48 protein-coding genes and 3 pseudogenes (1 of these 51 only partly in view) are annotated in these 57,671 nt (G+C 70.3%); 33 read left to right on the top strand and 18 right to left on the bottom strand.

What is annotated here, in order from left to right:
• Window positions 1-155: 155 nt before the first annotated feature.
• From OG485_RS12615 to dapD, 3 genes are all read left to right on the top strand, one after another.
• Window positions 156-476, top strand: coding sequence for a DMT family transporter (locus tag OG485_RS12615; protein WP_326788478.1), 321 nt, complete (start codon window positions 156-158; stop codon window positions 474-476).
• A gap of 34 nt (window positions 477-510) precedes the next feature.
• The gene (locus OG485_RS12610; RefSeq protein ID WP_328668434.1) at window positions 511-1,080 is read left to right on the top strand and encodes a TetR/AcrR family transcriptional regulator; all 570 of its coding nucleotides are present in this window, start codon (window positions 511-513) and stop codon (window positions 1,078-1,080) included.
• Between the two features lie 73 nt (window positions 1,081-1,153).
• Window positions 1,154-2,143, top strand: coding sequence for a 2,3,4,5-tetrahydropyridine-2,6-dicarboxylate N-succinyltransferase (gene dapD / locus OG485_RS12605; protein ID WP_328668433.1), 990 nt, complete (start codon window positions 1,154-1,156; stop codon window positions 2,141-2,143).
• A 159-nt stretch (window positions 2,144-2,302) separates the two neighbouring features.
• On the opposite strand, the gene OG485_RS12600 is transcribed toward dapD, so the two are convergent.
• A complete protein-coding gene (locus OG485_RS12600) occupies window positions 2,303-2,800 on the bottom strand; it encodes a hypothetical protein (protein WP_328668432.1) in 498 nt (165 codons plus the stop codon).
• A 137-nt stretch (window positions 2,801-2,937) separates the two neighbouring features.
• On the opposite strand from OG485_RS12600, the gene OG485_RS12595 reads away from it, so the two are divergent.
• Window positions 2,938-3,507: a SigE family RNA polymerase sigma factor gene (locus OG485_RS12595; protein ID WP_328668431.1), complete on the top strand. Its 570-nt coding sequence runs from the start codon at window positions 2,938-2,940 to the stop codon at window positions 3,505-3,507.
• Complete coding sequence (locus OG485_RS12590; RefSeq protein ID WP_328668430.1) at window positions 3,504-4,742, top strand: WD40 repeat domain-containing protein; 1,239 nt, start codon at window positions 3,504-3,506, stop codon at window positions 4,740-4,742. The genes OG485_RS12595 and OG485_RS12590 overlap by 4 nt, the downstream gene beginning before the upstream one ends.
• A 30-nt stretch (window positions 4,743-4,772) precedes the next feature.
• Here the strand turns inward: OG485_RS12590 and dapA are convergent, their stop codons facing one another.
• Window positions 4,773-5,741, bottom strand: coding sequence for a 4-hydroxy-tetrahydrodipicolinate synthase (gene dapA, locus OG485_RS12585; protein WP_328668429.1), 969 nt, complete (start codon window positions 5,739-5,741; stop codon window positions 4,773-4,775).
• Between the two features lie 171 nt (window positions 5,742-5,912).
• Between dapA and OG485_RS12580 the strand changes: the two genes are divergently transcribed.
• Window positions 5,913-6,050 (top strand): hypothetical protein, encoded by a 138-nt coding sequence (locus OG485_RS12580; RefSeq protein WP_328668428.1) that lies wholly within the window; start codon window positions 5,913-5,915, stop codon window positions 6,048-6,050.
• The gene (locus OG485_RS12575; protein ID WP_328668427.1) at window positions 6,047-6,730 is read left to right on the top strand and encodes a hypothetical protein; all 684 of its coding nucleotides are present in this window, start codon (window positions 6,047-6,049) and stop codon (window positions 6,728-6,730) included. Before OG485_RS12580 ends, OG485_RS12575 begins: the two co-directional genes overlap by 4 nt.
• Before the next feature lie 104 nt (window positions 6,731-6,834).
• Here OG485_RS12575 and OG485_RS12570 read toward each other — a convergent pair whose 3' ends face one another.
• A complete protein-coding gene (locus OG485_RS12570) occupies window positions 6,835-8,001 on the bottom strand; it encodes a YihY/virulence factor BrkB family protein (protein ID WP_328668426.1) in 1,167 nt (388 codons plus the stop codon).
• 198 nt (window positions 8,002-8,199) lie between these two features.
• Here OG485_RS12570 and OG485_RS12565 point away from each other — a divergent pair, with 198 nt between their 5' ends.
• Together OG485_RS12565 and OG485_RS12560 are read left to right on the top strand one after the other, a co-directional pair.
• Entirely contained in the window at window positions 8,200-8,901 is a 702-nt protein-coding gene (locus OG485_RS12565; protein WP_328668425.1) for an ArsR/SmtB family transcription factor, read from the top strand.
• 19 nt (window positions 8,902-8,920) lie between these two features.
• Window positions 8,921-9,652 (top strand): SRPBCC family protein, encoded by a 732-nt coding sequence (locus OG485_RS12560; RefSeq protein ID WP_328668424.1) that lies wholly within the window; start codon window positions 8,921-8,923, stop codon window positions 9,650-9,652.
• A 78-nt stretch (window positions 9,653-9,730) separates the two neighbouring features.
• Here OG485_RS12560 and OG485_RS12555 read toward each other — a convergent pair whose 3' ends face one another.
• Window positions 9,731-11,557, bottom strand: coding sequence for an endonuclease/exonuclease/phosphatase family protein (locus tag OG485_RS12555; protein WP_328668423.1), 1,827 nt, complete (start codon window positions 11,555-11,557; stop codon window positions 9,731-9,733).
• A gap of 339 nt (window positions 11,558-11,896) precedes the next feature.
• Between OG485_RS12555 and OG485_RS12550 the strand changes: the two genes are divergently transcribed.
• The 3 genes from OG485_RS12550 to OG485_RS12540 all read left to right on the top strand — a co-directional run bounded on the left by OG485_RS12550 (window position 11,897) and on the right by OG485_RS12540 (window position 17,150).
• Window positions 11,897-13,330 carry a hypothetical protein gene (locus tag OG485_RS12550; RefSeq protein WP_328668422.1) on the top strand — a complete coding sequence of 478 codons (1,434 nt, stop codon included), beginning with the start codon at window positions 11,897-11,899 and terminating at the stop codon, window positions 13,328-13,330.
• Window positions 13,331-13,583: 253 nt separating this feature from the next.
• Complete coding sequence (locus OG485_RS12545) at window positions 13,584-15,041, top strand: alkaline phosphatase PhoX (protein ID WP_328668421.1); 1,458 nt, start codon at window positions 13,584-13,586, stop codon at window positions 15,039-15,041.
• Between the two features lie 519 nt (window positions 15,042-15,560).
• Window positions 15,561-17,150: a TROVE domain-containing protein gene (locus OG485_RS12540; RefSeq protein ID WP_328668420.1), complete on the top strand. Its 1,590-nt coding sequence runs from the start codon at window positions 15,561-15,563 to the stop codon at window positions 17,148-17,150.
• A 92-nt stretch (window positions 17,151-17,242) separates the two neighbouring features.
• On the opposite strand, the gene OG485_RS12535 is transcribed toward OG485_RS12540, so the two are convergent.
• On the bottom strand, window positions 17,243-18,697 hold the full coding sequence (locus OG485_RS12535; RefSeq protein ID WP_328668419.1) for an MFS transporter: 1,455 nt from the start codon (window positions 18,695-18,697) through the stop codon (window positions 17,243-17,245).
• A 135-nt stretch (window positions 18,698-18,832) separates the two neighbouring features.
• On the opposite strand from OG485_RS12535, the gene OG485_RS12530 reads away from it, so the two are divergent.
• Window positions 18,833-19,399, top strand: coding sequence for a TetR/AcrR family transcriptional regulator (locus OG485_RS12530; RefSeq protein WP_326788495.1), 567 nt, complete (start codon window positions 18,833-18,835; stop codon window positions 19,397-19,399).
• A 357-nt stretch (window positions 19,400-19,756) separates the two neighbouring features.
• On the opposite strand, the gene OG485_RS12525 is transcribed toward OG485_RS12530, so the two are convergent.
• Window positions 19,757-20,956: a TerD family protein gene (locus OG485_RS12525; protein WP_328674346.1), complete on the bottom strand. Its 1,200-nt coding sequence runs from the start codon at window positions 20,954-20,956 to the stop codon at window positions 19,757-19,759.
• A 353-nt stretch (window positions 20,957-21,309) separates the two neighbouring features.
• Between OG485_RS12525 and OG485_RS12520 the strand changes: the two genes are divergently transcribed.
• A complete protein-coding gene (locus OG485_RS12520; protein WP_328668418.1) occupies window positions 21,310-21,753 on the top strand; it encodes an RICIN domain-containing protein in 444 nt (147 codons plus the stop codon).
• 153 nt (window positions 21,754-21,906) lie between these two features.
• Here OG485_RS12520 and OG485_RS12515 read toward each other — a convergent pair whose 3' ends face one another.
• The 6 genes from OG485_RS12515 to OG485_RS12490 all read right to left on the bottom strand — a co-directional run bounded on the left by OG485_RS12515 (window position 21,907) and on the right by OG485_RS12490 (window position 28,031).
• Window positions 21,907-22,899, bottom strand: a complete 993-nt coding sequence (locus tag OG485_RS12515) for a zinc-dependent alcohol dehydrogenase family protein (protein WP_328668417.1) — start codon at window positions 22,897-22,899, stop codon at window positions 21,907-21,909.
• On the bottom strand, window positions 22,896-23,747 hold the full coding sequence (locus OG485_RS12510; RefSeq protein ID WP_328668416.1) for a carbohydrate ABC transporter permease: 852 nt from the start codon (window positions 23,745-23,747) through the stop codon (window positions 22,896-22,898). The genes OG485_RS12515 and OG485_RS12510 overlap by 4 nt, the downstream gene beginning before the upstream one ends.
• Window positions 23,747-24,682, bottom strand: coding sequence for a carbohydrate ABC transporter permease (locus OG485_RS12505; RefSeq protein ID WP_328668415.1), 936 nt, complete (start codon window positions 24,680-24,682; stop codon window positions 23,747-23,749). The genes OG485_RS12510 and OG485_RS12505 overlap by 1 nt, the downstream gene beginning before the upstream one ends.
• Window positions 24,679-26,049, bottom strand: coding sequence for an ABC transporter substrate-binding protein (locus OG485_RS12500; protein WP_328668414.1), 1,371 nt, complete (start codon window positions 26,047-26,049; stop codon window positions 24,679-24,681). Before OG485_RS12500 ends, OG485_RS12505 begins: the two co-directional genes overlap by 4 nt.
• 110 nt (window positions 26,050-26,159) lie before the next feature.
• Window positions 26,160-26,921, bottom strand: a complete 762-nt coding sequence (locus OG485_RS12495) for a DeoR/GlpR family DNA-binding transcription regulator (RefSeq protein WP_443048687.1) — start codon at window positions 26,919-26,921, stop codon at window positions 26,160-26,162.
• Window positions 26,922-27,221: 300 nt separating this feature from the next.
• On the bottom strand, window positions 27,222-28,031 hold the full coding sequence (locus OG485_RS12490; protein ID WP_328668412.1) for an NAD-dependent epimerase/dehydratase family protein: 810 nt from the start codon (window positions 28,029-28,031) through the stop codon (window positions 27,222-27,224).
• 285 nt (window positions 28,032-28,316) lie between these two features.
• On the opposite strand from OG485_RS12490, the gene OG485_RS12485 reads away from it, so the two are divergent.
• On the top strand, window positions 28,317-29,258 hold the full coding sequence (locus tag OG485_RS12485; RefSeq protein WP_328668411.1) for a 5-dehydro-4-deoxyglucarate dehydratase: 942 nt from the start codon (window positions 28,317-28,319) through the stop codon (window positions 29,256-29,258).
• Window positions 29,255-30,436, top strand: coding sequence for a hypothetical protein (locus tag OG485_RS12480; protein WP_328668410.1), 1,182 nt, complete (start codon window positions 29,255-29,257; stop codon window positions 30,434-30,436). The genes OG485_RS12485 and OG485_RS12480 overlap by 4 nt, the downstream gene beginning before the upstream one ends.
• A gap of 104 nt (window positions 30,437-30,540) precedes the next feature.
• Here the strand turns inward: OG485_RS12480 and OG485_RS12475 are convergent, their stop codons facing one another.
• The 3 genes from OG485_RS12475 to OG485_RS12465 all read right to left on the bottom strand — a co-directional run bounded on the left by OG485_RS12475 (window position 30,541) and on the right by OG485_RS12465 (window position 34,110).
• Window positions 30,541-31,215 (bottom strand): DUF4097 family beta strand repeat-containing protein, encoded by a 675-nt coding sequence (locus OG485_RS12475; protein ID WP_328668409.1) that lies wholly within the window; start codon window positions 31,213-31,215, stop codon window positions 30,541-30,543.
• Between the two features lie 285 nt (window positions 31,216-31,500).
• Window positions 31,501-32,682, bottom strand: a complete 1,182-nt coding sequence (locus tag OG485_RS12470) for a serine hydrolase domain-containing protein (protein WP_328668408.1) — start codon at window positions 32,680-32,682, stop codon at window positions 31,501-31,503.
• Between the two features lie 588 nt (window positions 32,683-33,270).
• Complete coding sequence (locus OG485_RS12465; RefSeq protein ID WP_328668407.1) at window positions 33,271-34,110, bottom strand: IS5 family transposase; 840 nt, start codon at window positions 34,108-34,110, stop codon at window positions 33,271-33,273.
• Window positions 34,111-34,560: 450 nt separating this feature from the next.
• Here OG485_RS12465 and OG485_RS12460 point away from each other — a divergent pair, with 450 nt between their 5' ends.
• Window positions 34,561-35,400 (top strand): IS5 family transposase, encoded by an 840-nt coding sequence (locus OG485_RS12460; RefSeq protein WP_328668405.1) that lies wholly within the window; start codon window positions 34,561-34,563, stop codon window positions 35,398-35,400.
• Window positions 35,401-35,987: 587 nt separating this feature from the next.
• On the top strand, window positions 35,988-40,325 hold the full coding sequence (locus tag OG485_RS12455) for a hypothetical protein (protein ID WP_328668406.1): 4,338 nt from the start codon (window positions 35,988-35,990) through the stop codon (window positions 40,323-40,325).
• A 74-nt stretch (window positions 40,326-40,399) separates the two neighbouring features.
• Here the strand turns inward: OG485_RS12455 and OG485_RS12450 are convergent, their stop codons facing one another.
• A complete protein-coding gene (locus OG485_RS12450) occupies window positions 40,400-41,002 on the bottom strand; it encodes a hypothetical protein (protein ID WP_328674859.1) in 603 nt (200 codons plus the stop codon).
• Between OG485_RS12450 and OG485_RS12445 the strand changes: the two are divergent.
• Window positions 41,001-41,255 (top strand): annotated as a pseudogene (locus OG485_RS12445) (hypothetical protein); the annotation flags it as partial. The gene OG485_RS12450 and the pseudogene OG485_RS12445 sit on opposite strands and share 2 nt — an antisense overlap.
• Window positions 41,256-41,257: 2 nt before the next feature.
• Here the strand turns inward: OG485_RS12445 and OG485_RS12440 are convergent.
• Window positions 41,258-42,009 (bottom strand): annotated as a pseudogene (locus tag OG485_RS12440) (IS3 family transposase); the annotation flags it as partial.
• A 75-nt stretch (window positions 42,010-42,084) separates the two neighbouring features.
• Between OG485_RS12440 and OG485_RS12435 the strand changes: the two are divergent.
• A pseudogene (locus OG485_RS12435) lies at window positions 42,085-42,183 on the top strand (IS5/IS1182 family transposase); the annotation flags it as partial.
• Between the two features lie 285 nt (window positions 42,184-42,468).
• Here OG485_RS12435 and OG485_RS12430 read toward each other — a convergent pair.
• Entirely contained in the window at window positions 42,469-43,308 is an 840-nt protein-coding gene (locus tag OG485_RS12430; RefSeq protein WP_328668405.1) for an IS5 family transposase, read from the bottom strand.
• 237 nt (window positions 43,309-43,545) lie between these two features.
• Here OG485_RS12430 and OG485_RS12425 point away from each other — a divergent pair, with 237 nt between their 5' ends.
• The 13 genes from OG485_RS12425 to OG485_RS12365 all read left to right on the top strand — a co-directional run.
• Entirely contained in the window at window positions 43,546-44,133 is a 588-nt protein-coding gene (locus tag OG485_RS12425; RefSeq protein ID WP_328668404.1) for a TIGR03086 family metal-binding protein, read from the top strand.
• Window positions 44,134-44,606: 473 nt separating this feature from the next.
• On the top strand, window positions 44,607-45,263 hold the full coding sequence (locus OG485_RS12420; RefSeq protein ID WP_328668403.1) for a GntR family transcriptional regulator: 657 nt from the start codon (window positions 44,607-44,609) through the stop codon (window positions 45,261-45,263).
• A complete protein-coding gene (locus tag OG485_RS12415) occupies window positions 45,260-46,168 on the top strand; it encodes a dihydrodipicolinate synthase family protein (RefSeq protein WP_326788509.1) in 909 nt (302 codons plus the stop codon). Before OG485_RS12420 ends, OG485_RS12415 begins: the two co-directional genes overlap by 4 nt.
• Window positions 46,156-47,886 carry an L-arabinonate dehydratase gene (araD, locus tag OG485_RS12410; protein ID WP_328668402.1) on the top strand — a complete coding sequence of 577 codons (1,731 nt, stop codon included), beginning with the start codon at window positions 46,156-46,158 and terminating at the stop codon, window positions 47,884-47,886. Before OG485_RS12415 ends, araD begins: the two co-directional genes overlap by 13 nt.
• 98 nt (window positions 47,887-47,984) lie before the next feature.
• Entirely contained in the window at window positions 47,985-48,920 is a 936-nt protein-coding gene (locus OG485_RS12405; protein ID WP_328668401.1) for a carbohydrate ABC transporter permease, read from the top strand.
• Window positions 48,917-49,819 carry a carbohydrate ABC transporter permease gene (locus OG485_RS12400; protein ID WP_443048686.1) on the top strand — a complete coding sequence of 301 codons (903 nt, stop codon included), beginning with the start codon at window positions 48,917-48,919 and terminating at the stop codon, window positions 49,817-49,819. The genes OG485_RS12405 and OG485_RS12400 overlap by 4 nt, the downstream gene beginning before the upstream one ends.
• Window positions 49,816-51,087 (top strand): Gfo/Idh/MocA family protein, encoded by a 1,272-nt coding sequence (locus tag OG485_RS12395; RefSeq protein WP_328668400.1) that lies wholly within the window; start codon window positions 49,816-49,818, stop codon window positions 51,085-51,087. The genes OG485_RS12400 and OG485_RS12395 overlap by 4 nt, the downstream gene beginning before the upstream one ends.
• Window positions 51,084-51,926, top strand: coding sequence for a PmoA family protein (locus OG485_RS12390; RefSeq protein ID WP_328668399.1), 843 nt, complete (start codon window positions 51,084-51,086; stop codon window positions 51,924-51,926). Before OG485_RS12395 ends, OG485_RS12390 begins: the two co-directional genes overlap by 4 nt.
• Complete coding sequence (locus tag OG485_RS12385; RefSeq protein ID WP_328668398.1) at window positions 51,926-53,491, top strand: glycoside hydrolase family 43 protein; 1,566 nt, start codon at window positions 51,926-51,928, stop codon at window positions 53,489-53,491. The genes OG485_RS12390 and OG485_RS12385 overlap by 1 nt, the downstream gene beginning before the upstream one ends.
• Window positions 53,492-53,677: 186 nt before the next feature.
• Entirely contained in the window at window positions 53,678-55,060 is a 1,383-nt protein-coding gene (locus OG485_RS12380) for an ABC transporter substrate-binding protein (RefSeq protein ID WP_328668397.1), read from the top strand.
• A gap of 218 nt (window positions 55,061-55,278) precedes the next feature.
• Window positions 55,279-56,073, top strand: a complete 795-nt coding sequence (locus OG485_RS12375) for a rhamnogalacturonan acetylesterase (RefSeq protein WP_328668396.1) — start codon at window positions 55,279-55,281, stop codon at window positions 56,071-56,073.
• 68 nt (window positions 56,074-56,141) lie between these two features.
• The gene (locus OG485_RS12370) at window positions 56,142-57,470 is read left to right on the top strand and encodes a pectate lyase family protein (protein ID WP_328668395.1); all 1,329 of its coding nucleotides are present in this window, start codon (window positions 56,142-56,144) and stop codon (window positions 57,468-57,470) included.
• Between the two features lie 2 nt (window positions 57,471-57,472).
• On the top strand, window positions 57,473-57,671 hold the beginning of the coding sequence (locus OG485_RS12365; RefSeq protein ID WP_328668394.1) for a pectinesterase family protein. The gene runs 944 nt beyond the window's last position; the window shows 199 of its 1,143 coding nt (coding positions 1-199); the start codon lies at window positions 57,473-57,475; its stop codon lies off the right edge, out of view.

The following is a 57,671-nucleotide window of genomic DNA, read 5'->3' as shown; positions in this document are numbered from 1 at the left end:
GAGTCTGTTCGACTCCGGCCCCCTTGTGATCGCGAACGATATCCGCTGGGACGCATGGTGCCCATGGCATATACGGGATCCATACGCGGACGACCACGGGCGTCGGATGCGTACACCCGTACACATCCGCGGGCTCCATGTGTACAGTCGTACGCATGGGATACGTACTGCTCGCCGGTGCCATCGCGGCGGAGGTCGGCGCGACCACCGCGATGAAGTACACGGAGGGCTTCAGCAGGCTGTGGCCGTCCTTGCTGACCGTCCTCGGATACGTCGTCGCCTTCGCGCTGCTGGCGCAGACCCTGAAGACCGTGTCGGTCGGCACGGCGTACGCGATCTGGGCCGGCGTCGGCACCGCCGCCATCGCCGCGATCGGCATGCTGTTCCTCGGCGAGGGGCTCACGGCCGCGAAGGCCGCGGGGATCGTACTGATCATCGGCGGGGTCGTCCTGCTGAACCTGGGCGGGGCGCACTGATGGCCGGGCCCGGCGCGGCGGACGGCGCACCGTGATGGCGCGGCGCCATGACCCCGAGCGACGGCAGCGGATCATCGACGCGGCGATCCGAGTCGTCGGCGCCAAGGGCATCGCCGGGCTCAGCCACCGCTCCGTCGCGGCCGAGGCCGACGTACCGCTCGGCTCCACCACGTACCACTTCACGACCCTCGACGAACTCATGGTCGCCGCCCTGCGCCAGGCGAACGAGGGCTTCGCCGAGGTGGTCGCCGCCCGCGGCACCCTGGAGGACACCCGCGCGGACCTGGCCGCCGAACTCGCCGGACTGACCGGCGAATGGCTGGCCGGCGACCGCACGGGCGTGGAGCTGGAGTACGAGCTCTACCTCGCCGCCCTCCGCAGACCCGCGCTGCGCCCGGTGGCCGCCGAGTGGATCGACAGCCTCGTCGGACCACTGACCCGCCGCACCGACGCGGTCACCGCACGGGCGCTCGTCGCCCTGCTGGACGGGATCTGCCTCCAGGTGCTGCTGACCGGGACGCCGTACGACGAGGGGTACGCCCGGGAGGCGCTGGCGCGGATCCTGCGGGGCCGCGAGGGGGCCGCGGAGCGTCCGGGCCGGTGACCGGACGCCCGCTCACCGAGACGCCCCGCGCACCGGTTCGCCCGCGCGGCCCCCGCCAAGTTAGGTTGCACTCATGACCGACACGACTGCTTCTCGTACCACCGGCGCCGTCGCCGCCGGGCTCGCCACCCTGACCGCCGACGGCACCGTTCTCGACACCTGGTTCCCCGCACCCGAACTGTCCGCCGAGCCCGGCCCGGCCGGTACCGAGCGGCTGTCCGCCGAGCGGGCCGTCGAACTGCTCGGCGAGGGAGCCGCGCAGGCCATCGGCCCGGACGCCCGCCGGGGCGTCGAGGTGGTCGCGGTCCGTACGGTCATCGCCTCGCTGGACGACAAGCCGCTCGACGCGCACGACGCGTACCTGCGTCTGCACCTCCTCTCGCACCGCCTGGTCAAGCCGCACGGCCAGAACCTGGACGGCGTGTTCGGGCTGCTCGCCAACGTCGCCTGGACCTCGCTCGGTCCGGTCGCCGTCGACGACGTCGAGAAGGTCCGGCTGAACGCGCGCGCCGCGGGCCTGCACCTCCAGGTGACCTCCATCGACAAGTTCCCCCGCATGACGGACTACGTCGCGCCCAAGGGCGTCCGCATCGCCGACGCCGACCGGGTCCGCCTCGGCGCGCACCTCGCCGCGGGCACGACCGTCATGCACGAGGGCTTCGTGAACTTCAACGCGGGCACGCTCGGCACCTCCATGGTCGAGGGCCGCATCTCGGCCGGTGTCGTCGTCGGAGACGGCTCGGACATCGGCGGCGGCGCGTCCACCATGGGCACCCTCTCGGGTGGCGGCAACGTCCGGATCACCATCGGCGAGCGCTGCCTCGTCGGCGCGGAGGCGGGCGTCGGGATCGCTCTCGGCGACGAGTGCGTGGTCGAGGCCGGGCTGTACGTCACCGCCGGTACGCGCGTGACGATGCCCGACGGTGACATCGTCAAGGCCCGTGAGCTGTCCGGGGCTTCGAACATTCTCTTCCGCCGCAACTCGGTCACCGGCACCGTGGAGGCCCGCCCGAACAACGCGGTCTGGGGCGGCCTGAACGAGGTCCTGCACAGCCACAACTGATCATCGGCGGCCGTGACCTGCGGCCGTCCAATCGATCACCGCTCCGAACTGCTGCGCAGCTGTCGGCAGTTGTCAGCGCTGGTCACCGACGAGCGCCCTTCCACGGCCCCAGGACGGCCCGGGAGGGCGCTCGTGCGTCACCTCTCGACGTCCGCGTTCTCACAGCCGGGACGCGAACTCCGTCAGCGCGGCGAAGTCGGGCTCGCGCAGGCCGAGCCGGGGGTCGACATGGTGCAGGAGGGCGGGGGCAGGGTGGTGGGCGGAGACGAACGTCCCGTCGGCCGGGCTCTGTTCGTCGTCCACCCAGGCGAACGGGCGGCCCTCGGCGTAGGCCACGATGCGCTCCGTCTTCCAGTGGACGCCGTCGGGGCGCTCGGCGAAGAGGGCGCCGGTGAAATCGACGTAGGGGAGTTCGGGCAGGCCGATCACGGGGCCGATCCAGCGGTTCGCGGAGTCCATCCAGGTGGTGGCCCAGCACAGGTCGTAGCCGAGGGCCAGGAGGGCGCGGCCGTGGCCGGGGTGGAGCCAGACCCGCAGCGGCCGGCCGGGCTCCAGCGCCACGCGGATCGTGGTGTACCCCGCGGGCCGGCGCTCCTTCTGGGCCGCGTACGGATTGAGCGGGCCGTCGACGTCGAGGAACAGCAGGGGGCGGCTCATCGGGTCACCCTAGAGGGCGCCGGCGGCGGGAGCGGGCGCAATTTTCTCGGCTCGGAGGCATAGCGGGAGGTGGGGGCGCGCGTCATCAGGGGCACAGGGGTGGGTCACAAGGGGCCGCCGGGGACGAGAAGGTGACGATGGATGCCGAAGCGGATGAGACCTTCCGGGACTTCGTGGCGAACAGGTCGTCCGCGCTGCTGAAGACGGCGGTGCTGCTCAGCGGGGGAGACCGGCACGCCGCCGAGGATCTGCTGCAGAACGCGCTGATCAAGGTGGCCGGCCGCTGGAACCGGATCGACGAACCCGAGGCGTACGTACGGCGGATCCTGTACCGGCAGCAGGTGAGCCGCTGGCGGCTGAAGTGGCCGAGACGCGAACTGAGCGTCGCCGAACCGCCCGAGACGTCCGGACCCGCGGTCCCCGGCACGGACGCCTCGGCGGCCGCCGAACTGCGGATCGTCATGCGGGGCGCGCTGGCCCGGCTCACCGCGCGGCAGCGCACCGTGCTCGTGCTGCGCTACTTCGAGGATCTGCCCGAGGCCGACGTGGCCCGGATCCTCGGCTGCTCCGTCGGAACCGTGCGCTCCACGGCCCATCGCTCGCTCGCCCGGCTGCGGACGCTCGCCCCCGAACTGGCCGCGCTCGGCCCGGGGCACGAGCCGCAGCCGCCGTCCCGTGACTTCTCGCCCGTGGAGGTACACCGGTGAACGTCGAAGAACTCCTCCGCGACACACTCCGGGAGCAGGCCGAGGACGACCCGCGCACACCGCCGGGATTCGCCGACCGCGTGCTCGCCGTCCGCCGGCGCCGACGGACCCTGCGCATCACGTCCGTCGCGGTCGCCGCGGCCGCGCTGCTCACCGCCGCGATCGCGGTGCCGGGCCTGGACTCCGGAGGGCACGACGTACGTCCCTCGGGCGGGGTGCACCCCAAGCCGGCCACCACGCACGCGGCGCCCTCGGCGCACCCGGGGCAGTCTCCGGTGCACTCGCTGGTCGCGGCCGGGAGGACGGCGATGGCCGCCTACTACACCCGGAAGACCGACTGGCAGAGCGTCCACGACGGCATCCACAGGGGCATCAGGGTGCGCACGTACTGGCTGCTCGACCCGAAGTCCGGCCACTACGAGAAGGACACCCGGTGGTCGTTCGTCGCCGTGGCCCCCGGCCTGCGGACCGCTGCCGTGCTGGAGCGGCACCTGCCCGCGAGCCGGATCGGACTGCTCGACCTCGCCAGCGGCAAGGTCGAGCGGTGGATTCCGGTCGACCACCCGGTGGGCGGGCTGGAGTTCTCGCACGACGGCACGAGACTCGTGGCGACGACGTACAGCGAGGATCCCGACAAGCAGATCAAGATGGAAAACATCGACCGAGTCCCTGTGTCGGTGAAGCCCTCCCGCACCGGCTTCTACGTCTTCGACGTGGCCTCGGGCCAGGGCTCCTGGGCAGACGTGGGGGTGGTCCGGGACGACCAGGGCAACGAGATCCAGGCACGCCAGGACTTCGGGTTCTCCCGCGACGGGAAGACCATCAGGGGCCTGCAGTCGGTCACGCCCGGCGATCGCTTCTACGACGTGTCCGGCCGGGCGGTGAGCGTGCCCGACGCGGAGCGGTACCGCAACTGGTTCATGGGGGTCGGCCTTTCGCCGGACGGCACCCGGCTCGCCGGGGAGTTCGCGGGCGAGAAGTGGCACACCTCCTCGTGGATCCTCGACCCGCGTACCGGCAAACACCTGGCCGAGGTCCGTGGCCAAGTGCTCCTCGCGTGGGCCGACGACAGGTCCCTGATCGCCTGGGACATCGCCAAGGGTGACAAGAACGAGTTCCACAACCGGCTGGTGCTGGTCACCATCGGCAGCGACAAGGAGGTGCCGCTCAGCGGCTTCCTCAAGGGCACCGAGGGCACGGTGGGGCGCTGGGAACCCGTCTTCGCCGAGCGCTGAGCCCCCGCCGCCCGACCCGAACGACAGGCCCTAGGCGTATTGACCCGTGACCTGGGCGAGCACCGCCCGCAGCCCGTCGGCCGTCTCCCGGCCGACGGGCCGCAGCGGTGCCCGGACCGGGCCCGCCGGCAGTCCGAGCGTGGCCAGCAGCGCCTTCGCGGTGACCGTGCCGGGCAGGCCCGCCGCCATCATCGCCTCGATCAGCGGCACGGCCCGCCGCGTCAGCCCGGCCGCCCCCGCCGTGTCGCCGCCGTCGAACGCGTCGAGCACGGCCCGCATCAGGCCCGGCACGACGTTCGCCACCGTGCTGACACAGCCGGCCGCACCGATCGCGTACAGCGCGAGGACGTACTCGTCGCAGCCCGCGTAGTACGCCAACTCCGTTCGGGCCAGCACCCTTTGCGTACCGAGCAGGTCGTACGCGCAGTCCTTCACCGCCACGATCCGCGGATGCCCCGCGAGCCGGATCAGCGTCTCCGGCTCGATCCGCGTCCCGGTGCGCCCCGGGATGTCGTACAGCATGAGCGGCAGTCCCGAGGCGTCCGCGACCTCCCGGAAGTGTGCCTCGACCGCGTCCTGCGGAGGCCTGCTGTAGTACGGCGCGACCACCAACAGCCCGTCCGCGCCCGCCTTCTCGGCCGCCAGGGCCAGTTCCACGGTGTGCCGGGTGTCGGCGGTCCCCACCCCCGCCACGATCGACGCCCGGTCGCCCACCGCCTCCCGTACCGCCCGTACCAGCGTGGCCTTCTCGGTGTCCGACGTGGTCGGCGACTCGCCCGTCGTCCCGGAGAGCACCAGCCCGTCGCAGCCCTCGGTCACCAGCCACCCGGCGAGCCGCTGCGCGCCCTCGACATCCAGCGCGCCCTCCCGCGTGAACGGCGTGACCATCGCGCAGAGGACACGGCCGAAGGGAGGAGCGGGTCGCGCCGGGTGCGGGGTGGCGGTGACGGCCGGGGCAGGGGGGACGGGCGTCGCGGGAGCGGTCCTCGGAACGGTCATGAATGTAGTGTCGGCCACTCCATTGTGTAGCTCCACTTAAATCTTCTACGAGATATCGTCAACGAATGCTACGGCGTAGGGGCGTGGGGGTGAGCGAGGCACTGGTGCCAAACCGGGGCGTCATGGGTCACCATGGCCTGAACGGCAGTCGTCGGCACAGCGGGAGGCGTCATGAGGCTCGGCAAGGCACTCGCCACCGGAGTCGCGGAGGAACAGGTCCACGCACACGAGGAAACGGCGGAAATCCCCGACCTCGTCGAGGAGCCGGAGGCCGCCTCCGTGCCCGAAGAGGTTCCGGCCGGCCGATGAGGCTGCGGCTCCCCGAGGAACGCCCGACGGAGCCTCCGACCGGATACAAGATCGCCCACCCGGTGCTGTCCCAGGACGGCACCCGGGCCGGGTTCACCGGCGTATCGCTGGGTGGCGCCCTGCCGTACGGAGTGGTCGACGAGGCGCGCTGTGTCTACGGACGGCGGCACCGCGCCCCGCACCGCCGCTGCGACTGCGGCTTCCACTGCGTGCATGAGTCCGCCGTCGCCGAGGCGATGCTGTGCACCACCGAACACCGGGCCGCCGTTCTCCTCGAAGTCTCCGTCCTCGGCGCCTACATCCGCTTCGAGCGGGGATTCCGCTACGCCCGTCAGCGGGTGCGCAGCGCCGACGTCGGCCCCTGCGGCTGCGGCGCCGTGGCCGCGGCGCTGGCCGATGCCGGCTGGGGGCGTCCGGGCTGGCGCGCCCTGACGGCGGCGTGCGCGGGCTGCGTGCGAGGCCGTACGTCGCTCTCGCTCGCCTCCTTCGCGCGGCTGGCCGGTGAGGGTCTGCGGGTCCGGGCCGCAGGCCGCCCCGTGGCCGGCGTCGAAGGCCCTGAGGGCGCCACGGCCGGTCCCGGGGTGGCCGAGCTGGTCGCGGAGGCCGCTCTGCTCCAGGCCCGACTCGACTGGTTCCAGAGCCAGTTGGGCCAGTTGTACGACCGGGGAACCCAGGGGTAGCGCGCGCCGGGCCGGGTGATCGAAGGAGCCGGAGGGGAATGACGCGGCGGCGGACCGGACGCCGGTCCGCCGCCGCGTCATACGCTCGCCGCCGACCCCTCCCCTCACACCCGCTCGGCGGTGTCCCGGCCGGCCTCGGCGCGCGCCGGCGCGATTCCTGTCTCCACCTTCTCCCGGGCCGCGCGCAACGCCCGCAGACGCGGCGGCCACTTGCGGGTGTCACGCGGTTCGACGTAGGGCTCCTCGGTCGGGGGCCGGCCGTGGGTGATGGCGCGCTGGCGGGCCAGTTCCGCGTCGAACTCCAGTCCCAGGAGGATGGCGAGGTTGGTGAGCCAGAGCCAGACGAGGAAGACGATGGCGCCCGCGAGCGTTCCGTACGTCTTGTTGTACGAGCCGTAGCCGGCGGCGTAGACGGCGAATCCCGCGGACGCGGTCAGCCAGGACAGGGTGGCGAGGACGCTGCCGACGCTGAACCAACGGAAGCCGCGGCCGGAGACGTTGGGCGCCGCCCAGTACAGCAGCCCGATCATCAGCTCCACGAACACCAGCAGGACGGGCCACTTGACGATCGACCACGTGGTGATCACCGCGCCGCCGAGCCCGAACGCGGTACCGGCGCGTTCGGCCAGCGGCCCGGTGAACACCACGATGATCGCGCTCGCGGTGAGGAGCAGCATCAGCGTGACGGTGAGCGCCAGCCTGAGCGGCGTGACCTTCCAGACCGGACGGCCCTCCGGCAGGTCGTACACGGCGTTGGACGCACGGATGAACGCGCCGACGTACCCGGACGCGGACCACAGCGCCGCGAGCAGGCCGACGATCGCCAGCACCCCGCCCGTACCGCCGCTGTGCGCCAGTTGCGTCACCGCGTCACGCAGGATGTCGCGCGCCGGGCCCGGCGCCAGGTCCCCCACGTTGTCGAGGAGTCTGTCCGTGACGCGCTGCCCCATGACACCCAGGAGGGAGACCACCACCAGCAGCGCGGGGAACAGCGACAGTACGCCGTAGTAGGTCAATGCCGCCGCACGGTCGGCGAGTTCGTCGTCGCGGAACTCCTTCACCGTGCGCCAGGCCACGGAACACCAAGCTCGCGCGGGCAGCCTGACGGGACCGTCGTGCCCGGCGGGCGCCGCCGTCCCCGTCCCCGTCCCCGTCCCCGTCCCCGTGCCCGTGCCCGTCCTGATGCCGGTGCTCGTGCCGGTGCCGGTGTCCGTGACCGGGTCCGGGTCCGGAAGAGCTCGCCGCTTCGATTCCGGTCGCTTCTCGTCCATGACCGCCGTCTTGCCCGGATCCGGCTCCTGAAGCCCGCCGGGAGGGCCCGGGCCGCTCCGGACGCGGGCCGTCGTGAACTTCGGCGCCCTGGGATCTCCGGTGCCCCGTGAACTTCAGCAACCCGGGATCCGGCCCCGCGACCCACCGACGATTCGAATCGTCTGGACAAGAAAAGTTTTCGGTGGGAGGCTGGAGTCATGTTGGACGTGACCGTGATCGAGGACGCCGAGGCCGCCGCCGTGTCGCTGGACCCCATACGGGCCCGGCTGCTCGCCGAACTGGCCGCCGGGCCCGCGTCGGCCGCCATGCTGGCCGGCAAGGTCGGCCTGCCCCGGCAGAAGGTGAACTACCACCTCAAGACCCTGGAGCGGCACGGCCTGGTCGAGCTGGCGGGCGAGCGCCGCAAGGGGAACGTCACCGAGCGGATGATGCGCGCGACCGCGGCGTCGTACGTCATCTCGCCCCAGGCGCTGGCCGCCGTACAGCCCGATCCGGACCGTTTCCGGGACCAGCTGTCCGCCCGCTGGCTCCTCGCGCTCGGCGCCCGGCTCGTCCGGGACGTCGGCCTTCTGCTCACCGGAGCCGCGAAGGCCCGCAAGCGGCTTGCGACGTACGCGCTCGACGGCGAGGTGACCTTCGCCTCGGCGGCCGACCGTGCCGCGTTCATCGAGGAGCTGACGGCCGGGGTGAGCGCGCTCATCCGCAAGTACCACGACGGGGACGCGGAGGCGGGGCGCCCGCACCGGATCGTCGTCGCCGTCCACCCCACGGTCAAACCCGAAGCCGTGGCCGGACCCGAGGCCGTGGCGCGGACCGAAGTCGTGGGCGAACCCGAACCCGAAGCCGTGGCGCGGATCGAAGCCGCAGAGGCCCCCTCGGGCCCCGAAACCACCCACTGATCAGCCAGGAGTCATCATCATGCCCAAGGAATTCGAGGTCGCCCGCGAGTACGAGGTCGACGTTCCGCCCGGCCGGGTGTGGGACGCGATCACCAGCGGCAGCGGCGGCTGGCTGTGGCCCATGGAGTACGAGCCGCGCGAGGGCGGGGCCGGACCCTTCGGCAGCACCATCACCACCTGGGACCCGCCGCACCGGCTGACCGTGCGCACCGAGGACGTCGGGTTCCCGACGCAGAGCCTCAACCAGATCGACCACACCATCGAGCCCCGCGACGACGGCCGCAGTTCCTGGGTCCGGTACGTGCACAGCGGCATCTTCACCGACGACTGGGACAACCAGTACGACGGAGCCGACAAGCACACCGACTTCTATCTGCACACCCTGCGCGAGTACGTGACCCACTTCGCGGGCCGGCCGGTGGCCTTCGCGACCTTCGACGGGCCCGGCGTGTCCGCGGGCTCCGAAGCCTTCGCGGCCGTCGGAAGGGCGCTCGGCCTCTCGGGCGACACCGCCGGGGGCGCGCGGGTGCGGGCGAAGGGACCCGGCGGCGATGACTTCGACGCCGTACTCGACTACCGCAACCCGTACTTCATCGGGCTGCGCACCGACAGCGCGCTCATCCGCTTCTTCGGGCGAGGCCGCTGGGGCGCGCCGGTCGGCATGAGCGTCCACGACTTCGCGCCCGGCGCCGACGCCAAGGGCAACGAGGCCGCCTGGAAGGGCTGGCTCGACGGGGTCTTCGCCGGCTGACCCGCCCGTCGGCACTCCGCGCAGGCGAAGAGCCCGGCCCCCCGGACGACGGGGCCGGGCTCTCGCGTACCGGAGCGACTACGGACGGAACCGCAGCACCTGCGGGTCGTGGTCGCTGATCTGGTCGGAGAACTCCGAGTTGATGTGCACGCTGTCGTACTCCAGGCCGCAGTCCTTGCGGATCGACGGGCTGACCAGGATCTGGTCGAGAACCTGGGTGTTGCCCTGGTAGTCGTACGTGTAACGCTCGCTCTTCGGCAGCGACTTGATCGCCGACCAGAGCTCGCCGTCGCCTTCCAGGATCTTGGCCGTGTCGGAGAACTCGAAGTCGTTGATGTCGCCGAGCGTGATGACGTCGGCGTTCTTCTGCGACTTCAGGATCTCGTCGACGAAGGCGTTCACCGCGGTCGCCTGGGCGTGCCGCTGGACCTCCGAGCTGCGCGCCGGGGGCTGGTACTGCGCGGTCAGCCCCTGGTCGCCGCCCTTGGAGTTGAGGTGGTTGGCGATCACGAAGACCGTGTGGCCGCGGAAGACGAACTCGCCCGCGAGCGGCTTGCGGCTGCTCTTCCAGGCCTCGTTCGCCGGGTCGACGCGGCCGGGCGACGCGGTGAGCTGCGCCTTGCCGTGCACCTTGGTGACCCCGACGGCGGTCGTCGAGTCGCCGCCCGCGCGGTCGGTGAAGGAGACCCGCTCGGGGTTGAAGAGGAAGACCTGGCGGATGTTGCCGCCGGGCTCGCCGCCGTCCTGGTCGTTGACCGGGTCGATGGAACGCCAGGCGTACGCCGGGCCGCCCGCCGCGACGATCGCGTCGATCAGCTTCTGCACCGTCTGGTCGGCGGCGACCGTGCCGTCGTCCGTCGCGCCGTTGTTGTCCTGGATCTCCTCCAGGGACACGATGTCGGGCGACTTGAGGTTGTTCACGATCGCGGACGCGTGCGCGGCGAACGTGCCGTCGCCCGGGTCCAGGTTCTCGACGTTGTACGTCGCCACCGCCAGCTCACCGCGCGACTGCTTCCGGGTGGTCTCGCGCTCCAGACCGCCCTTCTGAAGGGTGCCGAGCTGATTGGCGACGAGGGTGTAGCCGCCGAACTGGTTGTAGTCGAGCGGACCCGCCGTGGTGCCGGTGAGCTTGTCGCCGACGTTCGCGGTCGGGAAGTCGGCCGTCGCGCCGAGGGACTGGATCTGTATCCGGCCGGTGTTCTGCGAGGTGTACGAGCCGTACACCGTGCCGCCGCGGCGCGTGGCGTGCTCACGCGGCTTCACCGTGACCCACAGCTCCGTGTACGGGTCGGTGGCGGTGACCACCCGGGCGTCGGCGACCTGGACGTTCATGCCCTCGAGGGACTCGTAGTAGTCCAGGGCGTAGTCCGCCGGCTCCAGGGTGAGGGCGTTCACCGAACCGCCCGCGGCGGTGTCGCCGGTGGGGGCGTAGGTGTTCGGCACGGACCTGGCGTCGACGACCGTCGCGGCCGGGACGGCGTTGCCGGTGGAGACGACGGTGACCGTCGGCTTGGTGACCTCGGTGACCGACTGGTTGCCGGTGGAGACGCCGCCCGGGACGAACTCCGAGACCGTGCCCGTCACCGTGACCGAGTCGCCGACGGCGACCTTGGGGGCGGAGCTGGTGAAGACGAAGACGCCCTCACTGGTGGCGGGGTCGGCGTCCGGGGTGGGGTCCTGGAACCAGAAGCCCTTGGACGAACCGTATGTCCGCACGCCGGTGACGATGCCGGGCACGTCCGTGACCTTCGTGCCCGCGAGGGGGGAGGTCCGGGTGGTGCCCTGGATGTCGTGGATGTGGACGGTGTCCGCCTGGGCCGGTGTGGTGAGCACAACGGCGGAGACGGTGGAACAGACCGCGGCGACGGTCAGCGCGCCGATGCGCGCGGTTCTCTTGCTCGGCAAGGGAATCCCTCCGGGGACGTTCGTGAGCGCCGGGACGAGGGTGGACTGGTGGGGGGAGCGCGACCTGCTTGCGGGCCAGTGACGCGCGTAGAAGGGTCTGGCCGTACGGCTGTTGAACTTCTACGCGCGTCAATCTCGTGTGTGGCGGGGGGAGTTGTCAAGGTTTCGACGGTGTACGAGACCTGTCGGACACATGAACCGGGCGGCATGGGTGGAAATCCGTCTAGGCTGAGCAGTCGGCACGGATTTCCCGGGCCGCCCCCGGGCCTCGGGCCCGTCGGCGCCCGGCGGGATCCGGCGCACGCCGTGACCGATGGTGTTCGGAGGAGAACTCAGCCGATGTCAGACAGCTCTTCCCTGCCGCCCGTGCGACTGCACTCCGAGGCGCGGCTGGCGCGGGACGCGCTCGCCGCGCCGCTGCTCTCCCGCGCCGCGCGGCTGGCCCGCTGGGCAGGCCCCGCCACCCGCGTCGGCGCCGGAGGCGAACTCGTCGAGGAACAGCTTCCCGAGGCGGCCGGAGTCCTCGGCCTGACCGGTGACGACGCGGCCGCCCTCGCCGGTGAGGCCTGGCGGGTGGCCGTTGACACCGGGCTCGTCGAGATCGTGGACGAGGAGGACGAGGCGGAGGGCACCGTCACCCAGGGCGAGGACCTCGCCCTGCTCACCTCCGGCGCCCCGCAGGACGTCCTCGGCTTCTGGCTCGGCGCCCTCGACGTCGTGCTGGCCGACGCGAGCGTGCCCGACCTCGGCGGTCTCGTCGACGCCATGGACGAGGAGGGCGAGATCGACCTCTCCTCGCTGGACTGGGACCCGGATGCGGAGTCCGCGCTCCTCGACGGGGTGCTCGGCAACCTGTATCTGCTGACCGTCGGCGAGGACGCGCTCGGCGAGGTGTCGGTGCCGCTGCCCGCGCTCGCCGCCTCGGTGATCCTTCCCGACGACATGGGGGAGCCCACCGACGACGTCCTGGAACAGGTCTCGGACGCCATGATGCGGCTCGACGAGCAGTTCAGGCTGCTGGAGCCCATCGGACTCGTCGAGTTCCAGCCGGTCGACGAGGCCCTGATGGCGGAAGCCGCCGAGGAGTCGGCCTCCGCGGACGACATGGACGTGTCACGGTACGGGGTCGTGCGCCTGACACCGCTCGGTCTGTACGGACTGCGCGCCCGGCTGATCGAGGCGGGCTTCTCCGCCCCCGCGGTCGGCGAGCTGACCGACAAGGGTGCGGACACACTGCTGGACGGCACGGTCGGCTTCCCTCCGACCGCCGCCCAGGCCGAGATCGAGCAATGGCTCGCCCGGCGTGAACCGCTCCCCGCCGCACAGGAGTTGCTCTCCGCGGCGCGTGGCACGGACCCGAACGCCCCGCTGCGCCGCCTGCACTGCCAGCAGGCCCTCGCGCTCGTCGGCACGGAGGCCGAGCCGGCGCTGCGCGAGGTGCTCGACGACGCCGAACTGGGCGGACTCGCCCGGGTCTGGCTCTCCGAGCGCGGCGCGCCCGACGTGCCTCCGCCGTCCGAGGCGATGGTCTTCTGGCTGACCATCGACACGGTGGCGGCACAGCTCGCCGCGGAGGGGAACTCCGCGGAGCTCCAGTCCCTGGTCGAGGGCCTGGCCCGGCAGCACAGCGGCTTCTTCGACACGGCCTGGCGGGTCGATCACCCCGCCGCCCCGGACGTCCTGGAGGCCATGGGCCGTCTGCACCCCGACAAGAGGGTCGCCAAGGAGGCCCGCAAGGCGGCGTTCAAGGCCCGGTCGCAGCAGGGAGTGTGACACCGCCGGTGAGGTGACTCGGTCACCTTGTACCCGGCGCCGTGTGTTCGGGGCCGTGTGCCGGGCCCTGGGCGGGTCGCTCCCCGGAGCGGCCCGTTCCGTGCGCCGGTCGAGTGGATTCACGCAAGCGGGCCCTCGGAAGTCGGCGCGCGTTCAACTCGTGTTCAGGGGAGGGCGGGACGGTGTGGCCGCGATCCGAGGTCGCCAGCCGCCCCCCAAGACAGTCCGAGTCCACCGTCACAGGAGACATCACATGTCGCTCTCTCGCAGGGACTTCGCCAGGCAGTCCGCGATCACCGGTGCAGGCGTGGCCCTGATCGGCAGCGTGGGCGCCCTTGCCACCGCCCCCAACGCGCTCGCCGCCACGGAGACGGAGACCGGGGGCGCGGGTGAGGACTCGGCGGAGTCCCGCCACGGCGGCGTCGGCTACGGCCCGCTCATCACCGATCCCAAGGGCCTCCTCTCGCTGCCCGCCGGGTTCTCCTACCGCGTCATCACCCACAGCGGCAAGACCAAGCTGGAGTCGGGCGAGTTCACGCCCTCCAACCACGACGGAACGTCCACCTTCGAGGGCCCGCGCGGCGCCACCCTCCTGGTCAACAACCACGAGCTGGCCGGCCCCCGCGCCAACTGGCCCTACCCGGTGCCGCTCACCGAAGGCCTCGTCTACGACCCCGCCGCCGCGGGCGGCTGCACGGTCGTCGAGGTGCGCCGGGACAAGGTCGCCGAATGGGTCGGCATCGCCGGCACGGCCACCAACTGCGCGGGCGGCAACACCCCTTGGGGCACCTGGCTGACCTGCGAGGAGACCGAGGACAAGGCCGGCACCAACGGCTTCACCAAGGACCACGGCTACGTCTTCGAGGTCGACCCCGAGGACCGCCGCCGCAACCGGAACCCCAAGCCGATCAAGGCGCTCGGCCGCTACGCGCACGAGGCCGTCGTCGTCGACCCCAAGCGTGACCGCCTCTACCTCACCGAGGACGCCTCGAACCCCAACGGCCTGCTGTACCGCTGGACGCCCCCGCAGGGCTTCGAGCACGGCCACGGAAAGCTCCGCACCCTCGCCGACGACGCCGGGTCGCTCCAGGCCTTCAAGTGCTTCGACTCCGGCGGCAAGTTCGTCGACGACCTCTCCCGTGCCACGAAGATCGGCACCGTGTACGGCGTGGACTGGGTCGACGTCACGGACCGTGACGCCAGGACCGTTTCCGTCCGCAAGCAGTTCGCCGCCGGCGAGGTCACCCGCGCCCGCAAGCTCGAGGGCATGTGGTGGAGCGACGGCGGCGTCTACATCGTCTCCTCCTACGCCCGCACCGAGAGCCCCGGCCAGGCGCACGACGGAGCGGTCTGGTTCTACGACCCCAAGCGCCGCACCCTGACGCTGAAGGTCCTCATCGGCGTGAACCCCGACCCGTCCGTCGACGGCGCCTTCGACGGCCCCGACAACATCACCGTCTCCCCGTACGGCGGCCTCGTCATCGCCGAGGACGGCGAGGGCGTCCAGCACCTCTTCGGCGCCACCGAGAGCGGCCGTACGTACCCGATCGCACGCAACGAGCTGAACATCGGCACCGCCGAGGCGCCGGAATACAGCGAGTTCACCGGCGTCACCTTCTCGCCCGACGGCCGGACCCTCTACGCCAACATCCAGGTGCCGGGCATCATGCTCGCCGTCACCGGCCCCTGGAAGCGCCAGAAGCGCGGCTGAACTCCCGTCGTTTCCCCGGCGATTTAATTCGCTCGCCCGACGCGCGGCCGCCCTCCTAAAGTGATGCCTGTCCAGGTGCGAAGGCAGGACCTACTTCCACTGATAATGGGGCGGCCGCGGGTTCGAGTCCCGCCACCGGTACAACGCGCCGGTGTAGCTCAGGGGTTAGAGCACCTACGTCGGTTCAGCCGAACCTGAACTCTGGACACCACAACTTCATGCACCTCCCGGTGCGCGAGGCCGCGGCTACTTCTCTTTCAAAGAATCCGTGCCGCGGCCGACTTGATCTCGGGAGGCGCAGCTCATGGTGGGTGCCCGGTGCGCAGGCAACGGTTACTTCATCGGGATCGGAATGTCGCGGGTTCAAGTCCCGTCATCGACCTCGGGTCGGTGTAGCTCAGTTGGCAGAGCGTCTGAACAAGTCCGTCGCCGACTCCTGATCTCGGGCACCCTCCATTTGCTGTGCCTCCCTCCGAAACGCGACTTCATCGTCGTAGAACGAATTCGGGGGAATTCACCATGGCGCGATTCAACACCAAGGCGGCCAAGGCGCAGCCCACTTCCCGCGTGACGTCCACCGGCCGGGTGCTGCGGACACACCAGGGCGGCCGGGGCCAGGAGCGCGACGCGCGCTCCGAGCTCTTCCTCCTGGCGATCGCCAACTTCGTCTCGCAGCAGACCTTCTACGAGACCGGCGAGGCCCGCGACGACCGGTTCGCCGCGCTCGTGCGCGAGCTCGCCGTTTCCGACCCGTCCTGGACCGCCGGACTGCTGGGCTGGCTGCGCGGAGAGGGAAACCTGCGCACGGCCGCGCTCGTGGGCGCCGCCGAGTACGTGAAGGCGCGCCTGGACGCGGGCGCCACCGACGGCCCGGCCAACCGGCAGGTCGTCGCCTCCGTACTGCGCCGGCCGGACGAGCCGGGCGAGCTGCTCGCCTACTGGACCTCCCGGTACGGCCGCAACGTGCCCAAGCCCGTCAAGCGGGGCATCGCCGACGCCGTACGACGTCTCTACCACGGCAAGTCGCTGCTGAAGTACGACACCGCGTCCAAGGGGTACCGCTTCGGCGACGTCCTCAACCTCGTACACGCGGCGCCGGACCCGGACAAGTCCTGGCAGGGCGACCTGTTCCAGTACGCGCTGGACCGGCGCCACAACCCGGACGCGGCCGTCGTCCCCACGTCGCTGCCCGTGCTGGCCGCCCACCGTGACCTGATGGCGCTGCGGCCCGCGAAGCGGCGCAAGGTCGTGACCGGTGCGCAGGGGGCGCGGCGCCTGGCGGACGCGGGGATGACCTGGGAGGCGCTGGCGGGCTGGCTTCAGGGGCCGATGGACAAGGCGGCCTGGGAGGCCGTCATCCCGTCCATGGGTGCCATGGCACTCGTCCGCAACCTGCGCAACTTCGACGAGGCCGGCGTCAGCGACGAGGTGGCGGCCCAGGTCGCCGCGAAGATCAGTGACCCGGCGGAGGTCGCGCGCTCGCGGCAGTTCCCGTTCCGCTACCTCGCGGCCTACCAGCACGCGCCGTCGCTGCGCTGGTCGTACCCGCTGGAGCAGGCGCTCGGTCACTCGCTGGCCAACGTGCCCGCGCTGCCCGGCCGGACGCTGGTGCTCGTGGACCGTTCGGGCTCGATGTTCTACTCGCGTCTGTCGGAGCGTTCGGAGCTCAACCGGGCCGACGCGGCGGCGATCTTCGGCACGGCGCTCGCGCTGCGGGCGGCGGACGCGGATCTCGTCGAGTTCGGCACCACCAGCAAGCGGGTGGACTTCAGCGCGGGCGAGTCCGTGCTCAAGGTCATCGGGCGGTTCGGTGACCTCGGCGGCACCAACACGACCGAGGCGGTCCGCGCGCACTACAAGAAGCACGACCGGGTCATCGTCGTCACCGACGAGCAGGCCGCGTACAGCCACTACGGCGACCCGACCGAGCAGGTACCGGCGCACGTACCGGTCTACACCTGGAACCTCGCCGGCTACAGCGCGGGCCACGGGCCCTCGGGGAAGGGCAACCGGCACACGTTCGGGGGACTCTCGGACGCGGCTTTCCGGATGGTTCCGCTTCTGGAGTCGGCGCGGGACGCGGACTGGCCGTGGGCCCAGGCCGGCTGAGGAGTGAGGCCCTCGGGCCCGGGACAGGGGCGCGGCCCGTACTTCGGTACGGGCGGCGCCCCCGTGCGTGCCGGGCCGGGCGGGGCGGCCTCTCAAACCCCGCGTTCGCGTGCGGTGCTGGTGATCACGAACGCCGACAGCACCAGTGCGGTCAGGGCGATCAGGGAACCGGCGCCGAACGCGCGGGCCGAGCCCTCGGTGAGGATCTCCGACGGTGAGCCGCGGGAGTGCCGGGTCGCCGTGCCGAAGACGGTGACCAGGACGGAGAGTCCGAGGGTGCCGCCGAGCCACTGGAGGGTCTGGAGCAGTCCGGACGCGGATCCCGCCTCACGCGCTCCGACGCCCGCGAGGATGGTGGCGTTCAGCGGCAGGAAGCTCAGGCCGACGCCCAGCCCCATCACCAGCAACGGGCCCAGCAGGCCGGCGAGATAGCCGTCGCCGGGCTCCAGTCGCCACAGCCAGGCGCCCGCGACGGCGATCAGGGACATGCCTGACAGCAGGACGGGCTTGGCGCCGAAGCGCTGGAGCAGCCGTGGCACGAGACGCACGGTCGTGAACATCACCAGAGTCATCGGCAGGAAGGCGAACCCCGTGCGCAACGGGCTGTATCCGAGGGCCTGTTGGCTGACCAGGGTGAGGAAGTAGAACGCGCCGAACATGCCGGCGGGCAGGAGCAGGACACCGGCGTAACCGCCCGCCCGGTTGCGGTCGGCGAAGAGACTCAGCGGCATGATCGGCTGCTCCGCGCGCGTCTCCACCAGGAGGAAGCCGACGAGCAGGGCCGCCGCCGTGCTGAAGCCCAGCATCGCCTGGGTGTCGCTCCAGCCCCGCTCCGAGACCCGGATGAACGCGTAGACCAGCGAGGCCGTGCCCGCCGTGCCGGTGAGCGCCCCCACCGCGTCGAAGCGGCCCGCGTGGCGCGGGGTCTCGGTGACGAAGCGCGGCAGGGCGGTGGCGACCGCGATGCCGATCGGCACGTTGATCAGCAGGGACCAGCGCCAGGACGCCCACGACGTGAGCACACCGCCGAGGACCAGGCCGACCGACGCGCCGATCCCCGCCATCGAGGAGTAGACGCCGAGGGCGTGGTGGCGGCGGGGGCCCTCGGGGAAACCCGTCGTGATGAGGGCGAGGGTGCTGGGGGCGATGAGAGCGGCGCCCACGCCCTGGAGCGCGCGGGCCGCGAGCAGCCAGGAGCTCTCGGTGGCGAGGCCGCCGAGCAGTGAGGCGGCGGCGAAGAGGAGGGCGCCGGCGGTGAGGGTGCGACGGCGGCCCGCGATGTCGCCGATCCGGCCGCCGAGGAGGAGAAGGCCGCCGAAGGCGAGGGTGTAGGTGTTGAGGACCCAGGACAGGCCGGTGGGGGTGAAGCCGAGGTCCCGCTGGACGTCCGGCAGGGCGACGTTGACGACGGTGGAGTCGATTCCGACCATCAGATAGGCCGTCACGATGACGAGAAGGGCGGTGGTGCCGGTCTCGTCCGCGGGGCGGGGTCGGCCCGGGCGTAAGCCGGCTGACGGGCTGTCGGGGGCGGGGGTGCCGGTGGGCATGGAGTTCTCCTGGTCCGACGTCCCCGGTACGGTGCGAGTGGGCAGCACGGACTGCCCGCGAAATAAGCGGGGACTGTCTCCGTTTAACCCTCGCCAAGATACGGAGAGGGTCCCCGGTTCGCAAGGAGTATCTGAATGGCCCAGGTGAAGCCGATGCGGGCGGATGCGCGGCGGAACTATGAGCGGCTCCTCGCGGAGGCGGCGGTCGCGTTCGCCGAGCACGGGGAAGGCGCGTCTCTGGACGACATCGCCAAGCGGGCCGGCGTGGGATCCGGGACGCTGTACCGGCACTTTCCCACCCGGCAGGCGCTGCTCGAAGCGGTCTACGTGGACACCATCGAGGCGATCGCCGTGCGCGCGGACGAGATCGCGGCGGAGCTGCCGCCGGGTGAGGCGCTCGTGGAATGGCTCAACGAGCTGAGCCTCGGGATGATCCAGGTGCGTGGGCTGAAGGCGCTGCTCGGGTCGGCCGTCGCGGACGGGAGTTCCGAGCTGCTGGACCGGTGCGGGGCCTTCGTGAAGGGGGCGGCGGCGCGGCTGGTCGAGGCGGCTCAGCGCGAGGGGACCCTGCGGACCGATGTGGAGCCGATCGATGTGCTGCGGCTGGCGCACGGGGTGGCCACCGCGTCGGAGCTCGGGAGCGGGGACGGGGCGTACATCCGTCGGTATCTCTTGTTGCTGACGGAGGGGTTGCGGGCGTAGCCCTCCGGGGGTCACCGGGTGCGGGTTCGGTGGGTGGGTCGGGGCCGTGTGGGTTCGCTGCGCTGGCTTTTGCGGTGCGGCTCCGGTGGGGGGTCGGGGCCGTGCCGGTACATCCGCCCGTCGCCGGTGGATCAGGCGTGGGCTTCCTGGGGAGCCGTTGCTCGATCCGGGCGTAAGCGACGGGCATGTGATGTACCGGCACGGCCCCTCCCGCCGGATCCCGACTGCGGGTGCGTCGTGGTGCCTGCGGGATCGGCCCGACGGCTCGGGCGCGCTCTCGGTCGAGGGGCGTCGTGGTGCCTGCCGGACAGGTTCCGGTTCCGCGGGTGCGATTTCAGGGGGGTTTGTGGCTGGGTGTCAGAGGGACTCTGCTGCCGGCTTCACCATGCCGCGGACCGTGCGGGACTTGACGAAGTTGCCCATGGCCGTCATGTCCCACTCGCCGGAGAACTGCTTGATCAGCTTGGCCATCATGACGCCCGTCTGGGCCTCGGCGCTGGTGAGGTCGAAGCGGACGAGCTCCTCGCCGCTGGCGGCGTCGATGAGGCGGCAGTAGGCCTTGGCCACCTCGGTGAACTTCTGGCCGGAGAAGGAGTTGACCGTGAAGACCAGGCCGGTGACCTCCTGGGGGAGACGGCCGAGGTCGACGGTGATCACCTCGTCGTCCCCGCCGCCCTCGCCCGTGAGGTTGTCGCCGGAGTGCTTGATCGCGCCGTTCACGATCGAGAGCTTGCCGAAGTAGCAGCTGTCGATGTGGTTGCGCTGCGGGCCGTACGCGATGACCGAGGCGTCCAGGTCGATGTCCTTGCCGCGGAAGGCGGGTTCCCAGCCGAGGCCCATCTGGACCTTGGAGAGGAGCGGGGCGCCGCCCTTGACCAGGGACACCGTCTGGTTCTTCTGGAGGCTGACCCGGCCTTTGTCGAGGTTGATCTTGCCGGTGGCCGGAGGCGCGGGGGGCATGGGCGGGACCGGGGGAGCGGCCGGGGGCCGGGGAGCGGCGAGGCGGGGGTCCGCGGCCGGGGCCGGCGGCTGCGCCGCGGGGGCGGGCTGCGCGGCCGGGGCGGGTTCCTCCACGCTCACGCCGAAGTCGGTGGCGATGCCCGCCAGGCCGTTCGCGTAGCCCTGGCCGACCGCGCGGGCCTTCCAGGCGCCGTTGCGGAGGTAGATCTCGACGATCACCAGGGCCGTCTCCGTGCCCAGCTGGGGAGGGGTGAAGGTGGCCAGCTCCGCGTTGTCGTCCGCGTTGCGGATCGTCGCGGTGGGCTCGATGCCCTGGAAGGACTGGCCTGCGGCGTCCGGGCTCGCGGTGACGACGATCTTCTCGATGCCCGGGGGGACCGCGGTGGTGTCGACCGTGATCGCGTCCGGCGCCGTGCCGCCGCCGGAGCGGTAGGTCACGCCGGGGCCGGTGGGCTGGTTGTAGAAGATGAAGTCCTCGTCGGAGCGCACCTTGCCGTCGGCGGTGAGCAGCAGGCTCGACACGTCGAGCCGCACCGGGGCGGTGACGTCCACCGTCACGCGCGAGACGGGGAGAGGGATGTTCGAGCCGGGGGTCATAGCTGTCATGCCTGGGGTAACGAGCGGAGGCGCTTTACCGTTCCCTTACCCAACGGGTGAGTTGCGGGGCCATGTCCTCCTTCGCCCCCGACGCGCGCTCGGATTCGCTTCTGGCGGGCGCGTGAAGGAAGTCCTCGGAGGTCTGGGCGGGGCCCCGGTCGCAGGCGACGTTCGCGCGGTACCGCATCACTCCTTCGGTGGACTGATCGAACACCGGGATGAATTCGATGTCCCCCTGAAGAGTGACGCAGGGCTGTGTCGATCCTGGTCCCATGCCGGCGGGGAAGGGATGCCTCCGCCCGAACGATCAGCGGTGTCCGCGCGGGCGCCGCACGTCAGAAATGGAGTCGGCCTTGACCCCCGTACCGAACGGAACCTGTGTGATCACCCGTCCCGGCGAGCAGATGCTCACCATGGAGCGAGGGTCGTCGGAGCCCAAGACGGCTGTTGTGCTGCTGCCGCCCACCGGCAACCCCGGCGAGCAGGAGTGGCAGCTGGACAATCTCGGCAACGGCAACTGCACGCTGCGCAATCTCAGGAGCGGGACGTATCTGTCCTTCGACTCCGATCCGGAGGCGAACAAGCCGATCGCAGGGTTCCCCGAAGCGCGCGAATGGGCGCTCTACCAGAGCGCGCAGCCGGGCATCTTCCACATCGTGGTCCCCGGAGGTCCCGTCGACGGCCAGGAGCTGGCCCTGGACCTCAGCCTGCTGCGGATCTTCCCGCCCCGGCTCGCCCTGCGGCCGCTCGACGTCGGCAACGCACGCCAGGCATGGATGTTCCAGCCCATGGAGTAGCGGCGTGAACCAGGTGCCCGGGCCGGCGACCGGCCCGGGCACCGGCCACGGCTCGCGTGCCTCGGTTCGCGTGCTCCGGTTCACGAAGCCACGGTCCGAGGGCTCCGGTCACGTGATGTCTCCCAGGGCGCTGCTTCAGCCCTTCCCGGGGCACTACTCGGGCACGACGACGATCTTGCGTCCCACGCCCGACGCGAACTGCTCCAGTGCCTCGGGATAGCTCGTCAGGGGGAGGCGGTCGCTGATGAAGACCGACGGGTCGAGGACGCCCGCGGCGAAGAGTTCCGCGGCGCGTTCGAAGCTGTGCAGGACGGCCATCGAGCCGGTGATGGTGATCTCCTGGTTGTAGATGCGGTACGGGTCGATGGTGACCCGGGTCGCGTAGTCGGCCACGCCGAACTGGAGGAAGGTGCCCGCCTTCGCCACCCGGTCCAGGCCGTCCTGGATCGCCGCCGCGTTTCCGGTCGCGTCGACGACCACGTCCCAGCCCTGGGGGCGGTCCAGTTCGTCGGCGTTCGCCGCGGACGCGGAGACGCCGAGCAGCCGGGCGGTGGCCAGCCGGTCGGGGTTCACGTCGACGACGTCCACGCTCGCCGCGCCGGTGCGCTTGGCGAGCTCCAGCATCATCAGGCCCATCGTTCCGGAGCCGTAGACCAGGACGTGGGCGCCGAGCCGGGACCGCAGGACGTCGTAGCCGCGTACGGCGCAGGAGAGCGGTTCGATCAGGGCCGCGTCCTGGGTGGCCACGTGCTCGGGGAGCTTCACGCAGTTGGCGACGGGGGCGGTCGCGTACTGGGCGGCGCCGCCCGCGGTGGTCACGCCGATCGCGGCCCACCGCTCGCAGAGGTTGTTGTGGCCCGTACGGCAGTAGCGGCACTCGTGGCAGTACAGGGACGGGTCGACGGCCACCCGGTCGCCGACCGCGAGCTCCGTGACCCGGGTGCCGACGCCGACCACCTCGCCCGCGAACTCGTGGCCCGGCACGATCGGCAGCTTCGGCGCGAACTCGCCCTGGAGGATGTGCAGATCGGTGCCGCACAGGCCGCAGGCGGCGACCTCGACCACGACCTCGCGGGGGCCCGGCGCCGGGTCCGGGACCTCGGCGACGACGGCGCGGCCCACGGACTCGATGACTGCGGCCTTCATTTCACGGCTCCCAACGACAGGCCCTGGACCAGCTTGTCCTGGGCGGCGAACCCCGCGGCGAGCACCGGCAGGGAGACGACGAGCGACGCGGCGCACACCTTCGCCAGGAACAGTCCCTGGCTGGTGATGAATCCGGTCAGGAAGACGGGGGCGGTCTCGGCGACCACACCCGTGAGCACCCGGGCGAAGAGCAGTTCGTTCCAGCTGAAGATGAAGCAGATCAGGGCGGTCGCCGCGATGCCGGGGAGAGCTATGGGGGCGACGACGCGGGCCAGGACCGTCGGCAGCCGGGCGCCGTCGATCTGCGCGGCCTCGATCACCGCGACGGGGACCTCGGCGAGGAACGACTGCATCATCCACACCGCGATCGGCAGGTTCATCGAGGTGTAGAGGATGACCAGCAGCCAGATGTTGTCGAGCATGCCGGTGTTCTTGGCGAAGAGGTAGATCGGCAGGAGGCCCGCCACCACGGGCAGCATCTTGGTCGACAGGAAGAAGAACAGGACGTCCGTCCACTTCTTCACCGGGCGGACGGAGAGCGCGTACGCCGCCGGGAGGGCGAGCAGCAGGACGCAGACGGTGGAGACCACCGAGGCCACGGTGGAGTTGATGAGGGCGGGCCAGGGGCTCGCGCCGCCGCCCGTGCCGAAGAACTCCCGGTAGCCGTCGAGGGTCAGGGCCGCGCCGAAGGCGGGCGGGTTCTTCGCCGCGTCCGGTTCGGAGTGGAAGGACGTCAGGGCCATCCAGGCGATCGGCAGGAAGAACACGATGCCGAGTGCCCAGGCCGCCAGGCCCAGGCCGGCGCCCCTGGTGCGGCGGGGACGGGCGGGTGTCGCGGTGGCGCTCATCAGCGGGATCCCTCCTCGCGGAACAGGGACGACACCACGCGCAGGGCGAAGGTCGCGATGACGATGGAGCCGATGACCACCAGGACGCCCGCGGCGGAGGCGAGGCCGTTCTCGTGGGCCTGGTAGAAGCTCTGGTACACGGTGTAGGGCAGGTTCGCGGTGCCGAGGCCCCCGGAGGTGAGCGTGAAGACCGCGTCGAAGTTCTGCACGATGTAGATCGAGCCCAGCAGGGCGCCCAGTTCGAGATAGCGGCGCAGGTGGGGGAGGGTGAGGTGGCGGAAGACCTGCCAGTCGTTCGCGCCGTCCACCCGGGCCGCCTCTATCTGCTGGTGGTCGCGGCTCTGCAGGCCGGCGAGCAGGATCAGCATCATGAACGGCGTCCACTGCCAGACCAGGGATGCCTCGACCGCGAGCAGCGGGGTGTTCGAGATCCAGTCGGGCTGCGGGCCGCCGACGTAGTGCAACAGGCCGTTCAGCAGGCCGTATTCGGGGTTGAAGAGCACGTGTTTCCACAGGAGGGCGGCGGCGACCGGGACCACCAGGAACGGTGCGATCAGCAGGGTGCGGACGATGCCGCGCCCCCGGAACCTGCGGTCGAGGAGCAGGGCCAGGACGAGACCCAGGACGAGGCTGACCAGGACGACGGTGACGGTCAGCAGGATCGTCGTCCCGACGGAGTGCCGGAGGCCGGCGTCGGTCAGCACGTCCGAGTAGTTGCCGAGGCCGGTGAAGTGGCGGGCCTTCGGGTAGAGGGCGTTCCAGTCGAAGAACGAGATCACCAGCGTGGCCACGAAGGGCAGTTGGGTCACCGCGATCATGAAGATCAGGGCCGGGAGCAGGGGGCCGCGGGTGGCCCAGGCGCGCAGCCGGGCCGACGGTCGTCCGTGGGCGCGTACGGGAGGAGCGGCCACGCGGGCCGTTGTCGTGACGGTCATCGGCCCTGGTACTCCTGGGAGATCTTCTCGGCGAGTTTCTGGGACTTGTTCAGCGCCGAGTCGACGGACTGGCGTCCGGCGATGGCCGCGCTGATCTCCTGCGAGACCTTGGTGCCGAGGTCGGTGAACTCGGGGATGCCGACGAACTGGATGCCGGGCGCGGGGCGCGGCTGGACGCCGGGGTCGCGCGGCCGGGCGCCCTCGATGGCCGCGCGGGTCATGTCCTGGAAGGCCGCGGCCTCTTTGGCGTAGGCGGCGTTCGTGTACGTCGAGGCGCGCTTGCCCGCGGGGACGTTCGACCAGCCGGCGGTGTCCCCGACCAGTTGCTCGTATCCCTTGCCGGAGGCCCAGGAGATGAACTTCCAGGCCTTGTCCGGGTTGTGCGAGGACTTCTGGAGTCCCCAGGCCCAGGTGTAGAGCCAGCCGGAGGACCCGGTCTTCTCGACCGGCGCGGGCACGTAGCCGAGCTTGCCCTTGACGGGGGAGTCCTCGGCCTCCAGCAGGCCCGCGGCGGAGGTGGCGTCGTACCACATGGCGGTCTTGCCCTGGGTCATGTCGTTGAGGCACTCGGCGAAGCCGGACTGGGCCGCGCCGGACTCGCCGTGCTCGCGTACGAGGTTCACGTAGAACCTGGTGGCCTTCTCGAACTCGGGGGAGTCCAGGCGTGCTTTCCAGTCCTTGTCGAACCAGGTGCCGCCGAAGGTGTTCACCACGGTGGTGAGCGGGGCCATGACCTCGCCCCAGCCGGGCAGTCCGCGCAGGCAGATGCCCTTCATGCCGGACTCGGCGCCGTCCGCCTTCGCCGCGAGGGCGGCGACCTGCTGCCAGGTGGGGTGCGCGGGCATCTTCAGGCCCTTCGCGGCGAACACGTCCTTGCGGTACATCAGGAACGACGACTCGCCGTAGAACGGCTGCCCGTAGAGCTTTCCGTCGGCGGCGGTGAGCGACTGCCGCATGGGTTTCAGGATGTCCCGCTCGTCGTACGCGCTGTCCTCGCGCACGTACGAGTCCATCTCGTGGAGCCAGCCGTTGCGGGCGTAGATCGGTATCTCGTAGTTGGACAGTGTGGCGACGTCGTACTGGCCCGCCTGGTTGGCGAAGTCCTGGCTGATCTTGTCGCGGACGTCGTTCTCCGGCAGGACGGTGAAGTTCACCTCGATGCCGGTCTCTCGGGTGAAGTGGGCCCTGGTGAGCTTCTGCAGCTCGACCATCTGCGGGTTGTTGACCATCAGGACGTTGATGGAGTTCCCGCCGGAGCCCGTCCCGCCCGCTCCGGTCCAGCAGCCGGAGAGGAGCGGGGTGAGCAGCGTCCCTGCGGCGGCCGCGGCGAGCAGTGCGCGCGGCCTCCGTCGGCTCGGGGTTCGCATGGATCACTCCTGGAGGAATGGGGGGACAAGGGGCGGCGCGGGGCATGGGGGTGCCCCGGAGGGGTGAGTCGGGTGTTCACATTGGGGTGGCGAGGGGAGTGGGTCGGGAATCAGACGCGGATGACCTGGGGGCCCAGCAGCGAGTAGCGGTGCGCCTCGGAGGCGGGGAGCAGTGTGCTCGTGACGATCGTCTCCAGGGTGCCGATGCCGGCGAACCGGCAGAAGCTGACCGCGCCGAACTTGGTGTGCACACCGGCGAAGACCGTGCGCCGGGAAGCCCTGATCGCCTGTGCCTTGACCTCGCTGACCGCCGGGTCGGGGGTGGTGAGGCCGTGTTCGCGGGAGATGCCGTTGGCCCCGATGAACGCCAGGTCGATGACGAAGCCGGCGAGCATCTTCGTCGTCCAGTGGTCGACGGTCGCGAGTGTGCCGGGGCGGACCCGGCCGCCGAGCAGCAGGACGCTGGTGTTCTCGGCTCCGGCGAGCGCCCCGGCCGTGGCGAGGGAGGCGGTCACGACCGTCAACGGCCGGTCCCTGGGCAGCGCTTCGGCGATGAGCTGCGGGGTGAATCCCTCGTCGACGAAGACGGTCTCGGCGTCCCGGGCCAACTCGGCCGCCGCCGCGGCGATCCGGCGCTTCTCGGGCACATGGCTCGTCGTACGGAAGGCGAGCGTCGTCTCGAAACCCGCGCTCTCCACGGGGTAGGCGCCACCGTGGGTGCGGCGCACCAGCCCGTGGTCCTCCAGGGTGCGCAGATCCCGCCGCACGGTCTCCTTGGCGACGCCCAGTTCGCCGGCGAGTTCGGTGACGTCGACCGAGCCGGTGCGGCGCGCGGCCCGGACGATCTCGCGCTGCCGTTCTTCCGCCGTCATGGCCGTCACCCGCTTCCTCGCGCTCCGTCGCGCACTGCCCGTTCGGACCCGGTGGGCCCTTGAGGGAAGTTCTACAGCGGGTGTCTGCCGCTGACCAGGCCTGTTACGGGCCCGATGCTGCCCGGCTGTGCCCGTTCGGCGCCGCGGCCGCCCGCGGCGGACCTGGGGCGGAGCGGGTGAGGAAGGAGAATCGGGCAGGGGTCGTGCCCGAACACGGGAGCGGGCGGGCCCGTTCGGTGCCCGCCCGCTCCTGCGCCGGGCGGTTCCGCCGTCCGCCCGGCGTACACCGTCCCGGCCGCGTCAGTACGGCCAGATCGGCGGGTGTGTCGTGAAGTGCCCGCCCAGGTGGGCGTGGTCCGGGTTGCCGGGGTCGAGTTCCCCCTGTTCGGCGATGAGCTTCTCGGCGTAGGGCTCGGAGTCGTCGCGCGGTTCGTAGCCGAGGGCCCGTGCCGTCGAAAGGTCCCACCATAGGCGGGTGTTGGCGGACGAGCCGTAGACGACCGTGTGTCCCACGTCCTTCGCGGTCAGGGCCGCGTGGAAGAGGCGGGCGCCGTCCTCGGGGCTCATCCACACCGAGAGCATGCGCACACTGGACGGCTCCGCGAAGCAGGACCCGATGCGAACCGAGACGGTCTCCAGGCCGTGCTTGTCCCAGTAGAACTGGGCCAGGTCCTCACCGAACGACTTGGAGAGCCCGTAGAAGGTGTCGGGGCGGTGCGGGGTGCCGACCGGGATCAGGGGGTCGTCGCCCTGCGGGCGGGGGGTGAAGCCCACCGCGTGGTTGGAGGAGGCGGAGACGACACGGCGTACGCCCTCTTCGCGCGCCGCCTCGTACAGGTTGTAGGTCCCCTCGATGTTCGCCTTGAGGATCTTGTCGAAGGAGGCTTCCAGGGAGATGCCCGCGAGGTGGATGACCGCGTCGACGCCCCGCACCGCCTCGCGCAGCGCCGCCCGGTCGGCCAGGTCCGCGGTGATCGCCTCCGGTTCGCCCTCGACCGGGAGCATGTCGAGCAGGCGCAGTTCGTAGCCGTACTCCGGCAGCAGCCCCCGCATCAGGGTGCCGAGTCCGCCGGCGGCGCCGGTGAGCAGAACGGTGCGGGGAGCGGGCATGCGGGGTCTCCTCCGTGCGGGACGGTGTGCCGGGGCCGAGTGCCGGGACGGTCGGCGGGGACTCCGCCCGTCAATCGTATGCGTGTATAGCATTCATATCCATGGACACGCTAAGAGGGCTGGCGTGCCGCGTCAAGTGTCGCGCGGAGGGGTGGAATCCGCCTTCGTGTTGCGGGTTTGCGTGCTTGACCGGCCCCGAGGTGGCGGCTTAGCGTGGGCGAGTTCAGAGATATGGACATGGATCAGAAACATGCACTCGGTGGGCACCTTTTTTAGGGAGAGTCCGTGACGTCAGCCCCTCTTGCCGCTCGGCTGAGCATCCCCAGCGGGCCGCTCTTCTTCCCCGTCACCGCGTACGGCCCCGACGGCACCGTCGATCCCGGCGTCTACCGGGAGCATGTGCGGCGTGGCGTCGACGCCGGCGCGGCGGCGGTCTTCGCCTGCTGCGGCACCGGCGAGTTCCACGCGCTCGTACCCGAGGAGTTCGAGACGTGCGTACGGGCCGCGGTGGAAGCGGCCGAGGGGCGCGTCCCGGTGATCGCGGGCGCCGGATACGGGACCGCCCTCGCCGTGCGCTACGCACGCCTCGCGGAGGCCGCCGGGGCCGACGGGCTGCTCGCCATGCCGCCGTATCTCGTGACGGCCGGGCAGGAGGGGCTGCTCCGGCACTACCGGGAGATCGCCGCCGCCACCTCCCTGGACGTCATCGTCTACCAGCGCGACAACGCCGTCTTCACCCCCGCGAGCGTGGTCGAACTCGCCCGCACCGAGGGGATCATCGGTTTCAAGGACGGGCTCGGCGACCTGGACCTGATGCAGCGCATCGTCAGCGCCGTACGGAGCGAGACACCGGGCGACTTCCTCTACTTCAACGGCCTGCCCACGGCCGAACTGACCGGGCTCGCCTACCGGGGACTGGGCATCACGCTCTACTCGTCGGCGGTCTTCTGCTTCGCCCCCGAGATCGCGCTGGCCTTCCACCGGGCACTGAACGCCGGGGACGACACGACGGTGAACCGGCTGCTGGACGGCTTCTACCGGCCCTTCGTCGACCTGCGGGCGCTGGGACGCGGCTACGCGGTCGCCCTCGTCAAGGCGGGCGTCCGGCTGCGCGGACTGGACGTCGGCGAGGTCCGGCCCCCGCTGCACGAACCGGCCGAGGACCATGTCAAGCAGCTCGCGCAGCTCATCGAGCGCGGGTACGCGCTCATCGAGGAGGACCTGTGAGGACGTCCGCGTTCCTGTATCCCTGGGACGTCAACGGGGACCCGGAGGCCGCCGCCAGGACGGCCGGGCTCGGCGTCCGCCAGGTGACCCTCGCCTCCGCCTACCACTCCACGCGGGCGCTGACGCCCCGCCATCCCCGGCACCGGATCGTCACGGCCTCGCACGCCGCCGTGCTCCACCCGGTGGACGAGGAGCGATGGCGAGGCCGGGCCCTTCGCCCGTACCCGGCCGGCGACTGGGCGCCCGGTGACGCGTACGGCGAGGCCGCCGCAGCGCTCGCCGGGGCGGGACTCGACGTCCACACCTGGGTCGTGCTCGCGCACAACTCCCGTATGGGGGAGGAGCATCCGACGACGTCCGTCGTCAACGCCCATGGGGACCGCTACCCCTGGGCTCCCTGCGTCGCCCAGCCCGCCACCCGCGCCTACCTGGCCGGCCTCGCGGTGGAGGCCGCGGTCCGGCCCGGTGCGGCGGGCACGGAACTGGAGTCGCTCGGCTGGTACGGGCTCGCCCATCTGCACGCCCACGACAAGACCGGCGGGGTGCCGCTCGGGGACGCCGGGCAGTATCTGATGTCCCTCTGCTTCTGCGCCGCGTGCGCGGACGGGTACGACCGGCAGGGCCTCGACGCCGAGGAGTTGGCGTCCTTCGTGCGCGGAGCGCTGGAGCCGGTGTGGCGGGGGGAGCCGTCCGGCGGGGGCTGGGCCGGAGTGGAGAAGCTGCTCGGGGCCGGGACGGCGGCGGCCACCCGTGCGTGGCGCGACCAGGTGGCCCGCTCGCTCCAGGAGGAGACGGTCGCGGCGGTCCGTTCCGCCGCGCCGGCCGGGTTCCAGGTGCTGCTGCACGCCGACCCCGTCTCCTTCCACTGCGGGGCCAACGCCGGGGTGGACCCCGGGCACATCCTGTCCGTGGCCGACGGCGTGGTCGTGCCGTGCACCGGAGGAGCGGGCCTGCTGACGCCGTTCGCGGAGGCGGTGCGGGCGGGTGCGCGGGGGAGGGTCCTGGCCGCCAACTTCACCGTGGTGTCCGGGATGGGAGGCCGGCCGGACGGCCTGGCGGCCGACGCGGCCCGCGCGGCCGAGCTCGGTGCGACGGAACTGCGCCTGTATCACGCGGGGTTGGCCTCGGACGCCGATCTGGAGGCGGTGCGGGGGGCGCTGGCGGCGCTGGACACCTAGAGGGGTCTCGTTCTCCGCCTCACGCGGGGCTGTACCCACTCGGCCGCACCCACTCCGCCCCCTGCGCCCCGGACGGGGTGAAGGGGGCGGAGCGGGCCGTGACTTCAGTCCGTCACCGTGCGGGCGGTGATGTCGCCGTGGGCGGTGGTCGCGTGGATGGTCAGGCCGGGAGTCGCGTCGGCGTTCTTGAGCGTGTTGCTGACCCGGCCGAAGGTGGTGCCGGCGTCCAGCACCGCGGAGACGCCGGGGGCGGCGCCGACGGTGATGTCGCCCTTCTGCGTGCTCAGCGTGAGCGTTCCGCGGGCGGCCTCGGTGATCTTCAGGTCGCCCTTCTGGGTGCTGATCTCGGCGGGGCCGTTCAGGCGGCCGACGGTGATGTCGGCGTCGAGGCCGGTGAGGCGGACACTGTCGGCCTCGTCGAGCTCGACCGAGCGGTGGCCGCCCTCGAAGGTGACCTCGCCGAGCCGTCCCACGCCGCGGAACTCGGCGGCGGCCGCCTTCGCCTCGACCCGGGAGCCGGACGGAAGCTGGACGGTCACCTCGACGGACCCGGAAGAGCCGATGCTCCGGTTCCTCGCCTCCGGGATCTCGACGCGCAGGACGCCGTCGGCGTAGGAGACCTCGGCCTGCTCCGCCGCCTTCACGTCGCGGCCCTTGGAGGCGTCCGCGGGCAGGACCTCGACGGTGGTGTCGGCGCGGTCGGCGGCGACGAACCGGATGCGTCCGGCGGGGATGTCGAGGACGGCCGAGACGGGGGCGGGGGTGTCGAACTTCTGCATGATGCTCTCCATGGTCTGCGTGAGTGCGTTCCGTGTGTTTCTGACATTGGAAACGCTACGTTGCATTCGAAGATCGGGCAACATGCTTGTTGCGCAATGCTGTTGTCATTGCAGGTAGATGCCGAGATTTCATTGCAATGATTCTGGTTTCAATGCAACACCTCTCGTTCCCTGCATTGCAATGGGCTGAGGTGAACGCTCCGTGGGCGGCGGGGGCCGGCGGCAGGCGGCGGACAGCGGGCGGCGGGTGCCCCGGCGCGGTCCGGACGCCCTCCGGGGGCTCCGTCAGTTCTTCAGCAGCGCACAGACGAAACTCTCCTCGACCGCACGCAGCCGCTCCAGGAGCTCGGGCTTGTTCGTCTTGTTCACCTGGGTGGTGAGCGTGAAGGTCAGTGACCGCCGGCCGTCCGGTGTGGCGGCGATCAACTGGGTGTAGCCGGGGAAGTTGCCGGTGTGGCCGAGGACCACTCCGCAGCGGGTGGAGTAGCGGAAGATCGCCGCTCCCGCCTTGTTCGCGCCGGGGCCCGCGGGCTCCGAGGCCCCGTCGATCCACCGGCGCTGCTCGCGCAGGGTGGCCTTGGAGATCAGGGCCCCGCCCGCGTACCCGCGGATGAAGCGGGTCAGGTCCGCCGGGGTGGAGATGATCCCGCCCGACGCCCACACGCCCGAGGCGCTGAGCGCCTCGCTGACGTCCTCGGGGGGATTCGGCGGCACGACGTCGTAACCGTGCATGTACGGCTCGGGCATCTCGTAGCCCTGGGGAAGGCTCGTGTCGCGCAGGCCGAGCGGCCGGTAGACGAGGTCCCGCAGCAACTGCTCGTAGGGCCGGCCGGTAGCCGCCTCGGCCATCAGCGCGACCGCGATGTTGTCCGAGTTCGAGTACTGGTACTTCGAGCCCGGCCGGAACAGCAGCGGTTCGTCGGCCACGTAGTCGAGCAGCCGGCGCGAGTCGAAGTGGTGGCGCGGATCGGCGGTGAGGATCTCGAGGAACTCGGGGGACTGCGTGTAGTCGGGCAGCCCGCTGGTGTGGTTCAGGAGCTGGCGCAGCGTCACGGAGCGCCACTGCCGGGGCAGTGACGGGAGCCGGCGGCCGATGGTGTCGTCGAGGGAGAGCGCGCGCCGGTCCACCAGGCGCAGTGCCACGGCGCCGCTGAAGGCCTTCGCCGTACTTGCGATCCGCGTGTGGTCGTCCGCCCGGATCGGGCGTCCGCTGTCGAGGTCGGCGACTCCGGCGCGCACGATGCGGGACTCGCCCTCGCGGCGCAGGACGGCGATGACACCGGGCGGGCCGCCGGGGCTGTGCACCAGCTCTTCGAGCTGATTCCGCAGAGCGCGGTCGTGGTCACGGTCCGCGGAGCCGGAACCGGAACCGGCGTCGGCCGGTCCGGACACGGCACCGGTCAGACAGACGGCGGCCAGCAGGACGCCGAGGGACGGACGCGGCCGGAGGCGGCGGGGCAGAGGCATGGGTTCTCCCGAGTCGGGGCGGGGCACGCCCCCTCCCGGGTCGGGCGGGGGCCGGGGCACGCCCAGCTTCGGTCCGGGGTGATCGGCTCGCCTGCGCCGCTGCTGCATACGGAGGAGCGGGCGGCCCGGTGGTGGGCCGTCCGGCCGGCCCTGTGCGGGGCCCTCGGCCGGGGGTCGATGAGTCCGGTGCGGGAACCAACCCTGGGCCAGGGATCGATGGCTGCGGTACGGGAATCCCGGTCCGGGGGCCGATGGCTCGGGTGCGTGAACCCTGGGCCGGGGGTCGATGAGTCCGGTGCGGGAATCCCGGGCCGGGGTACAGATGACTTTCCGGTGCGAGCCGGGGCTACCCCACGGTGACGGCCCCACGGGCTCGCCCCGGAGCTCTCCGCTCACAGGAGTGCTCCGAGGAGTGCCCCAAGGAGCTGGTCCCACGAACCCTCACGGGAGTGTCCCGGCGGGCTCGGCCCCGGGTCCCGTTCACGGGAGTGTCCCCGCGGGCTCGCCCCGCGGTGTCCCCGCATCGGATACGACAACGGATACGCGTTCTGAGAGGGCGTTTGAAGTAGGCGGATTGCCCTTTATGCCCTAGTAAGTGCCTCGCCAGGTGGGGGTGGTCTCGTCCGTTATGCGCCTGGTGAGGTTGTCAAGGGAAGCGATGTGGATCATGGCTTCGGAGCTGGCGGTGAGGGTCTCGTAATCGCGGGCCAGGCGGCGGTGCATCATGATCCAACCGATACTCCGCTCGACCACCCAGCGTCTTTTCACGACGTGGAATCCGCGGGTGCCCGGGTTTCTGTTGACGACTTCGACATCGATTCCGAGGCGGGCGCCGTGCTCGACGACGGCGTTCTTGAAGCCGGTGTCAACCCAACTCTTGGAAATGGTCGGGTACTTCTCCTTCGCCTGGTCGAGGAGGCGCATTCCCAGGACGTTCTCCGAGAGGCCAGCCGCAGTGACGGTTACGGCAAGGATGAGGCCGATCGTGTCGGTGAGGATGCCTCGCTTCCGCCCGACGATCTTCTTGGCCGCATCCGTTCCCTGGCTGGTCAGGGGTACGTTGCTGGAGGTCTTCACGCTCTGAGTGTCGATCACGGAGGCGGTCGGCTCGGGCTTGCGCCCCTCCTTCACCCGGGCCAGTCCCGTCAGGTCGTAATTGAGCTGGGCAAAGATTCCTTCGTCCCGCCACGCGGCGTAGTAGGCATAGACGGTGCCATGGTTCGGGAAGTCGTGCGGGAGGTATTTCCAGGGGATTCCGGTGCGGTTCACGTAGAGGATCGCGTTGAAGACGTCGCGTAAATCGACCTTGGCCGGCCGCCCGGTCGGCCTGCGGTCGAGCCGGGCCTTTCTCCAGGCCGTCAACGTCGGCTCGATCAGGGCCCATCGGGCGTCAGACAGGTCGCTGGGGTACGGCTTGCGCTCGCTCACGGCGTAGCGTGATCACGACTGAGGCGGAGGGCCTGGTTCCGCTGCCCATCAGGCGATTCCGTGGCATCTTAAAACCAGACAGACTTCCGGGTATAGAAGCGAACAAGACGCATGACCAAGCCTCCGCCCCGGAGAAGGTCATTCGACGCCTACGGGATGAAAGCCCTTGAAGCAGGGCAGGAGCGAGAGCCGCATATAGGGCTTGACCTGCATAAACGCCCTCTGAGAGGGTGTTTAGCGCCTATTTAGGTTGTTATACGGCGGTTTGGATCTCGGCTTGTCTGGGAGTGCTGAGGCTGGCGTGAGTGATGGTGCACGAGTTGCCGTTCCGGCGTCGCGTTGGCCCGGCTTCTCCTGTTTCATCCCAGGACGCCGGGTTGTGCGCCGTGTGCTTCGGGCGCCGATGTGTGCGCCCGGGCCTGCCGGGTCGTGGGTGGGTAGCCCGGAATCGTGCCTGAACGTCGCCGTTATCCCAGTGATCTGTCCGATGCCCGCTGGAAGTTGGTCGAGCCGGTCCTGACCGCCTGGCGGTCCGAGCGTCGCGGCCGCGGCCTGGACATCGGCCGGCCGCCCGATCACGACCTGCGGAGCCTGCTGGACGCGGTCCTCTATGTGAACCGGACCGGGATCCCCTGGCGCTATCTGCCGCACGACTACCCGCACTGGAACACCGTCTACGCCTACTTCGCCCGATGGCAGGAGGAAGGCGTCTTCGACCAGCTCAACAGCCTCCTGCGCCGACAAGTCCGCAGGCAGGAAGGCCGGAGCGAAGAACCGAGCGCGTGCGTCATCGACTCCCAGAGCGTCAAGACCTCTGCCAACGTCCCCGCCTCCGGGCAGGGTATCGACGCCGGGAAGAAGATCGTCGGGCGGAAGCGGAGCATCGTCATCGACACCGTCGGGCTTCTCCTCGGAGCGCTGGTCACCGCTGCGAGCGTGCAGGACTCGGTGGCCGGCCAGATCCTCATCGAACGGGTGGCCGCAGAGCATCCGACCGTCCGCAAGACCTGGGTCGACGGCGGCTACCGCCAGCACCTCGTCGAGCACGCCGCCACCCTCGGCATCGACATGCACATCGTCCGCCGCGACCCGTCCACCAGGGGATTTACCGTCCTGCCCCGCCGCTGGACCGTTGAGCGCACCCTGGGCTGGCTGATGAACCACCGCCGCCTCGCCCGCGACTACGAAGCCCACCCGCACCGCTCCGAAGCCATGATCCACCTCGCGATGATCAACCTCATGACCCGCAGACTCACCGCCGAATCCACCCCCACATGGCGCGGCACATAAAACACACTCAACACGGCAATCCGGGATAAAACAACGGGACGAAACGCCCCCTCAGACCCACGCTTGGAAGGTAGGACCAGCTAAACGGCGCGGACACAGCCCCTGAAAACTGCCCAGCCCTCGGAACAAACACCGTTGCACTACTAATTCCGCCATCGCATGAAATTTGCCAAAAAAATCTCAGACGTATCCCTTTTCATATCAGAGTGGCGATATTTTCGGAAGATTGATCCGTATTGCCCCTCTCGAGTGTATGAGTAGCCGCCGATATTCGGCCAGTTCGGGCGGCGGGGGGATGCGGTTCGGTGAGAATTTTATTGACACGGCCGCCGCCCGTGGATCATCTTCCCTATGGGGAGCCAGGAGGGGTTCAGGGGACTTGCGTGCGACATGTTGGCCGATTTCATACACCACGCGAAGAGTCGCACCGGTGAAATTTCGACTTTCCTCTCTGTGGGCGGAAAAGTCCACCGGGCGGTGATTTACGCGCCCCTTTTTTCTTCCCGATCTCCTGCGGTGTGCGGGAGCTAGCACGAGAAGGAGAAGCGTTGAGATTAGGTAGAAGAACGCGGGCGCCGCTCGCTGCGGTGGCCGCCGGGGCGGTGCTCGCCGGACTGACTCAGGCGGCGGCGTGGGCCGAGGCGCCGGAATCCACGGTCCCAGTGCCCAGAACAGCAGCCCTGGTCCAGCACGACAGCGTGCCTCCCTCATCGCGGGCCGCGCTATTGGGCAAAGCCTGGAAGCAGTCAGAGGACCTGGCGTGGACCACCTCGGGTGACGCCGACGGCTTCCACATCCTCACCGCGCGCAAGAGGGACGGATACGCCTGGCGGAGCACGGCCTCGCTTTCAGAGCCGGGATTCGAGGCGGACGCATGGATCGGCAACGCGTGCGTCACCGGCTCCGGCCGCCGGGCAGTGGTCGTATACGCGCCCCGCACGTTCACCAACAAGCCGCAACTGATGGCACGCGGGGGATTCACTGCGGTCGTCGACCTGCCATCCGGCCGGGTGACGAAGCTGAGACTCAAGACGTCTCTGTCGTACTACAACCCCGGCTGCGGACCGGGTGACACGGCAGTGCTGACCCAGTCCGGAGGCGAGGACCTGCCAGGCACACGGCTGGTGCGCCTCGACACCGCCACAGGCCGGTTCGGCAGACCGATTTCTCTGCAGGGCCAGGTCACCTCAGCCGTACCGACCGTGGACGGTTCCGTCGTTGGAGCCTTCGGCAGGCAAGTCGTCGCAGTCGACATACGCGGGCGGCGTACAGCGCTCGTGCGTACCGAGGGCGTGCCCTACCGCCTTACCCCCGACGGTGCGGGAGGGCTCACCTTCCTCGACAAACACGGCGCCACGTCCAAGGTCAAGCACATAGCCGCCGCCACGGTGACACACCCCGACGTGCGCACCACACGGGCGGCGGTCCTGGCTCAGGGCCCGGCGACCGGGACAGGGCTGACACGAAGCGCAGGCACGGCTTACATCACCGGGCGAACAACCCCGGCGGCGAGGCAGCTGCCCGCCGCCGTACGGAGGCTGGCGTCGACACCGACGGACATCACTGTCTCCACCAGGGGTGAATCCGTGCTCACCCGCACAGCGTGGGCTGACGGCAAGGGCACACTGCTGCTCCCCGGCGAGGCTGGCCGGGCCCGCAAGGTGAAGATGTCGCTGACCACACGTGCCACCGGCCGCAAGGCATCCTTCACCGTAGACCCGGCGGGGCGGACGACTTCCTACGCCGGCCAAGGCCACGAAGCGTCCCCGGGCCTGCTCGCGGGCTCCGGAAGAGAACACGAAGCCACCGTGGCCACCACTGCGGCCGGTAACCCCAGCAACCCGGTGGAGGAAGAGCGCACCTGCTCCGTCCCCCGCAACGATCCGCGCAACCAGGCCGTGCAGCCCAAGCCTCGCCAGGTGGAATGGGCCGTCGACATGGCGGTCAAGGGCTTGCTGAACACTCACATCTCGCGCCCTGCCAACTGGAAGAACCTGGGCATGCCCACGTACATGCCGCAAGCTCTGTTCCTGAACCCGGCACTCGAAGGCGGCGGCCGCACCATGGCGCAGGTCATGCTCGGGGTGACCACGCAGGAGTCGAACATGTGGCAGGCCAGCCGAGAAGCTGTTCCCGGAGTCACCGCCAGCCCGCTGATCGGCAACTACTACGGAATCAACCTCTACGACGGCGACACCAGCAACGACTGGGAAGTTGACTTCGCCAAGGCCGACTGCGGATACGGCATCACACAGATCACCGACCACATGCGGATGGCCGGGCGGGAGGACGGCCACGGCGGCGCGGCCTGGGACTACCAGAAGCAGCGTGCGGCAGCACTCGACTACACCGCGAACATCTCTGCGGGCCTGCAGACCCTTGTCTCCAAGTGGAACGAGACCCGCGCGGCAGGGCTGATCGCCAACCACGGCACCTCCGGCCGGCCGGAGAACTGGTACTTCGCGCTGTGGGCCTACAACTCCGGTTTCCACCCCAACGCCGGCGACGGCTCGCCGTGGGGTCTGGGCTGGGCCAACAATCCCGCCAACCCGGAATGGGACGCCGGACGGCTGCCGTTCATGGAGAACGCCGCCGGCGGCGAGGACGCCAGCGCTGCCGCCCACCCACAGAACTGGCCCTACCAGGAGAAAGTCCTCGGCTTCGCCGCCCATCCACCGTCCTTTTTGGAGTCTCCTGGCGTATTGGTCCCCGCCTTCCGCCCCGCCACCTGGAACGGCACCAACTCGGCCGTCACCGTCAAGGGCAGCGCGCTCTACAACCGGGCCCACCTCAAGGCACCCGAGGACGCTTTCTGCGATTCCTCCAACAGCTGTGACCCGAGCCGGATCTCCGACGGCGCCTCCAACGACACCTCGAGCAGCGGGCCCTGCGGCCGTGACGACGTCAAGTGCTGGTGGCACAAATCGGTTACCTGGAAGACCGACTGCGTCGACACCTGCGGATACGAGTTCGTCCGCTTCGGCGACACCACGCCGGAGGAGCCCGATGGCACCGCCTACCCGCCCGCCTGCATCACCAGCGGCCTCCCAGGCAACGCCCTCATCGTCGACGACGTGCCGGCAGACACCCCTGTCGTTCGTCCCGGTTGCGCCAACTCCTGGACGAACTCCGGCACGTTCAGCTTCGACTTCGCCAACAATGCCGTCGAGACGGTTTACCCCTCGAAGGTCGACCTCCACCAGCTGGGCGCCGGCTTCGGCGGCCACTTCTGGTTCGGCCACACTCGCCAGGACGACGCCAAGGGTCAGCGGCTGAAGATCACCGCCGACTGGAAACTCAACAGGGAACTCGACAAGGATGCCCGGGTCTGGGTACACCTCCCTGATCACGGCGCGCAGACCAAGCTCGCCAAATACCAGATCAAGACCCGTAACGGCTGGCGCAGCAGGACCGTCTCGCAGCCCGGTGACAGCAACCGCTGGGTGAAGCTCGGGATCTTCCGCACCAAGGGCATCGTGCCCGAGGTCAAGCTGAGCACGATCACGTCCGACGGCACCGGTGACGAGGACATCGCCTTCGACGCCGTGGCATTCGAGCCCGGCGACTGGGACTTCGTACCCGAGATCGTCATCCCGGAGGCCGATCCCGACGCTCCCGACCCGGAGTGGGAGGACACGGACCGGCAGAAGCAGCCGAACCCCGAGGGCACCACGCTGGCGCCGAACAAGGAGAGCTGCGGCGAAGCGGATGACAAGGGCACCCGCCAGTGTGTCAAGCTCGACTACGACCTCAAGAAGTACGGCGCTCGCAAGTGGCAGCAGCCCAAGCCCGCCAGGAGCGGCGTCGCCGCGGCCGCTGCCCCTCTGGTGTCGTGGTGCGATGACCCCACCGTCTCCGGCTACACCATCACGCGCCGCGAGGGCTGTCACAAACTGGCGGCAGTGGTCAGGTGGGAGCAGGGCGGCAAGACGGTGGGAACAGCCATCTTCGCAGTCCGTGAGGAGATTCTGCTGGAGAACAAGGCCGTATTCCGTGAGCGGATGTTCATGAGCCCGCTGTCCCTCGACGCCTCGTTGGGCACCGTCTCCCTGGACTACTGGGATGCGGTTTGTACACCGGATTGCGACGAGGCCTACCAGGGCGGCTGGGATGGTCTCACCGCGTGGGAGCCGATCGTGGACAACCACTGGGCATCAGCGACCAGGACATTCACCTGGAACAATGCGGTGTCCGGTACGTCCCAGAAGTTCGACCGGGGCACGTTCCTGAGCTTCAAGGCGGCTGCCCCCGAGGCAGCCGGAGCGGCCCCGGTCATCAAGCCGTCCTGGACGTTCTGGGATCAGGTCGAATGCGACAACAGTGTCGCCGTACCCAACTCGACCGGCTGCATCTTCGCCAAGAACGTACCGACGTGGCAGACCAACACCAAGCGGTATCCGGCCGCCGCCGCCTACTACTGGGTGCTGCGGGAGAAATTGGAGGACCACCCCGGCAGCAAGAAGTACAACAAGCCGATGCACCGTATGACGGACCAGGTTCAGCAGAGGCACAATCGCGACACGATCTGTAACAAAACCGGCACCGGCAAGTGGACGGCTCACGACGATGCCACAGGGGATACCCAGGGTGTGCAGTGCGACGAATTCCCCTTCGCAGCCACCAAGGAGAGCGGGGGGATTCCCACCCCGGTCGTCAACGGAGGCATCTGCGCGCAGCTCTATGCGCAGAAACAGGGCGACGGCACCTGGCGCCTCTTCGACGACGACAGATACGACCCGCCCACATGGAGGGAGATCTGCGGGCGCGCTTCCATGCCGGGCAAACAGAACGGAGATGCGGGAAGGGGACCGGGACTGTCGGGTTTCTTCACCAAGGCGCGGGTCCAGAACGACGGGGAGTTCTACATCGAGGTCCCGGACCTGGAGGGCTGCAACCCCGATGACATCTGCGTCATCCGCCGCTGAGTCACCGCCCTTCTAGGGCGATAGCCGTGGGGTGCCGGCCGTACGGCCGGCACCCCACGACGGGCCGTACCGTCTTACCGCCAGACGATGTTGCTCGTACCGTCCGACTCACGTACTGCTTCGGGACGGATCTCGCTGCCGGTCGCCGTGACGACGGGCCGTCCGGTCTCCAGGGCTTCGAGCGTCTCCTGGAACATCTCGGACAGGCTCTTCCAGCGCATGACCCCCCACAGCTCCAGATCCTGGTCGATCTCCAGGACGGCGCCGTACGTCAGCCCCTCACGATGGTCCACGATCAGTTGTGTGCCGACGTGCGTGCTGCTGACGGGCACCCATTTCGTGTGAGCTGTCCGGCCCACGACGAAGTCCTCGTTGCCGTCCTCCCGGCTCCACGCCACGTCCTGCTCCATGTCCCGCCGACCGAGCAGCATGCGCTTGGCGTCGACCGGGTAGTGGCCACCCGGGATGAAACCACCGGGGCCGCTGTGCCGAAAGTGGGTCGACACCCCATTGTGGTACTCCAGCCACGTCCGGATCTCGGGGACGAGCGGGAACGTGTTCTCGGTGATCGCGTCGATATCTGACGCCCTCGCAGGCGGGTTCAGTGTGCCGAAATCATCCGGCGCGTTGACTTCCAGCCACCGATCGAGATGGCTCAGTACATCCTGGAACTGCATGGTTCGTCCTCGCGTTTCAACGCTGCCTCCATCACAACATCACAGGAGTATGAGGCGGATCCTAGACCACGCGATCCAGCTGGTCCTGTCCCAGCTCGACGTCGGCGAGAAGACAGGCGAGACCACCTGCTTCCAGCCCCTGCTGAATGCCGTCGCCGACCTCGCCGGGACGGTGGTCACCAGCGACGCGCTGCACACCCAGCGCGAGCACGCCACCTACCTCCTGACGCGGGGCGCCCACTACATCGTCATCGTCAAGGGCAACCAGAAGCACCTGCGCAGCCAGCTCGAATCCCTTCCCTGGAAGGAAGTCCCGCTCCAGGGCCGCACCAGGTCCGGAGCGGGCGGCGCGGTCCTGTCCGCGATCGTCGTCCGCTTCTTCTTCTTCCGCAGGTGCCGGCCGACGATGTGGTTGATCCGCATCAGCCGGGTGACGCGCTTGCGGTTGATCCTGCGTCCCCTCGCACGCAGTTCGGCATGGACGCGCGGGGCACCGTAAGCGCCCTGGTGCTCGACGTGGATGGCGCGGATCTCGCTCACGGTCCGCTTCTCCTCGGCCCGACGCTCGATGCGGGCCTGCTCAGTGGCCAGGTGCCGGTAGTAGCCAGCGCGGGATGCTCCAAGCACCCGGCAGATCCGCTTGACGCCGAAGTCGGCGCAGTTGTCGGAGATGAAGTCCCAGCGGTAGGGGCTCACTTCACCTCCCGGGCGAAATAGGCAGCAGCCCTGCGCAGGATTTCGCGCTCCAGTTGCCACTCCTGCTCGGCCTTGAGCAGCCGAGCGTTCTCCGCTCGCAACCGAGCCCGTTCCTCGGCCGCGCTCACGCTGCCGTCGCGGCCCTCGGGCACGGCCTGAGCCTCGTCCTTGCGCACCCACGTCCGAAGCGACTCCGCGGTGATGCCGAGATCCGCGGCCACCGCCGCATACGTCCGCTTCCCGGCAGCGGCGCGGTAGAGCGCGACAGCGTCCTTCCTGAACTCCTCCGGATACGGAGACTTCCGTCCCACCTGGACATCCCTCCTTGGACTATCAAGATCCATTGTCAAGGTGTCCACTCCAAAGGGTCAGCCTCACATACCGTCCTGAAGGGCTGGCGCCTGCTACGCAAGCTCCGCTGCAGCACCAACCGGATCACCAACATCGTGAAGGCCGTCGTCGTCCTTCACCACGCCTCAACCTGAGGTTGGAAAGGGCTCAGTGGTCGTCGCCGATGACCTGGCCGGTACACGGTCGGTGCGGAATGACCCATGTGCCTTGCATTCGAGCGGGCGTGGGCCTGCGCCCAAACTGCCCGACAGTGAGGCTTGGCTACCTGGGGCACGGTCGGGCTGAGTAGAGGCCGACCGTGCTGGCCGGGTTTGAATCGAAGCCTGTGGCCTCCGCGTGCCCTTCGCGGCACACGGAGGCCATGCTCAGAGGGCGTTTCGTCCCGTTGTTTTATCCCGGATTGCCGTGTTGAGTGTGTTTTATGTGCCGCGCCATGTGGGGGTGGATTCGGCGGTGAGTCTGCGGGTCATGAGGTTGATCATCGCGAGGTGGATCATGGCTTCGGAGCGGTGCGGGTGGGCTTCGTAGTCGCGGGCGAGGCGGCGGTGGTTCATCAGCCAGCCCAGGGTGCGCTCAACGGTCCAGCGGCGGGGCAGGACGGTAAATCCCCTGGTGGACGGGTCGCGGCGGACGATGTGCATGTCGATGCCGAGGGTGGCGGCGTGCTCGACGAGGTGCTGGCGGTAGCCGCCGTCGACCCAGGTCTTGCGGACGGTCGGATGCTCTGCGGCCACCCGTTCGATGAGGATCTGGCCGGCCACCGAGTCCTGCACGCTCGCAGCGGTGACCAGCGCTCCGAGGAGAAGCCCGACGGTGTCGATGACGATGCTCCGCTTCCGCCCGACGATCTTCTTCCCGGCGTCGATACCCTGCCCGGAGGCGGGGACGTTGGCAGAGGTCTTGACGCTCTGGGAGTCGATGACGCACGCGCTCGGTTCTTCGCTCCGGCCTTCCTGCCTGCGGACTTGTCGGCGCAGGAGGCTGTTGAGCTGGTCGAAGACGCCTTCCTCCTGCCATCGGGCGAAGTAGGCGTAGACGGTGTTCCAGTGCGGGTAGTCGTGCGGCAGATAGCGCCAGGGGATCCCGGTCCGGTTCACATAGAGGACCGCGTCCAGCAGGCTCCGCAGGTCGTGATCGGGCGGCCGGCCGATGTCCAGGCCGCGGCCGCGACGCTCGGACCGCCAGGCGGTCAGGACCGGCTCGACCAACTTCCAGCGGGCATCGGACAGATCACTGGGATAACGGCGACGTTCAGGCACGATTCCGGGCTACCCACCCACGACCCGGCAGGCCCGGGCGCACACATCGGCGCCCGAAGCACACGGCGCACAACCCGGCGTCCTGGGATGAAACAGGAGAAGCCAGGCCAACACGACGCCGGAACGGCAACTCGTGCACCATCACTCACGCCAGCCTCAGCACTCCCAGACAAGCCGAGATCCAAACCGCCGTATAACAACCTAAATAGGCGCTAAACGCCCTCTGAGGAGAATCGGATGACCGGCCAGACCTTCGACTTCGGCCCGCAGGCCATCGTCGTGGCGCGCCTCGCAGCGGGTGTCACGGACGCACGGCTCGACGGGGTGACCTCCTGTCCGAAGTACGCGGTGCGCAACCTGCTCGGCCATCTGACCGGCCTGGCCGTCGCCTTCCGCGACGCCGGGCGCAAGGACCTGGGCCCGACGACCGACGCCGGCCCGACCGCCGCGGTGCCCGACATCGAGCCGGGCTGGCGTGAGGCCCTGCCGAAGGCGCTCGACGAACTCGCCGACGCCTGGCGGGACCCGGCCGCCTGGACCGGCACGACCCGGGCGGGCGGAGTGACGCTCCCGGCCGAGGTCGCGGCGGCCGTCGCCGCCGACGAACTGGTGGTGCACGGCTGGGACCTCGCGCGGGCCACCGGACAGGAGTACACACCCGACGCCACCGCCCTTCAGGTGACGCGGCAGTTCCTCGCCGGCGTGGCCGACGACCCGACCCGCGTCGGAGGCATCTTCGGCCCCGTCGTCCCGGTACCTGACGACGCCCCGCTCCTCGACCGCGTGATCGGCCTCAGCGGCCGTGACCCGGGCTGGAAGCCGTAACGGAGGAGCCGTCGACGCGAGCCGTCGTCGACGCAAGCCTTGTCGACGCAAGCCGCCGTCGGCCGCCACCGCTTCACGGGAGCACAGGGTCCGTGAGACCTGGAGGTGGCCCGAAACCGCCGCGCCCCTGTGGGGCGCCAACCTCCTTCCCGCTGAGATACCGCTCTCCTGACGCGTCAAGGGCCGCCCGCCGAGCGGGCGGCCCGTACGTGTACTCCCGGACGGCATCGCGAGAGCGAACATCCGACAGGCCTCGCCCCGCGTGAGGGGGCCGGACCCTCCGGTGCCCCGCGCCTCACGTGTCTCCTGAACTTCCTCTGCCGGAAGCGTTGACGAAACACGGTCACGCTCCTACCTTCAACGCGTCGTACTTCGTACGTCATATATGAGACGCGATATGCGAGACCGGGGATCGGCGTCCGCGACCGATGTCCGGCTCCCGTGATCCGCGACGTGAGACCAGAGAGGCGCGCATGACCTCTGTGCCCACCCCGATCCCGTCCCGCACGCAGTTCGTGCTGGAGGGGATCAAACACCGCATTCTCACCGGGCAGTTGACCCCAGGGCAGGCCCTGGTCGAGACCGACCTCGCCGCACAGTTCGGGGTGTCGAAGACCCCGGTGCGCGAGGCGCTCAAGACCCTGGCCGGCACCGGGCTCGTCGTGATGAACCAGTACAAGGGCGTCACGGTGCGCATGGTGGACGCGGACATGGCGCGCGAGGTGTACGACGTGCGGCTGCTCCTCGAACCCGAGGCCCTGCGGCGGGTGGTGCACCGGGGGGCCTCCCTCGACGCCGCCCGCGACGCGCTCACCCGTGCCGACGACGCCGCCGACACCGCCGAACGTTCCCTGGCCAACCGGGAGTTCCACCGCGCCCTCTACGTCCCCTGCGGCAATCCACTGCTCGGCCGGATGCTCGACGAGGTGCGCGACCAGGCGGCCCTCGTCTCGGCGGTCGCCTGGGCGTCCGATCCCTCCTGGGAGCGGGAGGCGAGCGAGCACCGGGAGATCCTGCGTCTCGCCCTCGACGGTGACGCCGACGGTGCGGCCGTGGCACTGCACGCGCACATCGCCTCGTTCGTGCGACGGGCCTTCCCCCAGGGCCAGGAAGAGGACGGACAGGAATGACAGCGACGTTCGAGACCCAGCGGGCGGCCCTGGCCGAGGTCGTGGCGATCCCGGTGACCCCGTTCGCCGAGGACGGCACGATCGACCGTGACACCCACCGGGCCCTGCTGCGCCGGCTGATCGACGGCGGCGTCCGCACCCTCACCCCCAACGGCAACACCGGCGAGTTCTACGCCCTCACCCCCGAAGAGCGCCGCACCATCACCGAGTTGACCATCGAGGAGGCCGGCGACCGCGCGGTCGTCCTCGTCGGCGTCGGGCACGACCTGCCCACCGCCGTCGCCTCCGCACGGCACGCCCGCGCCCTCGGCGCACCGATGGTGATGGTCCATCAGCCGGTGCACCCGTACGTCTCGGAGGGCGGCTGGGTCGACTACCACCGGGCGATCGCCGAGTCCGTGCCGGAGCTGGGCGTCGTGCCGTACATCCGCAATCCGCTGCTCGCGGGTTCGCGGCTCGCCGAACTCGCTGACGCCTGCCCGAACGTCATCGGCGTGAAGTACGCCGTCCCCGACGCGGCGCGCTTCGCGTCCTTCGCGCGGGACGCCGGTCTCGAACGGTTCGTGTGGGTGGCCGGACTCGCCGAGCCGTACGCCCCCTCGTACTTCTCGGCCGGTGCCACCGGGTTCACGTCGGGCCTGGTGAACGTCGCCCCGGCCGTCTCGCTGAACATGATCGAGGCGCTCCGGTCCGGCGACTACCCGGCCGCGATGAAGGTCTGGGAGCGGATCCGGCGCTTCGAGGAACTGCGCGCCGCCGACGCCTCCGCGAACAACGTCACCGTCGTCAAGGAAGCCCTGTCCTCGCTCGGCCTGTGCCGCCGTGACGTGCGCCCGCCGAGCAGACCGCTGCCCGCGAGCGAGCGTTCCGAGGTCGCCGCCATAGCCGCCGGATGGTCCCTGTGAAACCGCCCGAGGAGCTCAGAAGCCATCAGTGGTACGGCACCGACGGGCTCCGCTCGTTCAGCCACCGGGCCAGGACCCGGCAGCTCGGCTACCTCCCCGAGGAGCACCTGGGCAAGCCGGTCGTCGCGATCCTCAACACCTGGTCCGACATCAACCCGTGCCATGTGCACCTGCGCGACCGCGCGCAGGCCGTCAAGCGGGGCGTGTGGCAGGCCGGCGGATTCCCGCTCGAATTCCCGGTGTCCACGCTGAGCGAGACCTTCCAGAAGCCGACCCCGATGCTCTACCGCAACCTGCTCGCGATGGAGACCGAGGAACTGCTGCGGTCGTATCCGGTGGACGGGGCCGTGCTGATGGGCGGCTGCGACAAGACCACGCCCGCGCTGCTCATGGGCGCCGCCTCGGTCGACCTGCCGACCGTCTTCGTGCCCGCCGGACCGATGCTCCCGGGCCACTGGCGCGACGAGGTCCTCGGGTCCGGCACCGACATGTGGAAGTACTGGGACGACAGGCGCGCGGGCCTCATCGGGGACTGCGAGATGACCGAGCTGGAGAGCGGGCTCGCCCGGTCGCCGGGGCACTGCATGACCATGGGCACCGCGTCCACGCTGACAGCGGCCGCGGAGGCGCTCGGCGTCACCGTTCCCGGCGCGTCGAGCATCCCCGCCGTCGACTCGGGACACGACCGGATGGCGGCCGCGGCCGGGCTCAGGATCGTCGAACTCGTCCACAAGGACCGCGTGTTGTCCGACATCCTCACGGCCGAGGCCTTCGAGGACGCGGTCACGACCGTCCTCGGCCTCGGCGGCTCCACCAACGCCGTGATCCACCTGATCGCCATGGCCGGACGGGCCGGGGTCACCCTGACCCTGGACGACTTCGACCGGATCGCCCGGACCGTGCCCGTCCTCGCCGACGTCCGGCCCGGCGGACAGAAGTACCTCATGGAGGACTTCCACTTCGCCGGCGGCCTGCCCGGGTTCCTCTCCCGGATCACCGACCTGCTGCACCTGGACCGGCCCACGGTGTCCCACGACAGCATGCGCGAGCAGCTGGCGACCGCCCGGGTGCACAACGACGACGTCATCCGCACCCGGGAGAACCCGGTCGCGGCCGAGGGCGGGGTGGCCGTCCTGCGCGGCAACCTCTGCCCCGACGGCGCCGTCATCAAGCACATCTCCGCCGAGCCGCACCTGCTCAAGCACACCGGTCCCGCGGTCGTCTTCGACGACTACCGCACCATGCAGCGGACCATCGACGACCCGTCGCTCGGCATCACCGCGGACAGCGTCCTCGTGCTGCGGGGCTCCGGCCCCAAGGGCGGTCCGGGCATGCCCGAGTACGGGATGCTGCCCATCCCCGACCACCTGCTGAAGCAGGGCGTCCGGGACATGGTGCGGATCTCCGACGCCCGGATGAGCGGCACGAGTTACGGCGCGTGCGTGCTGCACGTGGCGCCCGAGTCGTACGTCGGCGGCCCGCTCGCCCTCGTACGGAGCGGGGACCCGATCACCCTCGACGTCGAGGCACGGTCACTCCGGCTCCACGTGGACGACGCGGAGCTGGAGCGCAGGCGGGCCGCGTGGACCCCGCCGCCCGTCCGGTACGAGCGAGGCTACGGCGCGCTCTACAACGACCAGATCACCCAGGCCGACACCGGCTGCGACTTCGCGTTCCTGGCCCGCCCGGGCAAGGTGCCGGACCCGTACGCGGGCTGAGGCCCCCACGACCGCACGTGGACGTGCCCGACCCATGACGTCGTAGCAAGCGCTTCCTGTACCCGCTGTACCTGCCCCACTGCGAACGGAGAACAGTCATGGCCCAAGCCGCAGCCGTGGCGAAACCGCCCGCGCCACTCCGGCGGCGCCGTGCCTCAGCGACCCCGCGCAGGCTTCCGTATCTGCTGATCGCCCCGGCGGCGCTGCTGATGCTGGGCTTCATCGCCTACCCCGTCATCAGCGTCTTCTACTACAGCCTGCAGAACTACAACCCGACGAAACCGTGGCGCAACGGCTACGCGGGCTTCGACAACTTCGTGCACGCCTTCACCGACGACCCCCAGTTCTGGGACACGCTGACCTTCAGCGCGAAGTGGGTCGTCGTCGAGGTGGGCCTCCAGCTGCTGTTCGGCCTGGCGCTCGCGCTGATCGTCAACCAGACCTTCGTCGGCCGGGCCGCCGGACGCGCCCTGGTCTTCTCGCCCTGGGCCGTCTCCGGGGTGCTGACCTCCGCGATCTGGGTGCTGCTCTACAACTCCCAGACGGGCATCACCCGTTACCTCGCCGACGCGGGCATGGGCTCGTACGGGACGAGCTGGCTCTCGGACACCTCCACCGTCTTCCCGGCGGCCGTGGTCGCGGACCTGTGGCGCGGGGTGCCCTTCTTCGCGATCCTGATCCTCGCCGACCTCCAGTCCGTCTCCAAGGACCTGTACGAGGCCGCCGAGGTCGACGGAGCCGGCCGCGTCCGGCAGTTCCTGCACATCACGCTGCCGCACCTCAAGGACGCGATCATCCTCTCCACCCTGCTGCGCGCGGTGTGGGAGTTCAACAACGTCGACCTGCTCTACACCCTCACCGGCGGCGGCCCCGCGGGCGAGACGACGACCCTTCCGCTCTACATCGCCAACACCAGTGTCGACGCGCACAACTTCGGTTACGCCTCGGCCCTCACCACGGTCGCGTTCGTGATTCTGCTGTTCTGCTCGATCGTCTATCTGCGGCTGAGCAAGTTCGGAGGCGGGGACAAGTGATCACCAAGGACGCCGGGACGATCGCCCCGGCCGTACCCGCCCCGCCCAGGGAGGAACCCCGCCCGCGCGCGGGGAGGAAGCGGCGCGCCTGGGACGAGGCCCCGCGCTGGCAGATCTACGTCCCCCTGGGCGGCTACCTCCTCTTCACCCTGGTCCCCTTCTACTGGATCCTGCTCTTCGCGCTGCGCCCGGCCGGCTCCACCTCCCTCGTGCCCTGGCCCATGACCCTCGACCACTTCGACAAGGTGTGGACCGAGCGCAGTTTCGGGACCTACTTCCAGAACAGCGTGATCATCGCCGTCTCCACCCTGGTGATGACCACGCTCGTCGCCCTCGCCGGCGGCTACGCCCTCGCCCGCTTCGACTTCAGGATGAAGCGCGGCTTCATGCTCGCGCTGCTCTGCTCGCAGTTCGTGCCGGGCGCCCTGCTCCTGGTCCCGCTCTTCCAGATCTTCGCCGAGCTCCGGATGATCAACTCGCTGGTCAGCGTCGTCATCGCCGAGACGGTCTTCCAGCTTCCGCTGTCGATGATCCTCATCAGCGGGTTCATCAGGAACGTGCCGTACACCCTGGAGGAGGCCGCCTGGGTCGACGGCTGCAACCGCTTCGACGCCTTCCGGATCGTCGTCCTCCCGCTGCTGCGGCCCGGGCTGATCGCCGTCGGCTCCTTCGCCTTCGTCCACGCCTGGAACCACTTCCTGTTCGCCCTGATGTTCCTCAGCGACCAGAGCAAGCAGACCATCCCGGTCGGCCTCAACACCCTGCTGAGCTCCGACAGCGTCGACCTCGGCGCGCTCGCGGCGGGCGGCATCGTCGCCGCCGTCCCCGTGGTCGTCGTCTTCGCCTTCATCCAGAAATGGCTGATCACCGGATTCAGCGCCGGGGCGGTGAAGGGATGACCGCCACCTCGCGCCGCAGCGGCGACCCGCACCCGGACAGCCGGCCGTCCGCGCCCGGCGTCCAGGCGGCGGTGACGGGCCCCGGGCTCCCGCGGCCGGCCGGTCCCGCCCAGGCGGGCACGACGGCCCGGCTCCCGCTGCCAGTCGTCCTCGCGGGCGCCCGGGGCCACGGCCGCTGGCACCTGGACAACATCCGCCGGCTCCAGGACAAGGGCCTGGTACGCCTCGCCGGGGTCTGCGAGCTGACCCCGCTCACCGAGGAGGAGCTGGGCGGGCGACGCGTCGAGCAGTCCGCCGACTTCGGTGCCCTCCTCGACTCCACCGGCGCCGCCGTCGCGGTGATCTGCACCCCCATCCCCACCCACACCGACCTCGCGCTGACCGCCGCGCGCAAGGGCGTCCACCTGCTCCTGGAGAAGCCGCCCGCGCCGTCCTACGCCGAGTTCCGGCGGATGGCCGACGGAGTCGCGGCGGCCGGAGCGGTCTGCCAGATCGGCTTCCAGTCGCTCGGCTCGCACGCCGTGCCGGCGATCAGGAAACTGATCACCGAGGGCGCAATCGGCCGGGTGACCGGAATCGGCGGGGCGGGCGCCTGGGTCCGCGACGAGGCGTACTTCCGGCGCGCGCCCTGGGCGGGCAGACGCCGCCTCGACGGCGCCGACGTCGTCGACGGGGTCCTCACGAACCCGCTGGCCCACGCCGTCGCCACGGCCCTCGCCCTGGACGGCTCGACCCGCGCCGAGGACGTCACCGGCATCCGGACCGAACTGCTGCGAGCCAACGACATCGAGTCCGACGACACCTCGTGCGTACGGGTGACGACCACCGGGGGCCGGATCACCGTCGCCGCCACGCTGTGCGCCGAACGCCCCGGCGAACCGTACGTCCTGGTGCACGGCACGGGCGGCCGGATCACCTTCTGGTACAAGCAGGACCGGGTGCTCGTGCAGCGGTCCGGACACGGCCCCGAGGAGATCGAGTACGGCCGCACCGACCTGCTGGAGAACCTGGCCGGGCATCTGACGGGCGGCGCCCCACTGCTGGTCCCGCCCGAGTCGACGGGCGCCTTCATGAAGGTCGTCGAGGCGATCCGGCAGGCCCCCGACCCGGTCGCGCTGCCCCCGGACGCCTGGAAGACGGTCCCCGGCGAACAGCGTCGCGTCGTGCCCGGCGTCGACGGATTCGTCGCGGCCGCCGCCGACACCCTCGCCCTCTACTCCGAGCTGGGCGCCTCCTGGGCGCTCCCGAAAGAGGTGAGCACCCCATGAACGACGACTCGCAGCTCCTGCGGATCGCGGGCCGCCCCGTCGCCCGCTACGTCACCCGGCCCGCACTCCCCGCCCGGCTCTCCCCGCGCCCGTATCTGCACCCCGTCACCACCCTGGCCGGCACCGCCGTCACCGAGCTCAGCCCGGCCGACCACACCCACCACCTCGGCGTCGGTGTCGCCGTACCCGACGTCGAGGGGCACAACTTCTGGGGCGGACGCACCTACGTCCGCGACCAGGGACCGACCGAGCTCGACAACCACGGCGCCCAGCGGCACGCCGGCTTCCAGCTGCGCGACCCGGACGGCTTCGTGGAGGAGCTGCGCTGGATGGCCGCGGGCACCGAACTGCTGCGGGAACGCCGTACGGTCGCGGCCGTCGCCCTCACCGACACCGCCTGGGCGCTGGACTTCACCTTCTCCCTCACGAACGTCACCGCGCGCGGTCTGTCGATCGGCAGCCCCGCCACCAACGGACGGCCGGGCGCGGCCTACGGAGGCTTCTTCTGGCGGGCCCGCAAGGAACAGGACGCCCCGCACGTGTTCACCGCCGACGCCGAGGGCGAGGAGGCCGTGCACGCGCGCCCCGCCGACTGGCTCGCCCTCGCGGGCGCCGGCTGGACGCTCGTCCTCGCCGGGGCGACCGGCGCGACCCGCCGTGACCCGTGGTTCGTCCGCACCGCCGAGTACCCGGGCGTCGGCTCCTCCCTGGCCCATGACGAGCGGCTGGCCGTCGGGGCGGGGGAGACGCTCGTACGCCGGGTCGTCACCGTCGTCGCCGACGGCACCCTCGACCGGAGCGGGGCCGCCGCGCTGGTCCGCAAGGCGGTGAGCCCCTGATGGCCCTGCCCTCCGCCGACCTCGGTGACGGCACCTACCGCAACCCCGTCCTCGACGCCGACTGGTCCGACCCCGATCTGCTGCGCGTCGGCGACGACTTCTACCTCACCGCCTCCAGCTTCGGCCGCGCCCCCGGCCTGCCACTGCTGCACTCCCGGGACCTGGTGAACTGGACCCTCGTCGGGCACGCTCTCCAACACCTGGAGCCCGCGCGCGAGTTCAGGAACCCCAGGCCCGACTGCGGCGTGTGGGCCCCCGCGTTGCGCCACCACGACGAACGATTCTGGATCTTCTGGGGCGACCCCGACCACGGCATCTTCCAGGTCAACGCCCAGCAGATCAGGGGCCCTTGGACGAGACCGCACCTGGTGAAGGAGGGCAGAGGGCTCATCGACCCCTGCCCGCTGTGGGACGAGGAGAGCGGCGAGGCGTATCTCGTGCACGCCTGGGCCAGGTCCCGTTCGGGAGTGAAGAACCGGCTGACCGGGCACCGGATGCGCCCCGACGGCACCGGGCTGCTCGACGAGGGCAAGGTGATCGTCGACGCCGACCTGGTTCCCGGCTGGTTCACCCTCGAAGGGCCCAAGGCCTACCGTCACGACGGCTGGTTCTGGATCTTCGCGCCCGCCGGGGGAGTCGAGACCGGCTGGCAGGGCGCCTTCCGTTCGCGCGGCTTCTTCGGGCCCTACGAGGAACGGGTGGTGCTGGAACAGGGGGACACCCGGGTCAACGGCCCGCACCAGGGCGGCTGGGTGCGCACGGCGGCGGGCGAGGACTGGTTCGCCCACTTCCAGCAGCGCGGACCCTACGGGCGGGTGGTCCACCTCCAGCCGATGAGCTGGGGCGAGGACGGCTGGCCGGTGCTCGGCGACCGGGGCACCCCCGTGGCCGTCCACCGCAAGCCGGACCTGCCGGCCCAGCCGCCGTCCGCACCCGCCACCGACGACGACTTCCCGGGCGGCCGCTTCGGGCGCCAGTGGCAGTGGACCGCCAACCCCCAGGACGGCTGGGCCACCCAGCACTCCGGCGACGGACTCCGGCTGACCTGTGTCCGTACGGCGGACGCCCACGACCTGCGCCGGCTGCCCCATGTCCTCACCCAGCGGATGCCGGGCGCGGCCGCCACCGTCCGGGTCGACCTGTGCCTCGACAGCGAGGAGCCCGGGGCGCGGGCCGGGATCGCGGTGCTCGGGGACGCGTTCGGCTGGATCGGCCTCCAGCGCGAGCCGGACGGATCGGTGCGGCTCGTGCACCGGTTCGCCGAGACCGCCGCCGTCGGGGCACCCGCCGTGCGCTCGGGGCGGAGCGAGGGCGAGCGCGACGCCGCTCCGGCACGCCCGGCGCCCGAGGGCCGGGCCCGGCTGTGGATCGAGATCGGCGCGGGGGCCCGCTGCCGCTTCTCCTACGACGTCGGCGGCGGCCGGCAGCCCTCCGGGCAGGCCTTCGCCGCCACGCCCTGGCGCTGGGTCGGCGCCCTGCTCGGCCTGTTCGCGCTCGCGCCGACCGGCGGGGGACACGCCGGAGCCGCCTCGTTCACGCGTTTTCGAGTCACCGCGACCCCCTGAGGGTCTTCGTCAGCCGTCGTCCGTCGTTCGTCCGCTTTGGGAGCCGCAATGAAGCACCTCCGTAGCAAGCGCTTGCCGGATGGGGAGGGAAGGGCGCGTCCCTTCCGGAAGCAGCCGGGCGCCGATCTCCGAGGACACCGCACCGACCCCACCACCCCGTTGGATCCGGAAGAAGAGAGCCGATCGATGAAGACCAGCCCGCTCAGGAACAACCCACCGGTACCCGGTCCCAGAAGGACCGGTGTCCGTGGAGCCCGGCGCGCCGCCGTGGCCGTCGCCCTCGGATCCGTGCTCGCGCTGACCGTCACCGCCTGTGGTGACGACGGCAGCGGCAGCGCGGGGGACAAGGGGACCGAGGGCTCCGGCAAGGGCGAGATCACCTTCTGGGACAACAACGGCGGTGTCCGCACCGACATCTGGAAGCAGATCATCGCCGACTTCGAGAAGAAGTACCCGGACATCAAGGTCAACTACGTCGGTATCCCGGCCGCGAGCGCCCAGTCCAAGTACGACACCGCCATCCAGGGCGGCGGCCTGCCGGACGTCGGGGGTGTGGGCACCGCGATGCTCGCCGAGGTCGCCGTCCAGGGGGCGCTGGAGCCGCTGGACAGCCGGATCGAGAAGAGCGCGCTGAACGGAAAGCTGAGCCAGAACCTGCTGGACGTCAGCCGGGCCGCGGGCGGCGGAGACACGCTGTACCAGGTGCCGACCTCCGCCAACAACGGCACGCTCTGGTACCGCACCGACCTGTTCAAGGCGGCGGGCCTGGACGAGCCGGCCTCCTGGTCGAAGTTCTACGACGCGGCCGCGAAGCTCACGGACACGGGCAAGAACAAGTTCGGCTTCACCATCCGCGGCGGAGAGGGCTCCATCGCCCCGGCGCTGGACGCGGCGTACGGCCAGACCGGCATCACCTCGTTCTGGAACGGCGACAAGACCACCGTCAACGACCCGAAGAACGTGGCGGCCCTGGAGAAGTACGTCGCCCTCTACAAGAAGTCCACCCCGTCCGCCGACGTCAACAACGACTTCACCAAGATGGTCGCGCAGTGGGACAGCGGCACCATCGGCATGCTGAGCCACAACCTCGGCTCCTACCAGGACCACCTGAAGGCGCTGGGCGCGGGCAAGTTCCGCGGCATCCCGAATCCCACGCTGGACGACGGCACGCGGGTGCAGATCTCCAACCCGGTCGACGGGCTGAGCCTGTTCAAGTCCGGCAAGAACAAGGCGGCCGCCTGGAAGTTCATCGAGTTCGCGGTCTCGGCGGCGGAGAACTCCAAGTTCAACGAGTCGGCCGGTCAGGTCCCGGCGAACACCGACGCGGCGAAGGACGCCTGGATCCAGCAGGCCGAGCCGACCAAGCTCGCCGCCGAGGCACTGAACGGCACCGGCACCAAGATCGTGCAGCTGCCGTACTACCTGCCCGACTGGAACACCATCTCCAAGGCCGACAACGAGCCGAACTTCCAGAAGGTGCTGCTCGGCAAGATGAGCGTGAAGGACTTCCTGGACACGCTGGCCGACCAGCTCGACAAGGCGCAGGCCGACTGGAAGGCCCACCACTGACCCGGTCCGCCCACAGGGCCCGGCCGTGGCGCGCGTCGCGCCGCGGCCGGCCCGGGGCCCGGCGGCTGTCTCCGCACCTCCGTCGGAACCACAGCCGGAAACTTTGCTGGACCTCAGCCGGAACCTCTGTCCGGTCCTCTGCCGGTCCTCTGCCGGAACGCCGGCCGGGACCTCCCGTAGAAAGCTCAGCCGAACCCTCTGTCGAAAGGCACACGCCCGTGTCCCTCACGCGCAGACAGGTCACCTCGGCGGCCGTGGCCGCCTTGCCGCTCGGCGTCGCCGCGGCGGGCCCCGCGCCCGCCGCCCCGCACCGCCGGCCGCGCACCCTCCACATCGCCGGCGACTCCACCGCCGCCCAGAAGTACGCCGACGCCGCACCCGAGACCGGGTGGGGCATGGCCCTTCCGTTCTTCCTCCGTGAGGACCTCGTGGTCGCCAACCACGCGGTGAACGGCCGGAGTTCGAAGAGCTTCATCGACGAGGGGCGCCTCGCCGCGATCCTCGACGTGATCCGGCCCGGCGACCTCCTGCTCGTCCAGTTCGGGCACAACGACGAGAAGAGCGCCGACCCGACGCGCTACACCGAGCCGTGGACGACGTTCCAGGACTGCCTGCGGCAGTACATCGCCGGGGCGCGGGCCCGGGGCGCCCGGCCGCTGCTCGCCACCCCGGTGGAGCGCAGAAAGTTCGACGCGGACGGCAACGCGGTCCCGACGCACGGCGACTACCCGGCGTCGATGCGGGCGCTCGCCGCGGACGAGCACGTGGCACTCCTCGACATCCAGGCCCTGTCCATCGCGCTGTGGCAGCGGCTCGGCGTCGAGGAGACGAAGAAGTACTTCAACTGGACCGCGACCGAGCAGGACAACACGCACTTCAACCCGCCGGGTGCCATCGCCGTGGCCCGTCTCGTCGCGGCCGGACTGCTGCACTCCCGGGTTCTCGCGCCCGGGGACGTACGCCGTCTCGACGCGGAGATACCCGAGTCCTGGATCACCTGGCCGACCGCCTGAGTCCCTGAGTCCTGAGTCCTGAGTCCTGAATCCCTGAGTCCTTGAGCCGAAGGAAAGAGAGTCGCACGATGAACACACAGAAATGGCATGGGCATGCCATGACATGGAGCGTGACCGCCACGCGGAGAACGGCCGCGCTGATGGGCTGCACCGCCCTCGTGCTCGCCGTCACCGGCACCCCCGCCCAGGCCCAGTCCCGCGAGCCCGCCCGGCAGACGCTCGCCGCGGGCGACGGCTGGGCGTCCGACGGGACCGGCACCACCGGCGGCTCGGCCGCCAAGGCCGCTCGGATCCACACGGTGACGACCTGGGCGGAGTTCAGGGCCGCGCTCGCCGCCGACGGCAGCGCGCCGAAGATCATCAAGGTCAAGGGCACGATCGACGCCAACGCCGACGGCTGCGACTCCTTCGCCGCGCCCGGCTACGACTTCGACCGCTACCTCGCCGACTACGACCCCGCGGTGTGGGGCTACGACCAGGTGGTCAGCGGCGAGCAGGAGGATCTGCGCGCCGCCTCCGCCGCCAACCAGGACACCGCCATGAAGGCGTACGTCCCCGCCAACACCACCATCGTCGGGATCGGCCGCGACGCCGGCATCAAGGGCGCGAGCCTGCAGATCAAGGACGTCGACAACGTCATCGTCCGCAACCTCGCCTTCGAGAGCCCCCTCGACTGCTTCCCGCAGTGGGATCCCACCGACGGCGACACCGGCAACTGGAACTCCGAGTACGACAGCGCGGTGGTCTACGGGGCCACGCACGTCTGGCTCGACCACAACACGTTCACCGACGGCGACCACCCGGACAGCTCGCTGCCGACGTACTACGGCCGGATCTACGAACAGCACGACGGCGAACTGGACATCGTCAAGGGCGCCGACTACGTGACCGCCTCCTGGAACGTCTTCGCCGACCACGACAAGACCATCCTGATCGGCAACAGCGACAGCGCGGCGACCGCCGCCGTGGACCGGGGCCATCTGAAGGTCACCCTCCACCACAACCTGTTCACCGGCCTCGTCGAGCGCGCCCCCCGCGTCCGCTTCGGGCAAGTGGACTCCTACAACAACCACTTCGTGGCCGACTCCACCTACGGCTACAGCTACGGCATCGGCATGGAGTCCCAACTCGTCGCCGAGCACAACGCGTTCACGCTGCCCGACTCGGTCAGCGCCGCGCTGATCCTCAAGAAGTGGAAGGAGGCGCCGCTGACCGCGGCCGACAACTACGTCAACGGCGTACGCACCGACCTGATCGCCGTGCACAACGCGGAGATCCCGGCGGAGACGCTCCAGTCCGGTGCCGGATGGACACCGGTCCTGCGGACGAAGGTCGACCCGCCGAGGGCCGTTCCCGGCATCGTCGACCACCGCGCGGGCGCCGGAAAGATCTGCTGACCATGGCCGGACACCCCGTCAGCAGAAGGGCGTTCGTCGCCGCGAGCACCGGAGCCGCACTGGCTCTCGGCCTCGCGGCCCCCGCCCGCGCCACCGGGCGCACGCCCTTCGGACGCCACGGTTCGCCGTCCGCGCGGCGCGACGCGCGGACGCTGTACGTCCATCCCGGCGGCCTCGGCGACCACACCACCGTGCAGGCCG

It is taken from the genome of Streptomyces sp. NBC_00328 (genome assembly GCF_036139655.1).
Taxonomy (GTDB): domain Bacteria; phylum Actinomycetota; class Actinomycetes; order Streptomycetales; family Streptomycetaceae; genus Streptomyces.
The sequence above is the reverse complement of the archived record's forward strand: the minus strand, read 5'-3'. Positions and strand labels throughout refer to the sequence as shown.

Coding starts and splice junctions, on each gene's coding strand:
- OG485_RS12615 (WP_326788478.1), top strand. CDS start 156: ATGGGATACGTACTGCTCGCCGGTGCCATCGCGGCGGAGGTCGGCGCG.
- OG485_RS12610 (WP_328668434.1), top strand. CDS start 511: ATGGCGCGGCGCCATGACCCCGAGCGACGGCAGCGGATCATCGACGCG.
- dapD (WP_328668433.1), top strand. CDS start 1,154: ATGACCGACACGACTGCTTCTCGTACCACCGGCGCCGTCGCCGCCGGG.
- OG485_RS12600 (WP_328668432.1), bottom strand. CDS start 2,800: ATGAGCCGCCCCCTGCTGTTCCTCGACGTCGACGGCCCGCTCAATCCG.
- OG485_RS12595 (WP_328668431.1), top strand. CDS start 2,938: ATGGATGCCGAAGCGGATGAGACCTTCCGGGACTTCGTGGCGAACAGG.
- dapA (WP_328668429.1), bottom strand. CDS start 5,741: ATGACCGTTCCGAGGACCGCTCCCGCGACGCCCGTCCCCCCTGCCCCG.
- OG485_RS12580 (WP_328668428.1), top strand. CDS start 5,913: ATGAGGCTCGGCAAGGCACTCGCCACCGGAGTCGCGGAGGAACAGGTC.
- OG485_RS12575 (WP_328668427.1), top strand. CDS start 6,047: ATGAGGCTGCGGCTCCCCGAGGAACGCCCGACGGAGCCTCCGACCGGA.
- OG485_RS12570 (WP_328668426.1), bottom strand. CDS start 8,001: ATGGACGAGAAGCGACCGGAATCGAAGCGGCGAGCTCTTCCGGACCCG.
- OG485_RS12565 (WP_328668425.1), top strand. CDS start 8,200: ATGTTGGACGTGACCGTGATCGAGGACGCCGAGGCCGCCGCCGTGTCG.
- OG485_RS12560 (WP_328668424.1), top strand. CDS start 8,921: ATGCCCAAGGAATTCGAGGTCGCCCGCGAGTACGAGGTCGACGTTCCG.
- OG485_RS12550 (WP_328668422.1), top strand. CDS start 11,897: ATGTCAGACAGCTCTTCCCTGCCGCCCGTGCGACTGCACTCCGAGGCG.
- OG485_RS12545 (WP_328668421.1), top strand. CDS start 13,584: ATGTCGCTCTCTCGCAGGGACTTCGCCAGGCAGTCCGCGATCACCGGT.
- OG485_RS12540 (WP_328668420.1), top strand. CDS start 15,561: ATGGCGCGATTCAACACCAAGGCGGCCAAGGCGCAGCCCACTTCCCGC.
- OG485_RS12535 (WP_328668419.1), bottom strand. CDS start 18,697: ATGCCCACCGGCACCCCCGCCCCCGACAGCCCGTCAGCCGGCTTACGC.
- OG485_RS12530 (WP_326788495.1), top strand. CDS start 18,833: ATGGCCCAGGTGAAGCCGATGCGGGCGGATGCGCGGCGGAACTATGAG.
- OG485_RS12525 (WP_328674346.1), bottom strand. CDS start 20,956: ATGACCCCCGGCTCGAACATCCCTCTCCCCGTCTCGCGCGTGACGGTG.
- OG485_RS12515 (WP_328668417.1), bottom strand. CDS start 22,899: ATGAAGGCCGCAGTCATCGAGTCCGTGGGCCGCGCCGTCGTCGCCGAG.
- OG485_RS12510 (WP_328668416.1), bottom strand. CDS start 23,747: ATGAGCGCCACCGCGACACCCGCCCGTCCCCGCCGCACCAGGGGCGCC.
- OG485_RS12505 (WP_328668415.1), bottom strand. CDS start 24,682: ATGACCGTCACGACAACGGCCCGCGTGGCCGCTCCTCCCGTACGCGCC.
- OG485_RS12500 (WP_328668414.1), bottom strand. CDS start 26,049: ATGCGAACCCCGAGCCGACGGAGGCCGCGCGCACTGCTCGCCGCGGCC.
- OG485_RS12495 (WP_443048687.1), bottom strand. CDS start 26,921: ATGACGGCGGAAGAACGGCAGCGCGAGATCGTCCGGGCCGCGCGCCGC.
- OG485_RS12490 (WP_328668412.1), bottom strand. CDS start 28,031: ATGCCCGCTCCCCGCACCGTTCTGCTCACCGGCGCCGCCGGCGGACTC.
- OG485_RS12475 (WP_328668409.1), bottom strand. CDS start 31,215: ATGCAGAAGTTCGACACCCCCGCCCCCGTCTCGGCCGTCCTCGACATC.
- OG485_RS12470 (WP_328668408.1), bottom strand. CDS start 32,682: ATGCCTCTGCCCCGCCGCCTCCGGCCGCGTCCGTCCCTCGGCGTCCTG.
- OG485_RS12450 (WP_328674859.1), bottom strand. CDS start 41,002: ATGCAGTTCCAGGATGTACTGAGCCATCTCGATCGGTGGCTGGAAGTC.
- OG485_RS12425 (WP_328668404.1), top strand. CDS start 43,546: ATGACCGGCCAGACCTTCGACTTCGGCCCGCAGGCCATCGTCGTGGCG.
- OG485_RS12420 (WP_328668403.1), top strand. CDS start 44,607: ATGACCTCTGTGCCCACCCCGATCCCGTCCCGCACGCAGTTCGTGCTG.
- OG485_RS12415 (WP_326788509.1), top strand. CDS start 45,260: ATGACAGCGACGTTCGAGACCCAGCGGGCGGCCCTGGCCGAGGTCGTG.
- araD (WP_328668402.1), top strand. CDS start 46,156: ATGGTCCCTGTGAAACCGCCCGAGGAGCTCAGAAGCCATCAGTGGTAC.
- OG485_RS12405 (WP_328668401.1), top strand. CDS start 47,985: ATGGCCCAAGCCGCAGCCGTGGCGAAACCGCCCGCGCCACTCCGGCGG.
- OG485_RS12395 (WP_328668400.1), top strand. CDS start 49,816: ATGACCGCCACCTCGCGCCGCAGCGGCGACCCGCACCCGGACAGCCGG.
- OG485_RS12390 (WP_328668399.1), top strand. CDS start 51,084: ATGAACGACGACTCGCAGCTCCTGCGGATCGCGGGCCGCCCCGTCGCC.
- OG485_RS12385 (WP_328668398.1), top strand. CDS start 51,926: ATGGCCCTGCCCTCCGCCGACCTCGGTGACGGCACCTACCGCAACCCC.
- OG485_RS12380 (WP_328668397.1), top strand. CDS start 53,678: ATGAAGACCAGCCCGCTCAGGAACAACCCACCGGTACCCGGTCCCAGA.
- OG485_RS12370 (WP_328668395.1), top strand. CDS start 56,142: ATGAACACACAGAAATGGCATGGGCATGCCATGACATGGAGCGTGACC.